Origin of the sequence: Pseudaminobacter salicylatoxidans, from assembly GCF_003148475.1 — a bacterium.
Classification (GTDB): domain Bacteria; phylum Pseudomonadota; class Alphaproteobacteria; order Rhizobiales; family Rhizobiaceae; genus Pseudaminobacter; species Pseudaminobacter salicylatoxidans.
Genome location: NZ_QGGG01000007.1, coordinates 1 through 57671 on the forward strand (window position 1 = coordinate 1; position 57671 = coordinate 57671).

The 57671-nt window shown below is 63.2% G+C and carries 46 protein-coding genes and 1 riboswitch; of the genes, 20 read left to right on the plus strand and 26 right to left on the minus strand.

Features of this window, described 5'->3' with window-relative positions; all coding sequences use genetic code 11:
• Positions 1 to 31 precede the first annotated feature (31 nt).
• Positions 32 to 220, minus strand: a complete 189-nt coding sequence (locus tag C7441_RS24370; protein WP_244916121.1) for a hypothetical protein — start codon at positions 218 to 220, stop codon at positions 32 to 34.
• A 178-nt stretch (positions 221 to 398) separates the two neighbouring features.
• A complete protein-coding gene (locus C7441_RS11025) occupies positions 399 to 872 on the minus strand; it encodes a 6,7-dimethyl-8-ribityllumazine synthase (RefSeq protein ID WP_019171410.1) in 474 nt (157 codons plus the stop codon).
• Between the two features lie 82 nt (positions 873 to 954).
• A riboswitch (FMN riboswitch) is annotated at positions 955 to 1102 on the minus strand.
• A gap of 304 nt (positions 1103 to 1406) precedes the next feature.
• Here C7441_RS11025 and ilvD point away from each other — a divergent pair.
• The 3 genes from ilvD (at position 1407) to C7441_RS11040 (ending at position 6557) form a co-directional block, all read left to right on the plus strand.
• The gene (gene ilvD / locus C7441_RS11030; RefSeq protein ID WP_109612919.1) at positions 1407 to 3245 is read left to right on the plus strand and encodes a dihydroxy-acid dehydratase; all 1839 of its coding nucleotides are present in this window, start codon (positions 1407 to 1409) and stop codon (positions 3243 to 3245) included.
• An 85-nt stretch (positions 3246 to 3330) separates the two neighbouring features.
• Positions 3331 to 4608 (plus strand): MFS transporter, encoded by a 1278-nt coding sequence (locus C7441_RS11035; protein WP_109612920.1) that lies wholly within the window; start codon positions 3331 to 3333, stop codon positions 4606 to 4608.
• A 176-nt stretch (positions 4609 to 4784) separates the two neighbouring features.
• Complete coding sequence (locus C7441_RS11040) at positions 4785 to 6557, plus strand: SLC13 family permease (RefSeq protein WP_109612921.1); 1773 nt, start codon at positions 4785 to 4787, stop codon at positions 6555 to 6557.
• Between the two features lie 212 nt (positions 6558 to 6769).
• Here the strand turns inward: C7441_RS11040 and secD are convergent, their stop codons facing one another.
• The 7 genes from secD to C7441_RS11075 form a co-directional block, all read right to left on the minus strand.
• Entirely contained in the window at positions 6770 to 9295 is a 2526-nt protein-coding gene (gene secD, locus C7441_RS11045; RefSeq protein ID WP_026060230.1) for a protein translocase subunit SecD, read from the minus strand.
• A 96-nt stretch (positions 9296 to 9391) separates the two neighbouring features.
• On the minus strand, positions 9392 to 9805 hold the full coding sequence (locus tag C7441_RS11050; RefSeq protein WP_146201450.1) for a hypothetical protein: 414 nt from the start codon (positions 9803 to 9805) through the stop codon (positions 9392 to 9394).
• Positions 9806 to 9954: 149 nt separating this feature from the next.
• On the minus strand, positions 9955 to 11142 hold the full coding sequence (locus C7441_RS11055; RefSeq protein WP_109612923.1) for a serine hydrolase domain-containing protein: 1188 nt from the start codon (positions 11140 to 11142) through the stop codon (positions 9955 to 9957).
• An 84-nt stretch (positions 11143 to 11226) separates the two neighbouring features.
• Positions 11227 to 12261: an ABC transporter substrate-binding protein gene (locus C7441_RS11060; protein ID WP_109612924.1), complete on the minus strand. Its 1035-nt coding sequence runs from the start codon at positions 12259 to 12261 to the stop codon at positions 11227 to 11229.
• 37 nt (positions 12262 to 12298) lie between these two features.
• Positions 12299 to 13099, minus strand: a complete 801-nt coding sequence (locus tag C7441_RS11065; RefSeq protein WP_109612925.1) for an ABC transporter permease — start codon at positions 13097 to 13099, stop codon at positions 12299 to 12301.
• Positions 13092 to 14018 (minus strand): ABC transporter permease, encoded by a 927-nt coding sequence (locus C7441_RS11070; RefSeq protein WP_109612926.1) that lies wholly within the window; start codon positions 14016 to 14018, stop codon positions 13092 to 13094. The genes C7441_RS11065 and C7441_RS11070 overlap by 8 nt, the downstream gene beginning before the upstream one ends.
• A gap of 4 nt (positions 14019 to 14022) precedes the next feature.
• Positions 14023 to 15132 carry an ABC transporter ATP-binding protein gene (locus tag C7441_RS11075; RefSeq protein ID WP_026060232.1) on the minus strand — a complete coding sequence of 370 codons (1110 nt, stop codon included), beginning with the start codon at positions 15130 to 15132 and terminating at the stop codon, positions 14023 to 14025.
• 271 nt (positions 15133 to 15403) lie between these two features.
• Between C7441_RS11075 and C7441_RS11080 the strand changes: the two genes are divergently transcribed.
• From C7441_RS11080 to C7441_RS11095, 4 genes are all read left to right on the plus strand, one after another.
• Positions 15404 to 16435 (plus strand): histone deacetylase family protein, encoded by a 1032-nt coding sequence (locus C7441_RS11080; protein WP_109612927.1) that lies wholly within the window; start codon positions 15404 to 15406, stop codon positions 16433 to 16435.
• Positions 16436 to 16491: 56 nt separating this feature from the next.
• On the plus strand, positions 16492 to 17919 hold the full coding sequence (locus C7441_RS11085) for an aldehyde dehydrogenase family protein (RefSeq protein ID WP_109612928.1): 1428 nt from the start codon (positions 16492 to 16494) through the stop codon (positions 17917 to 17919).
• Between the two features lie 477 nt (positions 17920 to 18396).
• The gene (locus C7441_RS11090; protein ID WP_109612929.1) at positions 18397 to 18924 is read left to right on the plus strand and encodes an MbcA/ParS/Xre antitoxin family protein; all 528 of its coding nucleotides are present in this window, start codon (positions 18397 to 18399) and stop codon (positions 18922 to 18924) included.
• A gap of 14 nt (positions 18925 to 18938) precedes the next feature.
• On the plus strand, positions 18939 to 19598 hold the full coding sequence (locus tag C7441_RS11095) for an RES family NAD+ phosphorylase (protein WP_109612930.1): 660 nt from the start codon (positions 18939 to 18941) through the stop codon (positions 19596 to 19598).
• A gap of 10 nt (positions 19599 to 19608) precedes the next feature.
• Here C7441_RS11095 and lpdA read toward each other — a convergent pair whose 3' ends face one another.
• The 4 genes from lpdA to C7441_RS11115 are packed head-to-tail and all read right to left on the minus strand — an operon-like array spanning position 19609 to position 24589.
• Positions 19609 to 21006 carry a dihydrolipoyl dehydrogenase gene (lpdA, locus tag C7441_RS11100; RefSeq protein ID WP_109612931.1) on the minus strand — a complete coding sequence of 466 codons (1398 nt, stop codon included), beginning with the start codon at positions 21004 to 21006 and terminating at the stop codon, positions 19609 to 19611.
• A gap of 4 nt (positions 21007 to 21010) precedes the next feature.
• Positions 21011 to 22336 (minus strand): dihydrolipoamide acetyltransferase family protein, encoded by a 1326-nt coding sequence (locus tag C7441_RS11105; protein ID WP_109612932.1) that lies wholly within the window; start codon positions 22334 to 22336, stop codon positions 21011 to 21013.
• A gap of 3 nt (positions 22337 to 22339) precedes the next feature.
• Positions 22340 to 23353 carry an alpha-ketoacid dehydrogenase subunit beta gene (locus tag C7441_RS11110; RefSeq protein ID WP_109612933.1) on the minus strand — a complete coding sequence of 338 codons (1014 nt, stop codon included), beginning with the start codon at positions 23351 to 23353 and terminating at the stop codon, positions 22340 to 22342.
• A 3-nt stretch (positions 23354 to 23356) separates the two neighbouring features.
• Positions 23357 to 24589, minus strand: a complete 1233-nt coding sequence (locus C7441_RS11115) for a 3-methyl-2-oxobutanoate dehydrogenase (2-methylpropanoyl-transferring) subunit alpha (RefSeq protein ID WP_019171426.1) — start codon at positions 24587 to 24589, stop codon at positions 23357 to 23359.
• Positions 24590 to 24925: 336 nt separating this feature from the next.
• Between C7441_RS11115 and C7441_RS11120 the strand changes: the two genes are divergently transcribed.
• Positions 24926 to 25246: a BRA0787 family protein gene (locus tag C7441_RS11120; RefSeq protein ID WP_019171427.1), complete on the plus strand. Its 321-nt coding sequence runs from the start codon at positions 24926 to 24928 to the stop codon at positions 25244 to 25246.
• A 93-nt stretch (positions 25247 to 25339) separates the two neighbouring features.
• Complete coding sequence (locus C7441_RS23735; RefSeq protein ID WP_146201451.1) at positions 25340 to 25540, plus strand: hypothetical protein; 201 nt, start codon at positions 25340 to 25342, stop codon at positions 25538 to 25540.
• Positions 25541 to 25556: 16 nt separating this feature from the next.
• Here C7441_RS23735 and C7441_RS11125 read toward each other — a convergent pair whose 3' ends face one another.
• The 5 genes from C7441_RS11125 to C7441_RS11145 form a co-directional block, all read right to left on the minus strand.
• On the minus strand, positions 25557 to 26006 hold the full coding sequence (locus C7441_RS11125; RefSeq protein WP_109612934.1) for an RrF2 family transcriptional regulator: 450 nt from the start codon (positions 26004 to 26006) through the stop codon (positions 25557 to 25559).
• Between the two features lie 187 nt (positions 26007 to 26193).
• On the minus strand, positions 26194 to 27213 hold the full coding sequence (locus C7441_RS11130) for a sulfate/molybdate ABC transporter ATP-binding protein (RefSeq protein ID WP_109612935.1): 1020 nt from the start codon (positions 27211 to 27213) through the stop codon (positions 26194 to 26196).
• On the minus strand, positions 27210 to 28124 hold the full coding sequence (gene cysW / locus C7441_RS11135; RefSeq protein WP_109612936.1) for a sulfate ABC transporter permease subunit CysW: 915 nt from the start codon (positions 28122 to 28124) through the stop codon (positions 27210 to 27212). The genes C7441_RS11130 and cysW (C7441_RS11135) overlap by 4 nt, the downstream gene beginning before the upstream one ends.
• 3 nt (positions 28125 to 28127) lie before the next feature.
• Positions 28128 to 28949, minus strand: a complete 822-nt coding sequence (gene cysT / locus C7441_RS11140) for a sulfate ABC transporter permease subunit CysT (protein WP_019171432.1) — start codon at positions 28947 to 28949, stop codon at positions 28128 to 28130.
• Positions 28950 to 29027: 78 nt separating this feature from the next.
• Positions 29028 to 30014, minus strand: coding sequence for a sulfate ABC transporter substrate-binding protein (locus tag C7441_RS11145; RefSeq protein WP_109612937.1), 987 nt, complete (start codon positions 30012 to 30014; stop codon positions 29028 to 29030).
• A 384-nt stretch (positions 30015 to 30398) separates the two neighbouring features.
• On the opposite strand from C7441_RS11145, the gene C7441_RS11150 reads away from it, so the two are divergent.
• A complete protein-coding gene (locus C7441_RS11150) occupies positions 30399 to 30959 on the plus strand; it encodes an RBBP9/YdeN family alpha/beta hydrolase (protein ID WP_109612938.1) in 561 nt (186 codons plus the stop codon).
• A 170-nt stretch (positions 30960 to 31129) separates the two neighbouring features.
• Here the strand turns inward: C7441_RS11150 and C7441_RS11155 are convergent, their stop codons facing one another.
• The 6 genes from C7441_RS11155 to C7441_RS11185 form a co-directional block, all read right to left on the minus strand.
• On the minus strand, positions 31130 to 32173 hold the full coding sequence (locus C7441_RS11155; protein WP_109612939.1) for a sulfate/molybdate ABC transporter ATP-binding protein: 1044 nt from the start codon (positions 32171 to 32173) through the stop codon (positions 31130 to 31132).
• A 38-nt stretch (positions 32174 to 32211) separates the two neighbouring features.
• Positions 32212 to 33102: a sulfate ABC transporter permease subunit CysW gene (gene cysW, locus C7441_RS11160; protein ID WP_109612940.1), complete on the minus strand. Its 891-nt coding sequence runs from the start codon at positions 33100 to 33102 to the stop codon at positions 32212 to 32214.
• The gene (cysT, locus tag C7441_RS11165) at positions 33095 to 33946 is read right to left on the minus strand and encodes a sulfate ABC transporter permease subunit CysT (RefSeq protein WP_109612941.1); all 852 of its coding nucleotides are present in this window, start codon (positions 33944 to 33946) and stop codon (positions 33095 to 33097) included. The genes cysW (C7441_RS11160) and cysT (C7441_RS11165) overlap by 8 nt, the downstream gene beginning before the upstream one ends.
• Before the next feature lie 124 nt (positions 33947 to 34070).
• Complete coding sequence (locus C7441_RS11170; RefSeq protein ID WP_019171437.1) at positions 34071 to 35099, minus strand: sulfate ABC transporter substrate-binding protein; 1029 nt, start codon at positions 35097 to 35099, stop codon at positions 34071 to 34073.
• Positions 35100 to 35303: 204 nt separating this feature from the next.
• Positions 35304 to 37349, minus strand: a complete 2046-nt coding sequence (pbpC, locus tag C7441_RS11175; protein WP_425326581.1) for a penicillin-binding protein 1C — start codon at positions 37347 to 37349, stop codon at positions 35304 to 35306.
• Between the two features lie 265 nt (positions 37350 to 37614).
• On the minus strand, positions 37615 to 43101 hold the full coding sequence (locus tag C7441_RS11185; RefSeq protein WP_109612944.1) for an alpha-2-macroglobulin family protein: 5487 nt from the start codon (positions 43099 to 43101) through the stop codon (positions 37615 to 37617).
• Positions 43102 to 43244: 143 nt separating this feature from the next.
• Here C7441_RS11185 and C7441_RS24045 point away from each other — a divergent pair, with 143 nt between their 5' ends.
• The 8 genes from C7441_RS24045 (at position 43245) to preA (ending at position 52987) form a co-directional block, all read left to right on the plus strand.
• Positions 43245 to 43493, plus strand: coding sequence for a hypothetical protein (locus C7441_RS24045; RefSeq protein WP_109612945.1), 249 nt, complete (start codon positions 43245 to 43247; stop codon positions 43491 to 43493).
• A gap of 119 nt (positions 43494 to 43612) precedes the next feature.
• Positions 43613 to 45268, plus strand: a complete 1656-nt coding sequence (locus C7441_RS11195) for an ABC transporter substrate-binding protein (RefSeq protein ID WP_109612946.1) — start codon at positions 43613 to 43615, stop codon at positions 45266 to 45268.
• A 91-nt stretch (positions 45269 to 45359) separates the two neighbouring features.
• Positions 45360 to 46394 (plus strand): ABC transporter permease, encoded by a 1035-nt coding sequence (locus C7441_RS11200; RefSeq protein ID WP_109612947.1) that lies wholly within the window; start codon positions 45360 to 45362, stop codon positions 46392 to 46394.
• Position 46395: 1 nt separating this feature from the next.
• Positions 46396 to 47556: an ABC transporter permease gene (locus C7441_RS11205; protein WP_109612948.1), complete on the plus strand. Its 1161-nt coding sequence runs from the start codon at positions 46396 to 46398 to the stop codon at positions 47554 to 47556.
• An 11-nt stretch (positions 47557 to 47567) separates the two neighbouring features.
• Positions 47568 to 49688 (plus strand): dipeptide ABC transporter ATP-binding protein, encoded by a 2121-nt coding sequence (locus C7441_RS11210; RefSeq protein ID WP_109613080.1) that lies wholly within the window; start codon positions 47568 to 47570, stop codon positions 49686 to 49688.
• A gap of 81 nt (positions 49689 to 49769) precedes the next feature.
• Complete coding sequence (locus tag C7441_RS11215; protein ID WP_146201452.1) at positions 49770 to 50090, plus strand: hypothetical protein; 321 nt, start codon at positions 49770 to 49772, stop codon at positions 50088 to 50090.
• 216 nt (positions 50091 to 50306) lie between these two features.
• Complete coding sequence (locus tag C7441_RS11220) at positions 50307 to 51671, plus strand: NAD(P)-dependent oxidoreductase (protein ID WP_109612950.1); 1365 nt, start codon at positions 50307 to 50309, stop codon at positions 51669 to 51671.
• A 2-nt stretch (positions 51672 to 51673) separates the two neighbouring features.
• The gene (gene preA, locus C7441_RS11225; RefSeq protein WP_109612951.1) at positions 51674 to 52987 is read left to right on the plus strand and encodes an NAD-dependent dihydropyrimidine dehydrogenase subunit PreA; all 1314 of its coding nucleotides are present in this window, start codon (positions 51674 to 51676) and stop codon (positions 52985 to 52987) included.
• 247 nt (positions 52988 to 53234) lie between these two features.
• Here the strand turns inward: preA and C7441_RS11230 are convergent, their stop codons facing one another.
• A complete protein-coding gene (locus C7441_RS11230) occupies positions 53235 to 55298 on the minus strand; it encodes a TRAP transporter permease (RefSeq protein WP_109612952.1) in 2064 nt (687 codons plus the stop codon).
• A gap of 119 nt (positions 55299 to 55417) precedes the next feature.
• Complete coding sequence (locus tag C7441_RS11235) at positions 55418 to 56404, minus strand: TAXI family TRAP transporter solute-binding subunit (protein WP_109612953.1); 987 nt, start codon at positions 56402 to 56404, stop codon at positions 55418 to 55420.
• 202 nt (positions 56405 to 56606) lie between these two features.
• Here C7441_RS11235 and C7441_RS11240 point away from each other — a divergent pair, with 202 nt between their 5' ends.
• Positions 56607 to 57122: an RrF2 family transcriptional regulator gene (locus C7441_RS11240; RefSeq protein WP_109613081.1), complete on the plus strand. Its 516-nt coding sequence runs from the start codon at positions 56607 to 56609 to the stop codon at positions 57120 to 57122.
• A 15-nt stretch (positions 57123 to 57137) separates the two neighbouring features.
• On the plus strand, positions 57138 to 57596 hold the full coding sequence (locus tag C7441_RS11245; RefSeq protein WP_109612954.1) for a carboxymuconolactone decarboxylase family protein: 459 nt from the start codon (positions 57138 to 57140) through the stop codon (positions 57594 to 57596).
• Positions 57597 to 57671: the final 75 nt, after the last annotated feature.

Sequence of the window (57671 nt, forward strand, 5' to 3'; positions counted from 1 at the left end):
TCAATGCAGAAGGGAAATAGGTGGCCGGATTTTACTCCGCCCGCGGCCGGACTATCCCGCCGCTACCGTGGCCGGTTTTTGCACCGCCGCTCTCATGACGCAGTGTAAGCCGCCGCGCGGTGCGATAGGCCTTGACCCGGACCCCGAGTACGCTCGAGCGGCGCGCCTCCAGTTTCGCGGTGGTGCCGTCGCTCCCCGGATGTTCCTCCATCAGTTTCATCCCAGCCTCCCTGCAATTCACTTTACAGCCTATTAAGTGAATTCGAGAAAGGTCAAGCGGCATTTTCCACTGGCGCTGGAACGTCCGCAAAATCCCAAAAACAAATGCGGAATGCAAAGCCGCGCGGCCATGTTTTCCACAGCCGCGCGGTTGTATCTATCTTCGCAGGTAAAAGATGTCAGGCGGCGACCGTCGCGCGCGCGTTGAGAATCTGGTGAGCGGCGTTGGCAGCCTCTTCGCCCTTCACCTTGAAATGCTCGAAGAAGAACTTGTGATGCTCTTGGCTGTCGTGGAAATGGTGCGGCGTAAGCACTGCCGACAACACCGGAACATTCGTCTGCAGTTGCACGGTCATCATGCCGTCGAGCACGGTGCCGGCCACGAAATCGTGGCGATAGATGCCGCCATTCACCACGAAGGCGACGCCGAGTATGGCGTCGTAGCGGCCGGTTTCGGCAACCAGTTTGGCGTGCAGCGGAATTTCGAGCGCGCCGGGCACGTCGAAGATGTCCACCACGACCTTGCCTTGCGACAGCGTCTGCGAGTGCTCGATGAACGAGTTCACGCACTGGTCGACGATGTCAGCGTGCCAGCGCGCGCGGATGACGGCGAGGCGACGGGTTTCGAATTCGCGAGGGGTGATCTGATTCATGGGTCCTTACTCCGTTCAATGACCAGAATCAGGACGCACGAGACGGAACGCCATCCACCCGTTGCGGGCGGCTTGCGGCTCCGTTCGTTCTCTTCCATCCGGACTTTAACCGTCGGCTCCGGAATTCAACCGGATCTGCTGACCTTTCCGGAAAATCCGGAAAGCGCTCGCGGGCTCAAGCTTGTGCTCTTACCGCCGGTGGGGAGTTTCACCCCGCCCTGAGAACTTCACGGCGGCTTTATGGACGAGCAGGCCCGGCCCGTCAATCCGCCCCGATTGTTTGCCGGATGAACCAAATGCGGCAAAATTGCAGGCCAGATGGTGACGCGGGCAAAGCTTTTCGCTATGAAGGAGTAACCGCGGGTACGGTTGGGGCGCGCAAGGCTTTCGTCTATGCCCGAAACGCTAGCTGCGGCAAGGAGGGCAGGTTGGGTGGAATGCCCGGAAATACCTGCCTCCCGACAATCAATTTTTCGCGTGATCCCTCGCGGAAAGCCTATATTCAGGGGTCAAGGACAGCTTAGGAAGAATCCGATGCCAGCTTATCGCTCCCGCACCACCACTCATGGCCGCAACATGGCCGGCGCGCGCGGCCTGTGGCGCGCCACAGGCATGAAGGACACCGATTTCGGCAAGCCCATTATCGCCGTGGTCAACTCCTTCACCCAGTTCGTGCCGGGGCACGTGCACCTCAAGGACCTCGGCCAACTCGTGGCGCGCGAGATCGAGAAGGCGGGCGGCGTGGCCAAGGAATTCAACACCATTGCGGTGGATGACGGCATCGCCATGGGCCATGACGGCATGCTCTATTCGCTGCCCTCGCGCGAACTGATCGCGGATTCGGTGGAATATATGGTCAACGCGCATTGCGCCGACGCCATGGTCTGCATTTCCAATTGCGACAAGATCACCCCCGGCATGCTGATGGCATCACTGCGCCTCAACATCCCCACGGTCTTCGTTTCGGGCGGGCCGATGGAGGCCGGCAAGGTCGTGCTGGCCGGCAAGGAGCAGGCTCTCGATCTGGTGGACGCGATGGTGGCGGCGGCCGACGACAAGGTGTCGGACGAGGATGTGAAGATCATTGAGCGCTCGGCCTGCCCGACCTGTGGCTCCTGCTCGGGCATGTTCACCGCCAATTCGATGAACTGCCTGACTGAAGCGCTCGGTCTTTCGCTGCCCGGCAACGGCTCGACGCTGGCCACGCATGGCGATCGCAAGCGCCTGTTCGTGGAAGCCGGCCATCTCATTGTCGATCTGGCGCAGCGCTATTACGAGCAGGACGACGAAAGCGTGCTGCCGCGCAATGTCGCCTCGAAGCAGGCGTTCGAGAACGCCATGACGCTGGACATCGCCATGGGTGGCTCCACCAACACGGTGCTGCACATCCTGGCCGCCGCGCATGAAGGCGCGATCGACTTCACCATGGACGACATCGACGCCTTGTCGCGCCGGGTTCCTGTGTTGTGCAAGGTCGCGCCCGCCAAGGCGGATGTGCACATGGAAGACGTGCATCGCGCCGGCGGCATCATGGCGATCCTCGGACAGCTCGACAAAGCTGGTCTCCTCAACCGGGACTGCCCGACCGTCCATACCGCGACGCTCGGCGATGCGCTGGAGCATTGGGACATTTCGCGTTCCACCAGCGAGAATGTGCGCCAGTTCTTCCTGGCTGCCCCCGGCGGCGTGCCGACGCAGACGGCTTTCAGCCAGGAGCGCCGCTGGAGCGCGCTCGACCTCGACCGCGCCAATGGCGTGATCCGCTCGGCCGAGCATCCCTTCTCGAAGGATGGCGGCCTTGCCGTGCTGAAGGGCAATCTTGCGCTCGATGGCTGCGTGGTGAAGACCGCGGGCGTGGACGAGTCGATCCTGAAGTTCTCCGGTCCCGCCAAGGTCTTCGAGAGCCAGGACTCGGCCGTGAAGGGCATTCTCGGCAACGAGGTGAAGGCCGGCGACGTGGTGGTGATCCGCTATGAAGGGCCGCGTGGCGGTCCGGGCATGCAGGAAATGCTCTACCCGACGAGCTATTTGAAGTCGAAGGGGCTGGGCAAGGCCTGTGCGCTGCTTACCGACGGCCGTTTCTCCGGCGGTACGTCGGGCCTGTCGATCGGCCACGTCTCGCCGGAAGCGGCCAATGGCGGCACGATCGGGCTGGTGCGCGATGGCGACATCATCGACATCGACATCCCCAACCGCACCATCAGCCTGCGCATCGACGATGCGACGCTGGCTGCCCGCCGCGCCGAGCAGGACGCCAAGGGCTGGAAGCCGGTCGAACAGCGCAAACGCAATGTCAGCACGGCGCTGAAGGCCTATGCGGCTTTCGCAACCTCGGCCGACCGGGGCGCCGTGCGCGATCTCGGCGACCGCTAAGCAAACCATCGTCAACGGCGACCTGTCCCATGGAAAGGTCGCCGTCTGACATAAGACGCGGCCGGGCGGCCGGGTTTACTGAACAATGACATGCAATCCGCTGGCGGCGCCGACCGCTGGCCCCTTGCTGCGTGCAAACAGGACAAACATCGTGGCCACTGCCTCAACCACCGCCGACAGAATCGGAGCGGATAACACTGTTTTTGCTGTCATCCTGGCGGTGAGCTTCTGTCATCTCCTCAACGACATGATGCAGTCGCTGCTTGCGGCGATCTATCCGATGCTGAAAACCGGCTACGGGCTGGATTTCTGGCAGATCGGCCTGCTTACCATGGCTTTTCAGGTGACGGCGTCGCTCTTCCAGCCGCTGATCGGCATGTACACCGACAGGCGGCCAATGCCCTATTCGCTTCCGGTGGGCATGGGCTCGACCATGATCGGCCTGCTGATCCTGTCGCATGCCGGCAATTATCCGCTGCTGCTGCTGGGCGCATGCCTGATCGGCATCGGCTCAGCGATATTCCATCCCGAATCCTCGCGCGTGGCGCGCCTCGCTTCGGGCGGCCGCTTCGGCCTTGCCCAGTCGCTGTTTCAGGTCGGCGGCAATTTCGGCACCGCATTCGGCCCGCTGCTGGCCGCCTTCATCGTTGTTCCCAAGGGTCAGGCGAGCGTGGCCTGGTTCTCTGCGGCGGCGCTGCTCGGCATGATCGTGCTGTGGCAGGTCAGCGGCTGGTACAGGCGACACGGCGCGAGTTCGGCGAAGCGGCTGGCCAAAGCCAATCCCATCGCCCTGCCGCGCCGAAAGGTGGCGGTCGCCCTTGCGGTGCTGACGACGCTGGTGTTCACCAAGAACATCTATATGGCGAGCTTGTCGAGCTACTATACGTTCTATGTCATTCACAAGTTCGGCGTGTCGGTGCAGGAAGCGCAGGTTTTGCTGTTCATCTTCCTCGGCGCCGCGGCTGTCGGCACGGTGGCGGGCGGCCCGATCGGCGACCGTTTCGGGCGCAAATTCGTCATCTGGTTCTCCATCCTCGGCGTGCTGCCCTTCACGCTGGCGCTGCCCTATGCGGACCTGTTCTGGACGCGCATCCTGACCGTGTTCATCGGGCTCATTCTTGCTTCGGCCTTTCCGGCCATCGTGGTGCTTGCGCAGGAACTGGTGCCGGGCCGTGTCGGCATGATTGCGGGCATCTTCTTCGGCTTTGCCTTCGGCATGGGCGGCATCGCCGCCGCCGTGCTCGGCATCGTGGCCGACGCCAGGGGCATCGACTTCGTCTATCAGGTCTGCTCCTACCTGCCGCTGTTGGGGCTGCTCACCGTGTTCCTGCCCTCTACACGCGAAATGCGTGGGCAGACCTGACGGGTTCATCGAAACGGAAAAGACATATGCCGGAGAAGCCAGCTTCTCCGGCATTCTGTTTTGCAGGCGCGAAAATATCTTTTCAACTTTTCGCCAGGCGGGCAGATTGCGCGAAACCATGCCGTGGCCCTTGCGTTTCCTGAGGCCGGAATGCGGCATCAGGGGACATTTTCTGCATGACTTTCGAGCAAGTTCTTTCCTTCGCCGTCATCGCCCTGATGATGGCGGCATTTGTCTGGGGTCGCTTTCGCTACGACCTCATCGCCGCCTGTTCGCTGCTGGTGGCACTGGCATTGGGGGTGGTGCCGCTCGACGCCGCCTTTAGCGGTTTCAGCGACGACATCGTCATCATCGTGGGCAGCGCCCTGCTGGTCAGCGCCGGGGTCGCGCGCTCCGGTATCATGGAATATGCCATCAAGCGCTATCTGCCGGAGGTGACATCGATCCGGGGGCAATTGATATTGCTGGTGACGACCGTCACGGTGCTTTCCGCCTTCGTGAAGAATATCGGCGCGCTGGCCATCATGATCCCGATCGCCTTCCAGTTCGCCCAGCGCTCGAAGACGTCGCCCTCGGTGTTTCTGATGCCGATGGCATTCGGCTCGCTGCTTGGCGGATTGATGACGCTGATCGGCACTTCGCCCAACATCGTGGTGTCGCGCGTGCGGCAGGAACTGACCGGCACGGCCTTCACCATGTTCGATTTCACGCCGGTGGGAGCGGCGCTGGCGCTGGCGGGAATTGTATTTCTGGCGCTGTTCTACTGGCTGTTGCCGAAGCGCGAGCGCGAAACGGCCGACATGCATGAGGCCATCGACATCAAGAATTATGTTGCGGAGGCGACTGTGGTGCCCGGCTCCAGCGTGCTTGGCAAGACCGTCTCGGACCTCATGAAGCTGGCTGCCGGTGGCGTGGTCGTCACCTCCATCATTCGCTCGCACGGCGTGCGCATCACGCCGCTGCCCGATGCAGTGCTGCGCGAAGGCGACATCGTGCTGATCGAGGGCGGCCCGCAGGCGCTCGACCGGCTCGTCGCGCAGGCAAAGCTCAGCGTCACCGGCGGCCGTGACAGCAACGGCAAGACCGCCGAGGCGGAGGCGGTCGAGGCGGTGATCGGTGAGAATTCGCTGCTGATCGGCTGGTCGGCGCAGCGGCTCGGTCTCTACAAGCGCTTCAACGTCAACCTCCTAGCGGTGAGCCGCAAGGGCGAACGGGTAACCGAACGGCTTGGAGCCGTCACGCTGAGGATGGGCGACGTCATCCTGCTGCAAGGCAATCGCAAGGGGTTGCCGGAGACATTGCGCGAACTGGGCTGCCTGCCGCTGGCCGAGCGTCCGATCCTGTTGGGCAGCGTCAGGCGCGGCGTCGTTCCGGTGGCGATCCTGGCTTTTGCGATGGGCACCACCGCCTTGGGTGTCCTGCCGGTTTCGGTCGCCTTCTTCGCGGCGGCGGTGATGATGGTTCTGTTCAAGGTCATCCCCGCGCGTGAGATCTACTCGGCCATGGACGGCCCCATCCTTGTCATGCTGGCCACGCTGATCCCGGTCAGCGACTCCCTCAGGCGCACCGGCGCGACCGATGTGATTGCCGGCTGGCTGGCCAATGTCGGCTCGAGCCTGCCGCCTTATGGCGCGCTGGCGCTCATCCTGGTGACGGCAATGGCGGTGACGCCCTTCCTCAACAATGCCGCCACGGTGCTGGTGGTGGCGCCCATCGCGGCCGGCTTCGCCTCGAGCCTCGGCTATCATCCGGAAGCGTTCCTGATGGCGGTGGCAATCGGCGCAGGCTGCGATTTCCTCACGCCCATCGGGCATCAGAGCAATACGCTGGTGATGGGGCCGGGCGGCTACCGCTTCAGCGATTATCCTCGGCTCGGGCTGCCATTGTCCTTCATCGTCATCATCGTCGCTGTGCCGATGTTGATGCTGGTCTGGCCCTTGAAGGGCTGAGTCTTCGGGGCGCGATTTCCGACCGGCATTCCCCAGAGTCTGATGAGGTTTTCCTCAGGCTCCATCTATTTTTTTTTGAGCATGATCTTTTCCGAAAAACGGTTTCCACTTTTCGCTGACGCGGTCCTTCGGTTCGGGATCATGCTCTATCTCCGAGTTTCAAACGAAAACGGCGCCCGCGGGCGCCGTTTCCAGTTCAGTATCCCTGCCGGTTACTTGGCAGCGACGGTCTTGCTTTCTTCCACCCGCTGCGGGTGATGCCTGCTCCACCAGTCGCCCAGCAGCAGCAGGATGGGCGCGGCGATGAAGATCGACGAGGTGGTGGCGACGAAGACGCCGAACACCATCGGCACGGCGAAATTCTCCACCGCGGCACCGCCCCAGATCGCCATCGGCAGCATCGACAGCAGGATCGCGACCGAGGTGTAGACGCAGCGCGCGAACACCTGGTTGATACTCATGTCGATGACCTGGCGCAGCGGCATCTTCTTGTAGAGCCGCAGGTTCTCGCGCATTCGGTCATACACCACGACCTTGTCGTTCACCGAATAGCCGATGATGGTCAGCAGCGCGGCGATGGCCGTCAGGTTGAAGTCCAGCCCCAATAGCGCGAAGAAGCCGACGGCCTTGGTGGTGTCGAGTATCAGTGTGGCGATCGCGCCTAGCGCGAAGTTCCACTCGAAACGCCACCAGATGTAGATCAGCATTGCCAGCGCCGACAGCACCACGGCCATGACGCCGGAATGTGCGAGCTCGCCACTGACCTTCGGCCCGACCACGTCGACGCGGTCGAACTTTACGCCCGGATCGAGTTGCGAGACGGCCTCCTTGACCTTGGTTACGGCCGCCGTCTGGGCTTCCTCGCCGCCGTCCTGCCGTTGCACGCGGATCAGCACGTCGTTGTCGCCGCCGATACGCTGCAATGCGACCTCACCCAGTTCGAGGTTGCCCAGCGTGCCGCGCAGCGCGGCCAGATCGGCTGGCTGCGAGGTGCTGATCTCCACCTGGATGCCGCCCTTGAAGTCGATGCCGTAATTCAGGCCCGGCTTGATGAACAGGCCGATCGAGATCAGCGACAGCACGATTGACGTGCCGATGCCGAGGAAGCGAGCGTTCATGAAGGAGATCGAGGTCTTGTCCGGGAAGAAGCGGATCAGCGGCTCGATGGTGATGGTCTTCATCTTGCGGCGACGGACCACCTCGGTCATGAGGACCTTGACGATCGCCACGGCGGTGAACATCGACAGACAGGTGCCGATGATCATGGTGATGGCGAAACCGCGGATCGGGCCCGAGCCGAACATGAACAGCAGCGCCGTCACGATCAGCGAGGTGACGTTGGCGTCCACGATGGTGGAGAAGGCTCGCTTGAAACCGTGGTCGAGCGCGGCGAAGGCACTCATGCCTTTCTTGGATTCCTCTCGTATTCGCTCGTTGATGAGGATGTTGGCATCCACGCCAAAGCCGATGCCCAGGATGATGCCGGCGATGCCGGGCAGCGTCAGCGTTGCCCCGATGATGGCCAGACAGCCGATGGTGAGGATCAGGTGCAGGAGCAGGCCGAAATTGGCGATCATGCCCCAGCTTCCGTAGAGCGCCGTCATGAACAGCACCACCAGCACGAAGCCCGCGATACCGGTATAGAGGCCCATGCGGATGACGTCGCCGCCAAGGTCCGGACCGACGGTGCGTTCCTCGATGACGGTGAGCGGGGCGGGCAGGGCACCCGCGCGCAGCAGTGCCGAGAGCACGGTAGTGTCCTCGACCGTGAAGCTGCCGCTGATCTGTCCCGAACCGCCGGTGATCGGCTCGCGTATGACCGGTGCGCTCAGTACCTTGCCGTCGAGCACGATGGCGAAGGGCCGGCCGACATTGGCCTGGGTGATCTCGGCGAACTGACGCGCGCCGACGCTGTCGAAGCGGAAGGAGACGATAGGCTCCTGCGTGCGCTGGTCGAAGCCGGCGCGGGCATCCGTCAGGCGCTCGCCGCTCAGCGCGACGCGGTCCTCGATCGGATATTTCTGGTCGGTCTTGGCATCCGGCAGCATGGTCACGCCGGGAGGCAGCGGCTCGCCCGGCTGCACATTGGCGACCATGTGGAATTCCATCTTGGCCGTGGAACCGAGCAACTGGCGCAGATGGGTCGGGTCCTGGAGGCCGGGAAGCTGGACCAGGATGCGGTCGGAGCCGACGCGCTGGATGGTGGGCTCGGCCACGCCGACCTGGTCGACGCGCTGGCGTACGATCTCGAGGCTCTGCTGGATGGCGGCATCGATGCGGTCGCGGATGCCGGCTTCCGTCAGGGTCATCTTGATCTGCTTGCCGGTCGAAGTGACGTCGATGTCGGCCGTGCCGGCGCCGAAGCCGATGCCGGCGACAGGCGCGGCAAGCTTCTTCAACTCGTCCAGCGCCTTGGCGCGCTGGGCGTCATCATCGATCGAGATGACGACGGCGTCCCCGGCCACGCGGGCCGATTGCACGGGGATACGGTCCTTGCGCAGCGCGCCGCGCGCGTCGTCCAGCAGCGAGCGCAGCCGATCGGTCTTCAACGCATTGGCATCGACTTCGAGCACGAGGTGGGAGCCGCCCTGCAGGTCGAGGCCCAGTGTGACCTGATGCCTGAACCAGCTCGGCATCTTGTCGAGCACCGAGGGCGGGAGGGCGCTTGGAAGGGCGGCAAATACGCCGATAAGGACGATGATGACATAGGTCATCACCACCCATTTGGAAGTTCGCATTGCTTTGGTCCTGTTTATGCGCAGTACCGGCCCTTCGGGCAGGCAATTGCAGTCATGTAAAGAGAATTATGGTGTCGCGGCCGCGCGGAAAGGCGGTCAGGCCGCAATTGGCGGCGCCCGTGCGCGCTGCGCGCGCGCCGGGGTTTCCTCCAGGCTTTCAAGAAGGGTCTCGCAAAGGCAGGGTTGCCTGGCTGCCGCCACGCTCCATGGCGAGGGCGGCAGAACAGCAGGAGCGCCATCGCCGCCGGGAAGAAGGGATTTGAGCGCAAGCCCACGCCAGTCGGCAATCAGGAAAAGCCGCTGCTGGCTGGTGACATTGGTTCTGTCGCCCGCCGGGTCGCCGGCGCGCTGCCCGGCCATGCCGGACTGGTCGGCCAGCAATCGCAGTGAGCGGTTGGGCGAAACCGCGCCAAGCGCACCATGCGCGGCCGCCAGCGCCACCACGAGCCAAAGCAGAACGACGGATACAAATCCGCGCTCTCTCGGTCTGTCTGGCCTGACGAACATCATCGTTACGGCTTGGTTCCACTTGCTCTGGCGCTATCGGCCCGACTGTAACATGCGGCCGGGGATGCTCCTATACCATTACGGCAGGATGCAGAACCCAAAAATTCCGTGATCTTGCCGCAGCCGGACTGCTTGTCGCCTGCTGGCCGGTCTCAAAGCCGCTTCGCAACCGTATGGAAGAAGGCCAGATTCTGCTTGTCCATGTCATCGTCCACCGGCAGCGGCTGCGACGACATCCTGACCAGGACGACTTCGTTGGCCGGATCGACATAGAGCCATTGGCCGTGGATGCCGATGCCGCAGAAGGGTTTTCCCTCGAAGCCGGTCTGATACCATTTGTTGCGATAACTGCCGTTCGGCATCAGGAAGGCGAAGTCGCCCTTTTCCCATGCCTTGCGGTCGCCCCCGGTGGCAGTGTCCCGGACCCAGCTTTCGGGCAGGATGCGCCGGCCTTCGAACACGCCGCCGCAGCGCATCATCTCGCCGACACGGGCAAGATCGCGTGCCGCGACCGATATGCCGCCGGCGGCGCGCGCGGTGCCTTCGCCATCGACGGTGATGCGGCCGCCGCGCCTGGCGCCAAGCGGCTTCCACAGCCGCTCGGCCATGGCTTCCGTATAGCGCTGGCCCGCGGCGCGTTCGACGATGGCGCCGAGCAGGTCGGAATTGGGCGAACGGTAGCGGAAGACCTCGCCATGTTCGCCGGCACCCTTTGCGATCGACACGATAAAGGCGAGCAGCTTTTCGCTGTCGGGGCCATTGGTGTTGGGGTTCCACAAGGTTGCGCGGCGATAGCGGGCGAAGGCGCTCTCGGGGTCGAGATAGAGCTCCTCGAAATCGATGGTGGTGGTCATGTCCAACACATGCTGGACCGTGGCGTCGGCAAAGGCCGAGCCGGCAGCTTCGGGGATGTATTGCGTGACAGGCGCGGTCGGATCGAGCAGACCGTCGGCCTGCAGCGAGCCCGCGAGGATCGCGGTCAACGACTTCGAGATCGAAAAGATGATGTGGCGTCCGCCCGGCGTCATGTGAGGGGCATTGTATTCGCCCACGACCTTGCCGCCCTTCATGGCGAGGAAGGTATCGGCGTCGGAGCGATGCAGGAAAGCCGCCACGGTTTCGCTGCCGTTGCCGACATCGACGGTCTCGGCAAGCAGGCTGCTCAGATCGCCCGCGGGTTCTTCGGGAATTTCGGCGGGAGCGGCGATTTCGGCGCTCGGCACCAGTTCGCCCACATTCTGGAACGCCCAGCGGTTGTATGGAGCGGTTCGCCAGTTCTCCAGCGTGACGTCGGAGCGGGCGAAACCATAGCGATGCGCGAAAGCATTGGGGGCGGTCATGACATGCAATTCCGGATTCTGAAGGGACGGGCGGCCGATTGCGTGGGGAAAACGGCCCGGCGCCAGGCGCCGGGCCGTCTGACGTTACTTCTGAAGCTCGGTCCAGATTCTGGTGTAGAGGTCATGCACTTCCGGCGAGCAGCTTTCGAGGAACTCGCCGGCGCTCTGATACTCTTCCGGCACGTTGAGTTCGGGCGCGCCCTTCATGTCATCGGCCAGGAATTCCTCCGAACCCTTGATGCCATTGGCATATTTCGCGAAGTTGGAAATGAGGGCCGCGTTTTCCGGAGCCATGATGAAGTTCATGAACAGGCGGGCATTCTCGGGGTTCTTGGCGTCCTTCAGCAGCGCGATGCTGTCCATGAAGTAGGGGAAGCCCTCCTTCGGATAGCCGAAGCGGACATCCGGGTTCTTTTCGCGCGAACGGATGGCGGCGCCGTTCCAGTAATAGGCAGCGCCATAGTCGCGGCTGGCGAATTTTTCGATGGTTCCGTAGTCCATGGCAATCCATTTCGGCTTTGCCTCGACCAGCTTGTCGCGCACCTTCTTCAGCAATTCACGATCGTCCGTGCACCATTTGCCGCCCAGATAGCGGATGGTGGCATAGAGAACGTCGTTCATCTCCGGGGCTACGTTGATCTTGCCGGCCAGCTCTTCCGGCGGATCGAGGAAGATCGCGGAGGTGTTGATGTCGCCCTTGTAGAGCGAGGTGTCGACGAAGATGCCGGTCAGGCCCCACTGCCACGGCACGGTGTAGTGCCGGCCCGGATCCCAGGGAACGTTCACCCACCTTTCGTCGACATTCTTGAAGTTCTCCATCTGATCGGGCCGGGCTTCCTCGATCAGCCCTTCCTTGGCCCAGATCTGAACATAGTTCGCCGACGGCACGACCAGATCGAAGCCGTGGCCGCCCGCGCGCACCTTGGCGAGCGCGGTATCGTTGGAATCATAATCGGTGACGGTCACCTTGACCTTGTAGGTATCCTCGAACTTCTTGATCAGCTCGGGGCTGGTGTAGTTGCCCCAGTTGTAGATGTTGAGTTCGCCATCGGCCCATGCCGCGCCGGCGGAGGTTGCGACGGCCAGTGCTGTGGTCAGCGCTGCCAGTTTCCATTTCATCGGTGATCTCCCATTTGTTTGTGTTGAGTTGTCGTTGTCATGCCTTCTTCCGGTTGAGGAAGAAAAATGCCGTCACGATGGCCACCGAAAGCGCAAGGAACACCGTGGCGATGGCGTTGATCTCGGGCGTGACGATGCGGCGGAGCTGGCCGAGCATGTAGGTGGGCAGCGTGTCCTGCCCGCCCGATTTGACGAATTCGGTGATGACCACATCGTCCAGCGAAATGACGAAGGCGAGCATGAACCCCGCGACGATGCCGGGGCGCAGGATCGGCAGCGTGATGCGCCGAAAGGTCATCCACGGCGTGGCGTAGAGGTCGGCGGCCGCGCGCTCCAGCGTCAGGTCCATGCCCTCCAGCCGTGCGCGGATGGGCAGATAGGCGAAGGGAATGCAGAAGGCCGTGTGCGCGGCGATGAGATAGCCAAGCCCGGAATAGCCGGTCCACACCTTGATGCGCGAGAACACGATGAGCAGGGCGACCGCCGTGACGATCTCGGGCACCATAAGCGGCTGGTTGATGAAGGCATACTTGAAGGTCAGGCCGCGATAGGGCCGCGTGCGCGTGGTGGCGAGGGCAGCCATGGTGGCGACCGTGGTGGAAATCGTGGCGGCGAAGACGGCGATGATGAGCGAGCGCAGCGCCGCCTGCTGCACGACGTCGTTGTTGGCCGCCGAGACGAACCAGCGCAGCGAAAACCCTTCCCAGACGGCAATCGAATTGCCGGCGTTGAACGCATAGGCAACCAGCGTGACGATGGGCAGGTAGAGCAGGAAAAAGGTGATCATCGCGATGGTCGCGAAGCCGGGCTGCGCGCGGATATCGAAGCGTCTAGCCATTGTTGTCCGTCCCCGCGCGTGCGGCACCGCGCACATAGATGAGCAACGCCGTCATGACCACGACCATGAGGGTGATGGAGATCGCGGCGCCAAGCGGCCAGTTTCTTCCCTGTCCGAACTGCAGTTCTATCAGGTTGCCGAGCATCATGTTCTTGCCGCCGCCCAGCACGCGCGGCGTCACATAGGCGCCGAGCGAGGGGATGAACACGAGGATGGAGCCGGCGATGATGCCTGGCTTGACCAGCGGGATGATGAGGCGCCGCAGAACCTGGAATCTTCCCGCATAGAGGTCGTAGCCGGCCTCCACGAGCCGGAAGTCCAGCTTTTCCATGGCCGCATAGAGCGGCAGCACCATCAGGGGCAGGTAGACATAGACCATGCCGAACATGATGGCGGTGTCCGTATAAAGGATCTGGATCGGGCTCTTGATCACCCCCAGCATCATCAGCGCGGTGTTGAGGATGCCTTCGTTGCGGATCACCTCCTGCATCGCAAAGGTGCGGATCAGCAGGTTCGTCCAGAACGGGATCGTCACCAGGAACAGCCAGACCTCACGCCTGTTCTGCGGCCGCGTGGCGATGAAATAGGCGGTGGGGAAGCCGAGCACCAGCGTGACGAACGTGGTCATCAGGGAAAGGCGCACGGAGCGCCAGAATATCGTCAGATGCGCATCGGCCAGCGAAACCGTGTCGTCGAATATGTCCCGCTGCAGGAAGACGGAGAACCACCCGTCCAGCGAGAACTGGCCGAACTTCACGTCGCCATAGTCGCCCTTGGCCATGAAGGAATAGGCCAGCATGATGAATAGCGGCCCGATGGCCGCCAGGAAGATGATGACCAGCGCCGGGGCCGAAAGCAGCCAGCGGTTCCTGATGTCCTCGCGTTCGGCGATGCGTGCGGATTCCTGTGCGCTCGCCATGGCATCAATCCTTCAGGATCTGCGCAACGTCCCGGCCGAACTCGATGCCGACGCGCTCGGCAGCCGCGAAGCTCGTCTGGCTGTTGCCGTTACGGCTGTTCTGCTGGCGCACGATGAAGGGCGTGCCGTCGTCCAGCCGCACATGGAAATGCGTATCCGTGCCCAGATAGACGACATTCTCGATATGGCCGACATGCGCCGACGTGCCGTTGGGGGCTGCCACGCGCGCATGTTCCGGTCTTATAACGATGGTGACTTTACCCTCCGGCATGACGCTTGCGGGGAACGTCGCCGGAATTTCGACGCCGGAGGAGAGCCGCACTGTGGCGCGGCCATCGCCGGTCGCGGACACCACGTCCGCGTCGAGGAAATTGGTCTCGCCGATGAAGTCGGCAACGAAACGTTCCGCTGGACGGTCGTAGATATCCCATGGCGAACCGACCTGAAGAATCCGGCCCGAGGACATCACCGCGATGCGGTCCGACATTGTCAGGGCCTCTTCCTGATCGTGGGTGACGAAGATGAAGGTAATGCCCGTCTGGTTCTGCAGGCGCTTCAGCTCGATCTGCATCTCCTTGCGCAGCTTGTAGTCGAGGGCCGAAAGCGGCTCGTCGAGCAGCAGCACCTTGGGTTGCGGGGCCAGCGCGCGGGCCAGCGCCACGCGCTGCTGCTGGCCGCCCGAAATCTGGCTGGTGCGGCGGTCTTTCAGCGCTTCCATGCGCACAAGCCGCAACATCTCGGCCACGCGCCCGTCAATCTCCGCTCTGGGCTTGCCAAGCATTTCCAGGCCGAAGGCGATGTTCTGCGCCACCGTCATGTGCGGGAACAGCGCATAGGACTGGAACACCGTGTTGACCGGCCGCTTGAACGGCGGCAGCGGCGCGATGTCCTGCCCATAAAGCAGGATCTCGCCGTCGGTGGGATAGTCGAAGCCGGCAATCAGCCTGAGCAGGGTGGTCTTGCCGCAGCCGGATGGGCCCAGAAGGGTGAAGAACTCGTTTTCGCGGATCGAGACGGAGACGTTGTCGAGCGCCGCGACCTGGGCTTCTCCCGTCCCGAAAATCTTGCTTGCGCCGCGAACCTCAATCGCATTCTTATCCGCCATTTCCGGCACACATCCCCCTCAAGGCGTCCCGCTCTGGCGGCGGCACATTGTTCTTGTGCAATTGTCAGCACATGCCGCCTGGATTGGCAACTGCCGACTTAACAGGGGTTGAAGTCTTCCCCCGCCGTCGTGCGGCTCCTTCGTGTCATCCGTCAGTTGGTGCGGCCAGGGCAATAATACCAGTGGTGCCACCACGCCTGGTATAGGCAGGCTCTTGTGGACCAATGGGGCCTGCGGCTAGGGTCACGTCCGAACCACTACGACCTCAGGGGGATCGTGAATGAAGACAGTTTTTTCTCCACTCCACGCCGGCCATGGCGGCCAGATGGAACTGGTCGCGGGGGAGATCGTACCGGGCTTCGAAAAGCCTTCCCGTGCCGAATTCATCAGGGCTAGGGTCGAGAGTGAGAAGCTTGGGCCTATACTGGCGCCGAAGGAGCATGCGCTGGATGCCGCCAAGCGGGTGCATCGCGCGGACTATATCGATTTCCTGCCCACCGTCTGGCCGCTCTGGCAGGAGGCCGGCTATCCCGGCTCGGCCATGCCCTTCACCTGGCCTACACGCGGCCTGCGCGCCGATGTACGACCAACCCGAATCGATGCGCTGATGGGATATTATTCCTTCGATGCCGGCGCGACCTTCGTAAAAGGCACATGGGACGCGATCAAATCGTCCTATGATGTCGGCCTCACCGCCGCCGAGATCGTGAAGGCTGGCGAACGCACCGCATTCGCGCTCTGCCGCCCGCCCGGCCACCATGCTGGCGCCGCCTTCATGGGAGGCTATTGTTTCATCAACAATGCCGCCGTCGTGGCGCAGTGGTATCGTGATCAGGGTGCTGCCCGTGTGGCGATCCTTGATGTGGACTATCACCATGGCAACGGCACGCAAGAAATCTTCTACGAGCGCGACGACGTGCTGGTCCTGAACCTGCATGGCGACCCCAACACCGAATACCCGTTCTTCCTCGGCCATGCCGACGAGCGCGGTGTCGGCAGGGGCGAAGGCTTCAACCACAATTATCCGATGCCGGCCGGCACGCCGTGGACGAAGTGGAGCGAAGCGCTCGAAGATGCCTGCAACAAGCTCACCGCATACGGCCCCGATGTCGTGGTCGTGTCGCTTGGGGTCGATACGTTCGAAAAGGATCCGATCAGCCAGTTCAAGCTGAAGAGCGAGGACTATCCCAGGATCGGCGAGCGCATCGCCAGGCTCGGCCTGCCGACGCTGTTCGTCATGGAAGGCGGCTATGCGGTCGAGGAAATCGGCGTTAATGCGGTTGGCGTGCTGACGGGCTTCGAAGGCGCCTGACGCCAAAACGGGGCACCTGCTGGCACCCCTTCACATACCCAGATCGGAACAACGATATGAGCAATCATCTCAATTTCTACATCGACGGCAAGTGGGTCGCGCCGGTGAAGCCGGCCACGCTCGACGTCATCGACCCTTCCACCGAGGAGGCCTACGCCACGATTTCCGTCGGCTCCGGGGCCGATGTGGACAAGGCGGTCGCTGCCGCGCGCGCGGCCTTTACCAGCTTCTCGCAGACGACGCGGGAAGAGCGGCTGGCGCTGCTCAACAAGGTGCTGGAAATCTACAACCGGCGCTACGAGGACGTTGCGCAGGCGATCTCGCAGGAGATGGGCGCGCCGATTACCTGGGCGCGCGAAGCGCAGGCCGCGGCGGGCCAGGGGCATCTGGCGTCGACCATCAAGGCGCTGGAAGAGTATGAATTCAGCCATCAGCGCGGCGGCACCATGGTGGTGAAGGAGCCGATCGGCGTCTGCGCGCTGATCACGCCGTGGAACTGGCCGCTCAACCAGATCGTCTGCAAGGTGGCGCCGGCCATCGCGGCGGGCTGCACCGTGGTGCTCAAGCCTTCCGAGATCGCGCCGATCAGCGGCATCGTCTTTGCCGAGATCATGGATGAGGCGGGCGTGCCGAAGGGTGTGTTCAATCTCGTCAACGGCAATGGCCCGGATGTGGGCCAGGTGATGGCCGAGCACCCGGATGTCGACATGGTGTCCTTCACCGGCTCGACCCGCGCAGGCATTCTGGTTGCCAAGGCGGCGGCCGATACCGTCAAGCGCGTGGCGCAGGAACTGGGTGGCAAGAGCGCCAACATCATCCTGCCGGATGCTGATTTCGAGCACGCCGTGCGCGAGGGCGTCAACGCCTGTTTCGGCAATACCGGCCAGTCCTGCGATGCGCCGACGCGCATGCTGGTGCCGGCCTCGCGCCATGACGAAGCTCTGGAAGTGGCCAAGGCTGCGGCCGAAGCCCACAAGACCGGCGATCCACGCTCGACCGAAACCCAACTCGGCCCGGTCGTCAGCCAGATGCAGTATGACAAGATCCAGAAGCTGATCGAAACCGGCATTTCGGAAGGCGCCAAACTGGTGACGGGTGGCACCGGCCGGCCGGAGGGACTGAACCGCGGCTACTATATCCGCCCCACCGTGTTCGGCCATGTCACCCCCGACATGACGATTGCGCGCGAGGAAATCTTCGGACCGGTGCTGTCGGTGATTTCGTATCAGGATGAGGACGATGCGGTGCGCATCGCCAACGACACGGTCTATGGCCTTGCCGCTTATATCCAGTCGCAAAACATCGAGAATGCACGGCGTGTGGCTTCGAAGATGCGTGCGGGTTCGGTCTATCTGAACTATCCCGACTGGGATACGCATGCACCGTTTGGCGGCTACAAGCAGTCCGGCAACGGCCGCGAATATGCCGACTGGGGCATCCACGATTTCCTCGAAATCAAGGGCATCGTGGGCTACGCCGGCTAGGATTTCCATCGGAGGGGCAGGCTTGTCCTGCCCTGACGAGGGCGTGGCCAAAGTCTGTCCGGAACTTCACGGCGTGAAGCGGACGCTATCCTTCAAAAGCGGAAATCTGGACCACGCCTGGCTTTGCCAGCCGCCGAGTGTGCCTTGCGGATCGCCCAAAAGAAAAAACACCCGCCGAGGGAGGAGGTCCGGCGGGTGTTTCTAAGGGTGGTCGACAATCGGGAGGAGGTGAAAGTCGACCGCATCCGGCTGGGCCCGGGAGGAGGTAGGCCGTTGCCGAAATCACATGATCTAAATGCACCTGTTCGACGGCCGATACAACTGTCAATGCTGCATGGCTGCCTTGCAAATTTGTGCGATGCAACATTCCGCCGCAGTCATGCTGCGATGCAGCATCAGATTTGACCGCTGAACTTGTATGTTGTCCATATTTGGACTATATCCAAAATTGGATAATTCGCTGACGGAGAGGCTGTCATGGCCCGCTCACTTCGCAGGCATGAGGAAAATATCGCGGCAGGGCCACAGCGCCTCGATGCTTCGCGTTTCGTTCCGGCCAACCGCAGGCGGCTCAGCGCGCCGGGTTTGCGCACCTTCCTGGCCATTGCCGATCTGTGGGGTCTCACCGAGGAGGAACGACGGCTGGTTCTGGGCTATCCCTCCCGCTCGACCTATCACAACTGGGCAAAGCATGCCCGCGAGCACCGCGACTTCACGCTGGACGTGGATACGCTGATGCGGATTTCGGCGGTGCTTGGCATCCATCAGGCGCTCGGCGTGTTGTTTGCCTCGGAGGGTGAGGGCATCGCATGGCTGCGCGGGCCTCATGCCGGCGCCGTATTCGGCGGCATGCCGCCGCTGGCGCTGATCACCGGCGGCTCGCAGGATGGGCTTTTGACGGTGAGGCGCTTTCTCGATGCCGCACGCGGCGGGCTCTACATGGAGCCGAATGCCATCGATACCGGCTTCGCGCCCTATGACGAGTCGGATATCGTGTTCGGGTGAGCGCCATCGCTTCTATGCCCGCGCCGCACCCCAGCCTGCGCCTCATCCCCTCGCAGTTTCCGCCAATAGGCCTGTTCGATACAGTGGCAACGGCCTCCGACCTCGAGGCCGTCATGGAACTTGCCGGCTGGACGAACGACCGGCTGGTGGCCGAACGGATCGATCGTCTGCCGCAATCCGAATGGGTCTATGGCCGGCCGAACTCCAGCATTGTCATGGCCGCCTTCCTGCATGTCGCGCCGACCGGCATGCGTTTCAACGGGCCGGACCTTGGCGCGTGGTATGCCGCTGCCGAACTGACGACCTGTGTTGCGGAGGTGGGGCATCATTTGCGCCGTGAGGCGGTGGCTCGCGGTATACCGGAGGTTCGGCGAACCTATCGTTGCTATTCGGCGCGCCTTGAGGGCGGCGGCTATCTCGACATCACCGGCTGGCGGGACACGCGGCCGGAGCTTTACGCCTCCGACAGTTACGCCGCTTCGCAAGCCTTCGGCGAGGAACTGCGCAGCTCAGGTGGCGACGGCATTCTTTACGGCAGCGTGCGCCTGCGTGGTGGTGTCAACATTGCCGCCTACCGACCGAGCAAGGTGCAAGACGTGGTGCAGGCCGACCATTACGAGATTTTCGTTCGGGCGCGCGAGCGCCGCATCGAGGTGCGCAGGCTGGCAGGGTGAAGGGGCACCCTTAAATATGCAGCGCGTGGCCGAGCGCCTTGAGGGCGGCCTCCTGAAAGGCTTCGCCCTGTGTCGGATGGGCATGGATGGTGCCGGCTATGTCTTCCAGCCGTGCGCCCATCTCGATGGCCAGCCCAAAGGCGGCGGCCAGTTCAGAGACATGCTGACCGACTGCCTGGATGCCGAGCACCAGATGGTTGTCGGCCCGCGCCACCACGCGCACGAAGCCCGCCTCGCCCTGCATGGTCATGGCGCGCGCATTGGCGGTGTAGGGGAACTGGCCGATCTTGAGCTCGTGGCCCAGAGCGCGCGCCTCGTCGGGCGAGAGGCCGGCGGTCACCACCTCCGGATCGGTGAAGCACACGGCCGGAATGCAGCGTTTGTCCCACGAACGGGGGTTGCCGGCGACGATCTCTGCCACCATCTCGCCCTGCGCCATGGCGCGGTGTGCCAGCATCGGCTCGCCGGTGACGTCGCCGATGGCGTAGACGCCGCGCATGGAGGTGCGGCACTGGCTGTCGATGCGGAGGAATTTTCCCGTGCGGTCGAGGTCGAGCTCTTCCAGCCCCCAGCCTTCCATCACCGGCTTGCGGCCAACCGTCACGAGGATTTTTTCGGCAGGCAGCGATTGCTCCATGCCATCGGCTGTTTCCACGATGAGCGCGTCGCCCTTGGCGGTAACGCCCTTCGCCTTCGCTTGGGTCAGCAGCGTGATGCCGAGTTCGCCAAGCCGCTTCGCAACCGGTCGGGTGAGTTCGGCGTCATATTGCGGCAGGATGTGCGGCAGGGCTTCCACCACCGTTACCCTGGAACCGAACTTGGCGAAGGCGGTGCCGAGTTCCAACCCGATATAGCCGCCACCCACGACGACCAGCCTTTCCGGCACCTTCGACAGCGACAGCGCTTCGGTGGACGAAATCACGCGGCCGCCGAAGGGCAAGGCAGGCAGTTCCATCGGCGCCGAGCCGGTGGCGATGACCACTGTTTCGGCGCGAATCACCTGTGTGCCGGTCTCGGTCTCGACTTCCACCGTCTTGCCGTCGCGGAATTCTGCGCGACCATGGACGATCTTCACGCCGGCCTTCTTCAGCAGGCCCACCACACCGTTGTTGAGGCGGCCGACGACGCCGTTCTTCCAGGAGACGGTCTTTGCGAGGTCGAGTTTGGGTGCTTCCAGCGTGATGCCGAGCGCGTTCTTGCCTTCCGCCGCCAGCAGAGCCTTTTCGAACTCGTCGGCGGCGTGGATCAGCGCCTTGGACGGGATGCAGCCGATGTTGAGGCAGGTGCCGCCGGCCTTGGTCATCTCCACGATGACCGTATCGACGCCGAGCTGGCCGGCGCGGATGGCGCAGACATAGCCGCCGGGACCCGCGCCGATGACCAGAAGCTTGCAGGAGATGTCTTTCATCGGCTCATCCCTCGACGAAAATCAGCGCCGGCGTTTCCAGTAGCGCCTTGATGCGCTGGATGAAGACGGCTGCGTCCCAGCCGTCGACGACGCGGTGGTCGAAGGAAGAGGACAGGTTCATCATCTTGCGCGGAATGAACTGCGTGCCATCCCACACCGGGCGCATCATGATCTTGTTGACACCGACGATCGCCACTTCCGGATGGTTGATAACCGGCGTGGTGACGACGCCGCCCATGGCACCGAGCGAGGTGATGGTGATGGTCGAGCCCGACAGCTCCTCGCGCGTGGCGGTGCCGGTGCGGGCCGCGTCCGACAGTCGCGCCAATTCGGCGGCGCTGTCCCAGACGTCACGCGCCTCGGCATGGCGCACCACCGGCACCATCAGTCCGCCGGGCGTCTGGGTGGCGATGCCGATATGCACTCCGCCATATTGATGCACCACGCCCGCCTCGTCGTTGAAGATGGCGTTGACGTTGGGCTGGTCGGCAATCGCCTTCACCATGGCCCGCATCAGGAAGGGCAGCAGTGTCAGCTTCGGCTGGTCGGCGCGCTTTTGCCTGTTGAGCGCGGCGCGCAGCTCTTCCAGCGCGGTGACGTCGATCTCCTCGACATAGGTGATGTGCGGGATGCGTGATTTGGCCACCGCCATCTTTTCGGCGATGCGGCGGCGCAGGCCAACGACCTTGATGTCTTCGACGGCCAGGTTCCTGATGAGCCCCGGCGCGCCCGTCGGCGCCTGCGGTCCGCGCGCCAGAAAGGCGTCGATGTCCTCATGAACGATCCTGCCGGCCGGCCCGGTGCCCGGAACCTGGCGCAGGTCGATGCCTGCTTCGGTGGCGCGCAGGCGCACCGCCGGCGAGGCCAGCGGCTTTTCGCCTTCGGCGCGCGGCACGGCGAACTGCGGGCGTGCCGGGAAATGGTTCCGGTTGTTTGCCGGGGCAGGTTTTGGCGCGCGCGCGGCAGGAGCGGTTGCTGTCGCGGCCGGCTTTGCCTCCGTAGCGTCGACTGCCTTGGCTGCGGCCTCAGGTTTCGGTTCTTCAATGGCTTTGGGGGCTTCGGCTGCGCTCGGCCCTTCGGCCGCTTCGCCCTCCACCTTCAGCCGGATCAACGGAGACCCCACGGCGACCACGTCGCCGATCTCGGCACCCAGCCAGGTGATCTCGCCATGAACGGGCGAGGGGATTTCGACGGTCGCCTTGTCGGTCATCACGGCTGCCAGCAGCATGTCCTCGCGCACGAGGTCGCCGACCTTGACGTGCCATTCCACGAGTTCGGCCTCGGCAACGCCTTCGCCCACGTCGGGCAGCTTTATCACGTGCTCGGCCATGGCTCAGGCCTCCATGGTTTCGCGCATGGCCTGCCCGAGACGGGCGGGGCCGGGAAAGTAGTCCCATTCCTGCGCGTGCGGATAGGGCGTGTCCCAACCGGCCACGCGGGCGATCGGCGCTTCGAGATTGTAGAAGCAATATTGCTGCACCAGCGCGGCGAGTTCGGCGCCGAAGCCGGAAGTCAGCGTCGCCTCATGCACGACCACGCAGCGGCCGGTCTTCTTCACCGAAGCCACGATGGTGTCGAGGTCGAGCGGCAGCAGCGTGCGCAAGTCGATGATCTCGGCATCGATGCCGGTTTCCTCGACGGCCGCTTCGGCCACATAGACCATGGTGCCATAGGCGAGGATGGTCAGCGCCGAGCCTTCACGCCGTATCGAGGCCTTGCCGAGCGGCACCGTAAAATGGCCGTCCGGCACTTCGCCCAGCGGGTGTTTCGACCAGGGCGTCACCGGCCGTTCGTGGTGGCCGTCGAAGGGGCCGTTGTAGAGGCGCTTGGGCTCCAGGAAGATCACCGGGTCAGGGTCCTCGATGGAGGCGATCAGAAGTCCCTTGGCGTCATGCGGGTTGGAAGGCACCACGACCTTGAGACCGGAGACGTGGGTGAACAGGGCTTCCGGGCTCTGGCTATGGGTCTGGCCGCCGAAAATGCCGCCACCGGTGGGCATGCGTACCACAACGGGGCAGGTGAACTCGCCGCTTGAGCGATAGCGCAGGCGTGCGGCCTCCGAAACGATCTGGTCGTAGGCGGGGTAGACATAGTCGGCGAACTGAACTTCCACGCAGGGACGCAGCCCGTAGGCGGCCATGCCGATGGCCGCGCCGACAATGCCGGATTCGCTGATCGGCGCGTCGAAGCAGCGGGTCACGCCGTATTTCTGTTGCAGTCCCTGCGTGCAACGGAACACGCCGCCGAAATAGCCGACATCCTCGCCGAAGACGACGACGGTGTCGTCGCGTCCCATCGAAACGTCCATAGCGCTGCGGATCGCCTCGATCATGGTCATTCTGGCCATGCGCTACACTCCCGCTTCCTGGCGCTGGCGGCGCAGATGCTGCGGCATCTCGGCATAAACACCCTCAAACATGTCGCGCACGGAAGGCTTGCCGCCCGAATGCAGGGTGCCGTGGCCCTCGGCCTCCTTCTGGGCTGTGATGACCGTGTCCAGAATTTCGGCTTCCGCCTGGCTGTGACGCTCCTCGGACCAGGCCCCGCGCATGATGAGATGGTTCTTCAGGCGCAGCACCGGGTCGCCAAGTGGCCAGGCCGACGACTCCTCCTTGGGCCGATAGGCGGACGGATCGTCCGAAGTCGAATGCGCCCCGACGCGGTAGGTGACATATTCCACCAGCGTCGGCCCGAGATTGCGGCGCGCGCGCTCCGCCGCCCACTTGGCCACCGCATGGACGGCCAGATAGTCGTTGCCATCCACCCGCAACGCGGGGATGCCGAAGCCAAGGCCACGCGCGGCAAAAGTGCCTGAGCCGCCACGGGCGATGCCCTGAAAGGTCGAGATCGCCCACTGGTTGTTGACGATGTTGAGGATGACGGGCGCCTTGTAGGTCGAGGCGAACACAAGAGCTGCGTGAAAATCGCTCTCGGCGGTGGCGCCGTCGCCCACCCAGCCGGCCGCGATCTTCGTATCGTTCCTGATGGCCGACGCCATCGCCCAGCCGACTGCCTGGATATATTGCGTGGTCAGGTTGCCCGAGATCGAGAAGAAGCCGTGCTCCTTCGACGAATACATGATGGGGAGCTGGCGGCCCTTCAGCGGGTCGCGTTCGTTGGAAAATATCTGGTTCATCATCTCGACCATCGGGTAGCCGCCTGCAATCAGCAGGCCGGCCTGACGATAGGTCGGGAAATTCATGTCACCGGGCTCGAGCGCCTTGCGGAAGGCGCAACTGACGGCCTCCTCGCCCATATGCTGCATGTAGAAGGAGGTCTTGCCCTGGCGCTGTGCCATCTGCATGCGCGCATCGAAGGTGCGCAAGGTCACCATATCGCGCAGTCCCTGCAGCAGTTCGTCGTCGGTCAGCGTGCCGGCCCAGGGGCCGACGGCCTCGCCGTCGCGGTTCAGCACGCGGATGATCGAATAGGCGAGGTCGCGAATCTCCCGTGGATCGACATCAACCTGCGGACGCGGCACCGAGCCGGCCTTGGGGATGGGAACGTTGGAGAAATCGGGTGTGCCGCCGGGGCGAACCTCCGGCTCGGGGACGTGCAGGCTAAGCGGTCCGTATGCGGTCATGCGGCCAATTTCCTCCCGGTTCCGGTTGGCCAACGACGTTCATATCCCCATTCATTCCACCGGCTCGTGCGGCAATCAAGCCCTCCGGCCGGCCGCCGGACCCTGTAGCGAAGGCGGCTGGAAGGCACGCTCGGCGGACATGGAAATTTTATGGCGCGATTGCCGCGCGACGGGACCGTTCCTGTCTTCCGGACAATTTAGGGCAGTTTTTCCTGTCGTTTCGGGTTAATGTCGGCTTTATTGGACAGGTCGAAAATTTTTTTGCGATCATCGAAAGGAAGCACGAGCATCCAGAGCGACGGAACGCAGAGACCGACAAAGTGAGAGGAGACAGACATGCCAACCTTGTTGCCCCCGCTTCATGAAGGCCATGCGCCCATCTTGTTGCACCAGGCTTTCCACGACGCATTGGAGGCCTATGAAGAATGGACGCTCGAAGCGCCGGAGCCCTTCGTCGAGTTCGAAGGTAATGTGGTCTCCGTCAGCGCCGTGTTCGGGCGCATGAGAAGCTGCACCGATCTGCTTCCGGTGAGGACGCTCGACATCGTGCGCGAGATCGTCGGCCATGCCGCTCCCGAACTGCCGGAAGATGACGTTACCTTCGCTCATGCGGCGCTTCTGTTGCGCGCCCTGTGCGTGGAGCGACTGAAAGGCTGATTGCTCTCGATTTCAGAAATCAGCATTTTATCGAATAATTTTCTAATTTTATAGGATAAATAAGAATATTATTCTGTAAATTCCGAAAATTTCGTGATCGACAATGTCTATAAAATTCATAGACTATTGGGTGAACGGAGATTTTGGATGTCGCGCAGCCACCAGACAACGGCAAAATGGCACTCGGTTCGCGGGCCGCTGGCACCGCGGCGGGTGCGTTTCGGCCTGGAGGTGATGATTTTCCTGCTCGCCTTCGGCTTTACGGTGGCGGTCGTGTTCGGCTTTATAGGGTAGGCCGCCGGGCCAATTCTCAGACGCGATATCTGATGTTGCGCAGCATTACGTCATTGTCGGCGTCCTGCATGGAGGCAAGGCTGCGATTGTCCAGAACCTCGGCAATGGCCTGACGCACCTCCAGCATCATATGGCGCACCTCGCAGGTCGCCTCGTCGCAATCCTCGCAGCGCTGATACTGGGTCTGGCTGGCGCAGGAGATCGGCGCGAGGGGGCCGTCCAGCACGCGCACGACATGGCCGATCCTGATCTCGGAGGCGGGACGGGCGAGGCGATAGCCGCCGTCCTTGCCCTTGCGGCTCTGGACGAAACCCGCATTGCGCAGTTCGCCCAGAATGGCGTCCAGGAATTTTTTCGGGATGTTGTTGGCAACGGCGATATCGTTGACGAAGGCGAGCTGGCCAGACGGCAGACCTGACAGATGAATCAGGGCCTTGAGGCCGTATTTCCCTTTTTTAGTAAGCATACCCGTGAAAACTCACAGAAAATCCGCCTATGCCTGTGGCGAGCGTTTGTGTGCAAATGATGACCACACGCTCCCCGAAGGCGCGCATGCCTGCCTTAAGAGCCAGCGTCGGGATAGACAAGCGCAAACTCGTTGACGTTCCGTGACTTTTCGGTCGGATGGCGCAGATTCGCGCCTGAAAACCCCATCAGGCGGCGAAAACGCGTCCGCGGCGCACCGCCACATAGCCCTCGTCGCCGGCGCGGGCGCGAATTTCAGGCGCCACGTCAAGTTCCAGTGCGCCACCGTCTTTGGGCGCGACCAGCAGCCTTCTGCCACCGGGATGGTCGATGACGCGCAGGATCTTCGCCGCCACGCCGCTGCCTTCGACGGCCCAGTCGAGATCGCCGGGGCGCAGGAACACCTCCGCCCTCCCATCCGCCACGCCGGGGGCGGGCAGGGTGGCATCGCCGATGCGGGCCTCACCGTTCGCCACGGTCGCGGGCAGGCGGTTGGTGTCGCCAAGGAAGCTCATGACGAAGGGGGAGTTGGGCTCGCGGCACACCTCTTCCGGCGTGCCTTGCTGCACGATCTTGCCATCCTTCAGGATCACAACGCGGTCTGCGAGGTCCAGCGCCTCTTCCTGATCGTGGGTCACGAAAAGGGTGGTGATGCCGAGTTCGTCGTGGATTTCGCGCAGCCAGCGGCGCAGATCGCGGCGCACATTGGCGTCGAGCGCGCCGAAGGGTTCGTCGAGCAGCAGCACTTTCGGGTCCACGGCCAGCGCACGGGCGAGCGCCACGCGCTGGCGCTGGCCACCGGAAATCTGGGAGGGGAAGCGCTCGCCGAGGCCGTCGAGCTTTACCAGCCGCAGGAGGTCGGCCACGCGCGCGGCGATCTCCTGCTTGCCGCGCTTCACCTTCGACACCTTCATGCCGAAAGCGATGTTTTCGGCAACGGTCATGTGCGGGAACAGCGCGTAGTGCTGGAAGACGAAACCGACGCCGCGGTCGCGCACGGGAATGTCGGTGGCGTCTTCCGCGCCGAAATAGATCTTGCCGCTGTCGGCATATTCGAGACCTGCGACCATGCGCAGGATCGTCGTCTTGCCCGAGCCGGAGGGGCCGAGCAGCGCCACCAGTTCGCCGCTTTCGATCTCCAGCGACACGCCGTGCACCGCGCGGAACGTGTCGAAGGTCTTCACGACGGTGTCGAGACTGATTTTCACGTCGATTTCTCCGTAGCGAGTTTGGGAGCGGTCATGGCAGGCTGCGGCGTCGCCAGGGCAGGGTGGCGGCCGCCACGGCCCGCGCCCTGCCGCTCCAGCAGCACTTTGGCCACCAGCGTCACCACCGCCAACACGGCGAGGATCGAGGCGACCGCGAAGGCGCCGGCCGTCTGGTAGTCGTGATAGAGCAGTTCGATATGCAGCGGCATGGTGTTGGTCTGGCCGCGAATATTGCCCGACACCACTGAAACCGCGCCGAACTCGCCCATGACGCGGGCATTGCACAGCACCACGCCGTAGAGCAGCGCCCAGCGGATATTGGGCAGCGTGACCGAGAAGAAGGTGCGCCAGCCCGAGGCTCCGAGCGAGGTGGCGGCCTCCTCCAGATCGCGCCCTTGCGCCTGCATGAGCGGGATCAGTTCGCGGGCGACGAAGGGCGCGGTGACGAACATGGAGGCCAGCACGATACCGGGCAGGGCGAACAGGATCTTGATGTCGTGCGCCTGCAAGAGCGGGCCGAACAGCCCCTGCAGGCCGTAGACGAAGAGATAAGCCACGCCCGCGACGATGGGCGAAATCGAGAAAGGAATCTCGATCACGACCAGCAGCAGCCGGCGGCCCCAAAAGTCGAATTTTGTGATCGCCCAAGCGGCCGCGACGCCGAACGCAGTGTTGACCGGCACCGCGATCAGCGCCGTCACCACGGTGAGCATGATCGCGTGGCGGGTGTCGGCATCGCTGATTGCGGCGGCATAGACCGCCCAGCCTTGCGAGAAGGCTTCCATGCCGATGACGATCAGCGGCGCGACGATGAAGAATGCCGTCACCACCAGCACGGTTGCGATCAGTGCGCGGCGGAAGGCGGGCTGTTCGCCGATGCGCGGCGGTTTCCTGTCAGTGCTTGCGCTCATGTTTCAGGCCCTTTGCGTGTAGCGCAGCGCGCGTGCCTGCAAGAGATTGGTGACGGCAAGCATGACGAAGGCGGTGATCAGCAGCACCGAAGCGACGGCGGCGGCGGCCTGATAGTCATATTCCTCCAGCCGGATGAAGGTCAGGAGTGCCGTGATCTCGGTCTGGAACGGCTGGTTGCCGGCGATGAAGATGATCGCGCCGAATTCACCAAGGCTGCGCGCGAAGGCCAGCGACACTCCGGCCAGCAGGGCCGGCGTCAGGAGCGGCAGGACAACCTTGCGGAATATGATGCTGTCCGATCCACCGAGCGACTGGGCTGCCTCCTCCAGCGCCGGGTCGAGGTCTTCCAGCACCGGCTGCACGGTTCGCACGATGAAAGGCAGGCTGGTGAAGGCCATGGCGACCATGATGCCCAGCGGTGTGTAAGCCACCTGCACGCCGATGCCGGCGAGATAGGCGCCGAACCAGCCATTGGGCGCGAACAGCGCGGTCAGCGCGATACCGGCAACGGCGGTCGGCAGGGCGAAGGGCAGGTCCACCAGCGCATCGACGAAGCGGCGGCCGGGAAAACGGTAGCGCACCAGAACCCAGGCGAGCGCAACGCCGAAGATCAGGTTGAAGGCTGTGGCGCCAAGCGCGCACAGCACCGTGACCCGGTAGCTTGCCACCGAGCGGCCCGACGAAACGATGCGCCAGTAGTCGACGAAGCCGAGGCTCGCGGCCTTGTAGACCAGCGCGCCGAGCGGCAGCACGACAATGATCGACACATAGAGCAGCGTGAGCCCAAGCGTCAGATGCAGGCCCGGCAGGACACGTCGTTTCACAAGAAAGCTTTCCGGAACTATAGAATTGCAGGGATGGAAAGCCGATCGTACCGGCTTTCCATCGCGGATTTCATGTCGTCAGCGTTCGCCGTAGATCTGGTCGAGTAGCGCGCCGGAGGCGAAGTGCTCGGCCTGCACCTTGTCCCAGCCGCCGAATACGTCCTCGACCGTGACGAGACGCACATCCGGGAACTTGTCCTTGAACTCGGCCGCGACCTTCTCATCGCGCACGCGGTTGTTGTGCTCGGCCAGTATCTTCTGGCCTTCGGGCGTGTAGAGGAAGTCGAGATAGGTCTTCGCCAGATCGCGCGAGCCGCGCTTGTCGACCACCTTGTCGACAATGGCGACCGGGAATTCGGCGAGCAGGCTGACCGAAGGCGTGACCTGCTCGAACTTGTCCGCACCGAACTCCTTGCGGATGCCGGCGGTCTCGGATTCGAAGGTGATCAGCACGTCACCGATGCCGCGCTCCACAAAGGTGGTGGTGGCGGCGCGCCCACCGGTGTCGAACACCGGCACGTTGTTGAACAGCCTGGTGACGAATTCCTTCACCTTCTCCTCGTCGCCCTTGAAGGCTTCCAAAGCATAGGCGGTGGCGGCGAGGTAGGTGTAGCGGGCGTTGCCCGAGGTCTTCGGGTTCGGGAAGATCACCTTCACGTCGTCGCGGACCAGGTCGTTCCAGTCCTTGATGTTCTTCGGATTGCCGGCGCGCACCAGGAAGGAGGGCAGCGAATAGAAGGGCGAAGCCTGGTTGGCGAAGTCGTTCTTCCAGTCGTCGGAAACAAAGCCGTTCTTGACCAGGAAATCAATGTCGGTGATCTGATTGAAAGTCACCACATCGGCTTCCAGTCCCTCGACGATGGCGCGAGCCTGCTTGGAAGTGCCGGCATGCGACTGGTCGATGGTGACTTCCGGATGCTGGGCGACGAAGGCCTTGTTGACATCGACGAACAATTCGCGCGCCACGTCATAGGAGGCGTTGAGCAGCTTGTCGGCGGCAAGGGCGGAGGCGGGGGCGGCGAGCAGGCCGGCAATGGCCGCGCCGACGAGCAGGAAACGTCTCATTGGTCTCACTCCAGATTTGGAAAAATGCCCGGCTGGCGGGTATGTGCCGCCAAACTAGCGAATGGCCCTTCCGGCAGCGAGGAAGTGGCTACCCCCGCGATGCCGAAGCAAGGAAATGCTGATGCGTCGGGATCATCCCAATTGGAAAGTTATTCCAAATGGGCTGGAATCGATCGGGTGTGATCCGGAACAGGCGAGGTCCAGGCAAAATCATTTTGCGCAAAAACCGATTCCGCGCGGTTCCGAGGCGGAGCGGAAAGCTGTTCCGCACAGCGGGGAAAATGCGCAATCACGCGCCCTGCACCGGCGGAGGCGTTTTTCTAGAATGGGGTGTTTTCGGATCGGCAAATCCGATCTGCGATGCGGCAACCACAGGAGTGCAGCATGACCACCACCCTCATACTTCCCGGCTTCAATGGTTCCGGCGAGGACCATTGGCAGCGCCACTGGCTGGCGGACCATGACGATGCGGTCCTTGTCGGCCAGGAGCATTGGGGCGAGCCAGTGCTGGAGGATTGGCTTTACAATCTGGAAAGCGAACTGATTGCGCATCCGGGCGCCATTCTGGTGGCGCACAGCCTGGGCTGCATCCTTGCGGCCAACCTGGCGGGGCGTCCCGCGGCCGAGCATGTCGGCGGAGCGGTGCTGGTCGCACCCTGCGACATCGACGTGACCAATGTAAAGCATCCGGGCCTGATCGATTTCGGCGCCATGCCGCGCCGGCGGTTGCCTTTCCCGTCGATCCTCGTCGCCAGCCGCAACGACAGCTACATGGAATTCGACACAGCGCGCCAATATGCCGGCATCTGGGGCAGTGGGCTGGTCGATCTCGGCAATGCCGGCCATATCAACGTGGCGAGCGGCTTCGGCCGTTGGGAAGACGGCTACGCGTTGGCTTCGAATTTTCGGTTTGAGCGCGAGAGCGTCGTTTCCCGGGCGGCCTGACGCGTGACTGGCGACCTGTCCCGAGAGGTCGCCAGTGGCCTGAATTCAATCACGCTGACGCCGGCAGAGACTTTTCGTCCCGCCGTGCTGGTGGCCATGCTTCGGCGTAACCGCTGTCAAAGCTGGCGCAGATAGATCGGGCTGGCCCGGAACATCCGAAAGCACCTCTTTCACGCCTCCGCGGGAAACACCTTCCAGCGGCGCGGGCGGAAGGCGACGCGGCTTTTCTGCGCGGCCGGGTGTTCTATCGGCAGCTCGATTTCCACCATTTCGCGCGCACCGCCAATCTCCAGTTCCACGCGCCGCGTGCCGGCCACGCGGCGGCTGGCTGCGACCGTCCCCGCGATGCAGCCGCTGCATCCGTCGAGCAGTTCGATATCGTGCGGGCGGAAATAGAGCGTCGCCTTGCCGTCCGGCGCATCGGGCGCGGCAAGCCCGATAGGCCGGTCGGTGATCCAGAGCTGGCCGTCCTCGATCCTCACCGGCAATGAACTGGAGTCGCCGACGAAGCCATAGACAAAGGGCGAGTTGGGCGTATCGTAGACCTCATCGGCGGTGCCGACCTGTTCGATGCTGCCCTGGCTCATGACGACCACGCGGTCGGCCAGTTCCAGCGCCTCCTCCTGGTCGTGGGTCACGAAGACCGTGGTGTGGCCGGTGGCGTCGTGGATTTCGCGCAGCCAGCGGCGCAGTTCGCGCCGCACCTGTGCGTCGAGCGCGCCGAACGGCTCGTCGAGCAGCAGCACCTTGGGCTCGATTGCCATGGCGCGCGCCAGTGCCACGCGCTGGCGCTGGCCACCTGAAAGCTGCGCCGGGTAGCGTTTTTCCAGTCCCGAAAGCTGAACCAGATCAAGCAATTCCGAGGCGCGCCGGTGGATTTCAGCGTTGGTGGGGCGTGTTGCACCGGGGCGCACTTTCAGACCGAATCCGATATTTTCGGCCACCGTCATATGCCGGAACAACGCATAGTGCTGGAACACGAAGCCGACATTGCGCTCCTGAATGCTGCGATGCGAAGCGTCCTCGTCGCCGAAATAGATTTTTCCGCGCGTCGGCTTTTCCAGCCCGGCGATCAGGCGCAGCAGCGTCGTCTTGCCCGAGCCGGACGGCCCCAGCAGCGCGATCAACTCGCCCGACTTGATGTCGAGCGAGATGTCGTGAAGTGCCGCGAAGCGATCGAACTCCTTGCGCACATTGGCAACGCGAACTTCCATGAAATTACCCTCGTCTCTCGAATGCGCTCGCAGATTCTCTAATGTCCGCGGCTGGCGGCGATGGCGTGGCCGTAGCGGATTTCCAGTATGGTCTTGAGCACCAGCGTCAGCAGCGCCAGCCCCGCCAGCAGCGAGGCGACCGCAAAGGCGCCGACGGCGTTGTATTCGTTGTAAAGAATCTCGACATGCAGCGGCATCGTGTTGGTGAGGCCGCGTATGTGACCCGATACGACCGAAACCGCGCCGAACTCGCCCATGGCGCGCGCGTTGCACAGAAGCACGCCGTAGAGCAGGCCCCATTTGATGTTGGGCAGCGTTACATACCAGAAGGTCTGCCAGCCATTGGCGCCGAGCGAGAGCGCCGCTTCCTCGTCGCCGGTTCCCTGATCCTGCATCAGCGGGATCAACTCACGCGCCACGAAGGGGAAGGTGACGAAGATCGTGGCCAGCACGATGCCCGGCACCGCAAACAGGATTTCGATGCCATGGCTCTTCAGCCAGGGGCCGAGCAGGCTGTTGGCGCCGAAAAGCAGGACATAGACGAGACCCGAAATGACCGGCGAGACCGAGAAGGGCAGGTCGATCAGCGTCGTCAGGAAGGCCTTGCCCTTGAATTCGAACTTGGCGATCGCCCAGGCTGCGGCCACACCGAAGACGAGGTTGAGCGGCACGGCAATGGCCGCGACCAGAAGCGTCAGGCGGATCGCGGCGATGCTGTCCGGCTCCACGATCGCTTCCATGTAGGGAGCCCAGCCTCTCTTGAACGCCTCGGCGAAGACGAGGATCAGCGGCAGCAGCAGAAAGACGGCGATGAAGGCGAACACCACCGCCAGTACCGTCCAGCGGGTTGCCCGATTTTCGGTGACGGCCGATGCCGTGGTGCCCGTGTCGCGGGTGTCGGCCGCTGCGGTGAAGGACAGGTCAACCATAGCGCTTGCGGCTCCATGTCTGGATCAGGTTGATGACCAGCAGCATCAGGAAGGAGAGCGCCAGCATGATCGTGGCGATGCCGGTGGCGGCGGCGTAGCTGTATTCCTCCAGCCGGATGACGATCAGAAGCGGCGCGATTTCAGACACATAGGGCAGGTTGCCTGCGATGAAGATGACCGAGCCGTATTCGCCCACGCCGCGCGCGAAGGCGAGCGCGAAACCGGTGAGGATCGCAGGCGCAAGGCCGGGCAGCAGCACGCGCGAAATGGTCTGGAAGCGGCTGGCGCCGAGGGTGGCGGCGGCTTCCTCGACCTCCTTGTCGATCTCCTCGATGATGGGCTGCACGGTGCGCACCACGAAGGGCAGGCCGATGAAGATCAATGCGATGACGATGCCGAGCGGCGTATAGGCCACCTTGATGCCGAGCGGGGCAAGCAGGTTGCCGATCCAGCCCCGTGGCGCGTAGAGCGAGGTGAGTGCGATGCCCGCCACCGCCGTCGGCAGGGCAAAGGGCAGATCCACCATGGCGTCGATGACGCGTCGACCCGGAAAGCGGTAGCGCACCAGCGCCCACGCCACCAGCGTGCCGAACACGACATTGACGGCCGCCGCCGCGAGCGCGGTGCCGAAACTCACCTCCAGCGCTTTTACCGTGCGCCGGTCGGTGGCGATTGCCCAGAAATCGGACCATCCCAGCGCCGCCGTGTGCCAGACGAGGCCGGAAAGCGGGATGAGGATGATGAGCGTGAGATAGGTGAGCGTGAAGCCGAGCGTCAGTCCGAAACCCGGAATGACGCTCGTCTGCCTGAACCTCCACCCTGTTTCGGCTTGCGTCGTGGTCATGTGTTCCCGATCTTCGTCATACCGGCCACTTTTCGCGGCACTATCATAGCATGCCTGCCGGGGCGGATGACGCAGCTTGAAGAAGACGACGTCATTCGCCCCGGCAAGGTCGCTTGGGAGGCCGTTATTGGCCGGGCTTGTAGAGCTGGTCGAAGATGCCGCCGTCGCCGAAATGCTCAGGCTGGACCTTCTTCCAGCCACCGAAGATCGGATCGTCGATGGTGACGAGCTTGAGTTCGGGCAGCTTCTGCAGGTCTTCGGACGGCACCAGTTCCGGCTTGGACGGCCGGTAGTGGTGTTTCGCGGCGATGCGCTGGCCTTCCTCCGAATAAAGATATTCGAGATAGGCTTCGGCCACCTTGCGCGTGCCCTTGGCATCGACATTGCCGTCCACGACCGCGACCGGTGGCTCGGCGAGGATGGAGGAGGGCGGGATCACGATGTCGAACTGGTCCGCACCGAATTCATCGAGCGCCAGATAAGCCTCGTTTTCCCAGGCCAGTAGAACGTCGCCCAGTCCGCGCTCGGCAAAAGTCACGGTCGAGCCACGCGCGCCGGTGTCGAGCACCGGCACATGCTTGTAGAGGGTGCCGATATAGTCCTTGATCCTGGCCTCGTCGCCGCCATACTCCTTGTAAGCCCAGGCCCAGGCTGCGAGGTAGTTCCAGCGCGCCCCGCCCGAGGTCTTGGGGTTCGGCGTGATGATCTGGACATCGTCCTTCACCAGATCGCCCCAATCCTTGATGCCCTTTGGGTTGCCCTTGCGGACCAGGAAAATGATGGTCGAGGTGTAGGGCGAGGAGTTGTTGGGCAGCTTGCCGCGCCAGTCGGGCGCAATCTTCCTGGTCTTTTCGGCTATGGCGTCGATGTCGCTTTCCAACGCCAGCGTCACGACGTCCGCATCGAGACCGTCGATCACGGCGCGTGCCTGCTTGCCGGAGCCGCCATGCGAGGCGCGGATGGTGACGGTTTCGCCTGTCTCTGCCTTCCAGTGTTTTGCGAAGGCCTCGTTGTAGTCCTTGTAGAGTTCGCGGGTTGGGTCGTAGGAGACGTTGAGGATCGTCGTGTCGGCAAATGCGAAGCCGAGAATCCCGAACTGCACTGCACCGGCAAGGAGGCCGGCAAGAAGGAAACGCGGTCGAAATTGAGTCATGTCTGCCTCCATTGAACATCCATACTCTATCGACTTGGTAGAATTTGAACGCGCCGGTTCGTCCCAAATTTAGGGCGTCGGGCAATTTTTCGTCACTGCGGCCACGGCCAGGGCGAAATTATTTTCCCGGCGGGATGAACTCACCGCGCGTCATTGTGGTTCCGGCGTTGTCTGGCGGATGGTGTGGATCCGGGGAAATTCCCCTCACTCCACGAACACCTTCACACTCGCCGCGCGGCCAGCCGCGTCGATGACGGTCAGCGTCGAGTAGCCGGTGCCGTCCGGTTGCCAGGTTGCGGTGCGGCGGCGGGAAGGCTCTTCCAGCGGCTTGCCGTTGGCCAGCCAGCGGAAGGGAGCGCGGCCGCCTTGCAATTTCAGCACCAGCGGCGAGGCGGCACTGGATGCCGCAGCGAGGTCCACATGCGCGCCATCGGGGGGAAAGACGATCTGCGGCGCGGGTTCTGTCGCAGAGATCGCTAAGAGGCCATCGGCTGTCGTCGAGAAGCGCTGCAACGTTACCGGCAGGTCGGAACGGGCGGTGCGGAAAGCGCCCGCCGGCGCGCGCGGCAGCGGCACGGCGGCAAGGCCCGATCTGGCAAAAGCCTCGAACAGGATGGGCGCTGCGGAAACATAGCCCGAAAGGCCGGGCACAGAGCCGGCATCCGCGCGTCCGACCCAGACGCCCAGCACGTACCGGCCATCGTAGCCGACCGACCAGGCATCGCGATAGCCGTAAGAGGTGCCGGTCTTGTAGGCGATACCGCGCCGCGCGGCACCTTCCGGCGGCTTCACGCCCGACAAAATATCGGCGATCTGCCAGGTGGCGCGCTCTTCCAGCACCATGCCGCCACTATCGCGAATCGGCCCCGCCTCGGTGCCGTCGCGCAGGGTACGCGCCTTTCCGCCGTTGGCGAGGCCGGTATAGAGCTGCACGAGATTGCGCAGCGACAGGCCCACACCACCGAGACCGATGGCCAGTCCCGGCGCTTCCGCCTTGGGCAAGGCCGGTGTTACGCCTGCCTGCCGAAAACGCGCCAGCAGGCGGCTTGGCCCGACTGCGTCGAGCAGGCGCACCGCCGGCACGTTGAGCGACAGTTGCAGCGCCTGCCGCACGCTGACATCGCCCTGATAGCTCATGTCGAAATTGCGCGGGCGATAGCCGCCGAAATCGGCCGGCCGATCCTCGATCAGCGTTTCCTGCGCAATCAGGCCCTGTTCCATCGCCAGTCCGTAGATGAACGGTTTCAGCGTTGAGCCGGGCGAGCGCACCGCGCGGGTCATGTCGATCCAACCGGAGCGACTGCCGTCGAAATAGTCGGCCGAGCCGACCTCGCCGAGGATTTCGCCATTCAGGGAATCCGCAAGCACCATGGCGACGGAAATGCGCGGGCCGAGCCGGGCGGCAGCACTTGCGGCAACGGCTTCCAGCCCTTGCTGCACGCGCCTGCTCAAGGTCAGCTTGTGGCGGATTTCGGAAGGCGCTTTGCGCAGTGCAATGTCGGCGACATGCGGGGCCAGGGCGGGCAGGGCCAGGCGCGTGCCGGAAACGGGTTCGGCGGCGGCTCGATTGGCTTCGCGCTCGGTCAGCACGCTTGCGGTCACCATGCGCTTGAGCACGCGGTCGCGCGCGGCCTGCGCGCCTTCGCGGTTGCGGTCGGGCCGGCGGCGCTCGGGCAGTTGCGGCAGGGCAACCAGCAATGCCGCCTGCGAGACGGTGAGCCGGCGCGGCTCCTTGCCGAAATAGGCGAGGCTGGCGGCGCGCACGCCTTCAAGATTGCCGCCATAGGGCGCGAGCGTCAGATAGCGTTGAAGGATTTCGGTCTTGGACAGCCGCCGCTCGATTTGCAGGGCGCGCAACGTCTGCAACAGCTTGGAGCCGAAGCTGCGGCTTTCGCGCGGCTCGATCAGCCGCGCAAGCTGCATGGAAAGCGTGGAGCCGCCGGAAACGATGCGGCCATTGCCAGCAAACTGTTTTGCCGCGCGCAACAAAGCCAGCGGGTCGATGCCGCGATGGTCGAAGAAGCGCTTGTCCTCATAGGCGATCAGCATCTTCACGAATCGCGAATCGACCTCGTCGAGATGGGTGTCGAGCCGCCAATAGCCGTCTGGCGTCGCATAGGCGCGCAAAAGCGCGCCGTCGCGGTCCAGCACTTCCGTCGAGACGGCGAGCCGCGCCGGCAGCGGCGGGGGATAGGCGCGGTCGAGGGCGTAGAGAGCGCCGACCGCGATGGCGGCCAAGAAGATAACAATGGCGGCGGAGAGTGCGAGTTTGCGGAGGCGTGTCACGGCGCGCCTCCGCAATGCGGACGATAAAACCTGAGGGCTTCATCCGCGCCCTCTTCCCCCTCTGGCCTACCGTTCCCCACAAGGGGGGAGAGCAGCTGTCGCGACGGGTTTCGCCGATCACCGGCGTTGCAGGAAAGGTGGCAACGGCGAAGCTCCCCATCTTTTCCCTTGTGGGGGAAATGTCCGGCAGGCCAGAGGGGTGTAACTCCACGCATCGGCTTTGCACGCCTTACGGCGTTGCCACCTCCATCATGCCGGTCGAGGTGCGGGCCGAATATTGCGGCCGGTACATGTCTTCGACGCTCGCGGCCGGGTGTGCATAGAGACCCGGTGTCACGGCGCGCACGACATAGGCCAGCGTGATCGAGCTCGAATCCCCTGCCTGACGGTCGAAGGCGGCGACGAAACGGTCGTCGCGGAATTCGAGATGCGCGGGCTCCGTGCGCTCCAGCCAGTCGAAATTCGACAGATCGGCGCTGGACACCAGCCCCGGATTGTCGATCTCGAAGCCGGCGGGCAACAGGTCGGTCACCAGCACGCGCGCGGGCCAGTCGTTGAGTTCGTCGATCTTCAGCACGACCACGAAGCGCTCATTCTGCTGGACGCTGGTGATGTTGGCCTCCGAGCCATCGAGCGCATAGTAGGTGCGCTGGATGTTGAAGCCGTCGCCCCCGGCGGGCAGTGACTGCGCCGGCGCGGCAACCGCGGTGACGACCGCCTGAAGCGGGTCGTTGCCGGTGTTGGCCACGACGATCGGGTTGCTTTCCAGTTCGTTGCCGCTCACCTCCTGCGAATAGACGCCGCTATGTGCGGTGCCGTTGATGGTGAGCTGGATGGCATCGTTGTTGCTCCGCAGGGCGCGAGCGGCCAGCAACATCCAGGCCTGATCCTGAGTGCTGAGATAGGTGGTTGCCTTGCGCTCGGCGCTCACGAGATTGACGAGTTCCGGCACGACCTTCGGCGCGGGGCGGCTTTCGGCCGCGAGCGCCAGCATGGCCGCTCCGTCGCGCAGGCGCGAGCCATAGTCGGAGCGGGTGTAGTCGTGCTGCGTGTTGGCCCTGGCCAGCGAAAGTGCTGCCTGGAAGGTGGTTTCGGCCCGCTGCTGGTCGCCATAGAGCGCCAGGCTCGCGGCGAGTTGCGCAACGGCCATCGGGCTGGTGAAGGCTTCGAGCTGTGTGTCGGAATAATAGCGCAGGTCGCCGATGGAGGCTTTCTTGTTGCGGGCAAGCACATAGAGCGCATAGGCGATCTCGCTGCCTCTGCCTTGCAGGTCGGTATTGTAGGAAATGACGTTCTGCAGGTTGTCGAGCGCCTGTGAAAGCGCCTCGCGGGGCACCTCATAGTTCTTCTCGCGTGCCCGTGTCAGGAAGTCCGTGACGTAGGCATCGAGCCACAGATCGCCCGAACCCGGCCCCCACAGCCCGAAAGAGCCGCTGGAGGACTGGTTGCCCAGCACGCGATAGATCGCGTCCTGGATGCGCTTGCGCACGTCCGGATCGTCGCTCATGCCAGCACTTTGCGCCATCTCGCTGAGATAGAGCAGCGGCAGCGCCCGGCTGGTGGTCTGTTCCGCGCAGCCATAGGGGTAGTGGTCGAGCGACATCAGCAGCGATGGCACATCGAAGGCCGAAGCGCGCGACACGCCGACGCTGACGGAAGCGCCGTCGAGCAGGCTGGTGGCGGCGAGCAGCTGGCCGTCGACACGCAGGCTGCCGCCATTGGGCTTGAGGTCGACCACGGAGCGCGTCGTCACCGGCAGGTCGGCCGGGCGGATCGGCAGCGACAGGTTCTGCTCGACATCCACGCCGTTCGCGTCATTGGCGATGCGCACGGCAATCCGCGCATTGCCTGTCGTCTGCGCAGTGAGCGGGATCGCCAGCGACTGGCGCTTGCCGCCGGTCAGCGTCACATGGTCGGGCAGGGCGCCTGCATCGGTGACGAGATTTTCGCCGGTGACGATCGAAAGCCGGTAGTCGCCATCGGGCGCATCGGTGTTGGCGATGTCGAGGCGCAGGATCGCCTGATCGCCGGGGGCGAGGAAGCGCGGCAGGCCGGCGGTCAGCACGATCGGGTCGCGCACGATCACATCCGTCACCGCGTGGCCGACCGCCTCTTTCGTCCAGGCCACGGCCATCACGCGCACGGTGCCATTGAACTGCGGCAGGTCGAAATCGATGGTTGCCTTGCCTTCGCCGTCGAGCTGGACGGGGCCGGAGAACAGCGCCACCAGTTTTTCGGTGGGCGGACTGCCCTCGGTCGCCATGTTGCCGCCGTCGCCGCCGGTGCGCAGCCGGCCGGTGGTGCCGAGCGAGCCGTCGATCAGGCGGCCGTAGAGGTCGCGCAGTTCTATCCCGAGCTGGCGCTGGCCGAAGAACCAGTTTTCCGGGTCCGGCGCCTGATAGCGGGTGAGGTTGAGGATGCCGACGTCCACCGCCGCGACCATTACATAGGCCTCGCTTGCGGCTGATGCGCCGGTGACAGCGACGGGAATGGAAAGCGTGCGGCGCGGCTCGGTCTTTTCGGGCGGCGAGAGCGTGACGGCGAGCTTCTTCTCGCCCGGATCGATCTTCAGCCATTTCACGCCGATGGCGCGGGCGGGCATGCGCGTATCCTGCGCATCGCCCGGCCGGAAGAGCGTGGCGGTGACATAGGCGCCCGCGCCCCAGTCGTTGCCGACCGGAATATCCACGGCCGCGCCGCCTTCCGGTACGCTGGCGGTAAAGGTCTTCAGCAGCTTGTCCGCGCCCACCGTCACCAGCAGCTCGCCGGCGAAGCGCGGCGAAACCTGCAGCCTGGCCGTCTCGCCGGCGGCGTAACTGTCCTTGTCGAGGGCGATTTCCAGCCCGTCCGGCGTCTCGGTGGAGGTTGCCTCCACGAACCAGCCGGCATTGAATTCATAGCTGGTGGCCGGACCGGTCGGATTGTCGGTCTCGATTTCGAGACGATAGCGGCCCCAATCGACGGGAAGTGAAAGCGCGGCCTCCTTGTCGGCGGCGAGATCGATCCTGCCGTTGGCGACGGCGCGGGTCAGTGTGACCGGTTCGTAATTCCAGCTATTGCCGCTGCGATACCATTGATAATTGCGCTCGATCTTGACCAGCGACCACTGCGCGCCTTGCAGGGCTGCGCGTTCGCCGCTTGGGTTCGCGGCAATGATGCTGAATTTCGCGGTCGAGCCTTGCGGCACCTCGTCGCCGGAGAAATCCGGGCGGATGCCGATCATGCCGGCTTGCGGGCGGATGCCGATATCGAGCGCGCGCTCCACGGCGCGCCCGCCACTCTCGCGCATGCGCACGGTGACGGCGGCATTGAGCAGCCGCGTTGTGGAGGGCAACTGATCGAGGGCGACAGGGAAGGTGGCCTTGCCGTCGTCGCCCACCGGGGGCAAGGCGGCCAGGGGAATACGCGTGGCTTCGCCTTCCTGCTCGTCGGCCAATCCGAAGAAATAGCCCTTGAACTTGTCCCAGTCGCGTTTGGTTGAAACCGTCACTTCGCCTTCCAGTGCGAGGCCGGCAGCGGGAGCGCCGTAGAGGAAGCGGCCATCGACGGTGACATTGGCCGTTTCGCCGGCTGCGATCTCGCCGCGGTCGCTGGTCAGGTCGAATTCTATGCGGTCGGGAACGAAGTCCTCGACCAGGAACATCTGCGTGGCCACCGCCGGCTGCTTGGGGTCGGTGTGGATCGCGACGTTCCAGGTGCCGCGCATGGCGTTGACGGGCAGCGTCAGGTCCACCGCATGGCCGCCCGCCTTGGCGCCGTCCGAGATGATGCGCCGGTCCTCGACACCGTCGGGCCGGGTGAAGACGAAGGTGAGCGGCAGGTTTTCGACAGCCTTGGCGGTATCGTCGCGGGCAAGTGCTGCGACATGCACCTCCTCGCCGGCACGGTAGATGCCGCGCTCGGTCCAGGCATAGACGTCGAGCGCGCCGGGCGCGGCGCGGCCCGCCACGCCCCGGTCGGAGAGGTCGAAGCCGGCGCGGGTCATGTCGAGGAAGACGAAATCGTCGTCGCCCCGGCTCGCCATCAGCACGGCAGGCACCATTCCGCCGGTGCCGCGCGTGAGGCCCGGCGTGAAGGCGACACGGCCATCCGCGTCGGTCATGGCCTTGCCCAGAACTTCATTGTTGCGGGCCAGCAGCGTCAGCTCAACGCCGGCGAGCGGCCGGGCGGTGCCGAGCGAACGGGCAAACACGTTGAGCCCGTCCTGACCGGTATAGGTGGAAAGGCCGATATCTGAGACGACGAACCACTGGGTGGCCCTGGCCTGATAGGTCTCGCTGCGGTCGTTGACCGGCTGCGCGGTCAGCACATAGACGCCGGGCTTGCGTTCGGGCAGCGCCTCATCGACCGGGAAGCTGGTGGTGACTTCCTTGTTGAGTTCGTTGCCGGCGATTTCGATCTGGCCCTTCCAGACCGGCTCGCCCATCTGGTCGGAGATGTTGGAGAGGTCGTAGCCGTCGAGCTGGCGCAGGAACTGGTAGCCGGAGAGAAGCTGCGCCAGCGAGCGGTCGTTGATGCGGAACAGCTTGACGTCAGCGGCGTCCATATTGACGCTGACCAGCGGAATGCCCCGCCGCGCGGTGGCCGGCAGGACAAAACTGTCGCCGGTGAAGCGCACGGAAGGCGTGCGGTCCTGTACATAGACGGAAAGCGTCACCGGCGCGGCCAGCGCCTCGCCGATCGCCGCCGGCAGGCCGGCGCGGAAGGTGAGGCGATAGTGCCGGCCATGCTCCAGCCCCTCGACGCAGATCTGCTTGTCTTTCGCCTCGATGGCTTTGGGCGTGGCATCGTCCAGTTTCACGAAGGGTGTGTAATCGAGGCCGGTCTTGACCAGATCTTCGGAAAACTGGGCGCAGATGCGCGGCGAGGCGCTGTCATTGTCCACCGTATGTTCGACAATGCGGAAACCCTTGCGGGCCTTCAGATCCTCATAGTCCGCGCGCACGGAGGCCGAATTCTCGATCGCCAGGCTGGCTTCATAGGCTTGCAGGGCAGGGCGATAGAGTTCGCGCCTGTCGAGCGCGGCCGCCAGCAGGGCAAGCGCGTCTGCGCGGGCGGCTGCGGTGCGTGACGCCTGATAGCCGTTCCATGCGGCAGAGGTGCCATCGCGCTGGAGCTTCGCGTTTTCCTGGTCGTTGGCCGGCGCTGTGCCGAGGATGGAGCGGGCGAGGCTGATCCAGAGCGCGCTGTCATCCGGCGAAGTCGCCACCGCCATGGTGAACTTCTCCATCGCCGTGCGCGGATCGCCGTTTCGCATGGCGTCGTTGCCTGCGTCGGTCAGCGCGGCCAGCCCTTCCTCGCCGGTGGTGACATTGCCGAGATCGGCACGGAAGCGGCGGGCTTCATCGACCAGATTGGCGGCAAAGAAGGAAAGCTCGGGCGCTGCCCCGATGTCGGGCGCGCCGTCCTGCGTCACCACCTTGCCGGCAACCGCACCGGAGAAGGGCTTCAACTGGCTGAAGTCGGACTTCAGGAAGCACCACCTGGCCTTGGTGTTGTAGGTGAAGGCGTGGCAGGCGGAGTCACCGAGGCAGGTGCTCTTGCACTGATCGAGCGACAGGTTCTGCTCGGAGCGCAGGTCGAAGCCGAAGTAGTCGCTGTCGGGCGTGGTGACGATGGATCGGGCCTCGACGGCCAGCGCCGGTGCCGAGAGCGGCAGCAAAGCCAGGAAGAGGAATGCAAAAGCCGAATAAACACGAGCCGCGCGATTTGACATGGGGTTCCCCTTCGGTCGCTGCTGCATTTTCCGAATGTCCATGTGACCAAGCCGGGGGCATGCTTGTCAACGGACCGGCGTAGCCTTGTAGTCGCCGAGGATGACATTTCGACGTCATTTTCGTCGGAAAAATACGCACGGCGATGTGGTGGCAGTTCGGCTCTCCTGACAATCGCGGTCAGGAGCTTTCCACAACTTTTGATGGCAATAGCTGCGCCTGGCTGTCGAGCAAGCGGCGCGAGGCCACGCCCGATCTTGCGTCGAAGCATGCCGGCGCTGGCCGATTTGCGACAGGACTGCTGACCTTGCCAAGCACGCGGGATTTCGGCGGAAAGGGCTGTGAAATACCAATGAAATACCAATATCACGCCAATTTTGTCGTAATTCCGTAACCGACATGCCATCCAAAATTGCACATTCGCCCTGCTTTTGCGACCCGAGCTTTTGACATCGAAGCCGGGATGCGAAATGCTAATCGGCGGAAAGCTAGAAAAATAATGGGAGAACAATAATGAAATTCTACAAGAGCAATGGGGATCGTGTGCCCGATCACATCCGCGACCTTGCGCGGGACGTGAAGTCGGGCAACGTGGATCGCCGCGAATTCCTTGCTTTGGCTAGCATTTTTGGCGCCACGACGGCTATGGCATACGGCATGATCGGGCTTGCCGCGCCTACGCCCGCACTGGCCCAGGAAGAGCCGAAAAAGGGTGGCGTGCTGAAGGTGTCGATGTTCGTCAAGGCGAACAAGGATCCGCGTACGGCCGACTGGTCGGAAATCGCCAACGCCATGCGCCAGTCGCTGGAACCGCTCATCAAGTTCACGCGCGATTTCGCCTTCGAGGGCCGGCTGGTCGAGAGCTGGGATATCAATGACGACGCGACGGAATATGTGCTGCATGTGCGCCAGGGCGTGACCTGGAACAACGGCGACAAATTCGACGCGGACGACGTGATCTACAACCTCACGCGCTGGTGCGACCAGACCGTCGAGGGCAATTCGATGACGCAACGTCTGGGCACGCTCATCGACCCCGATACGAAAAAGCTGCGCGAGGGGGCAGTCGAGAAGGTCGATGATCACACGGTGAAGCTGAAACTCTCCGAGCCGGACGTGACGATCATTCCCGGCTTCTCCGACTATCCGGCTCTGCTGGTGCATCCGAGCTTCGACGAGACCGGCGCGGATTGGGTGAAGAACCCGATTGGAACCGGGCCTTTCGATCTGGTTTCCTACGATGTCGGCAACCGCGTCGTCTACAAGCGCCGCGAGAACGGCCAGTGGTGGGGCGGCGAGCCCTATCTCGACGGTATCGAGTTCATCGACTATGGCACCGATCCGTCGGCCGAGGTCAGTGCGTTCGAAGCTGGTGAAATCCACACCAACTACGAAACCACGGCCGATTATGTCAGCATTCTCGACGGTCTCGACCTGGTCAAGTCGGACGTGAAGACCTCCACGACGCTCACCATTCGCATGAACGTCTCCAACAAACCCTATGACGACCAGAAGGTGCGCAAGGCCGTGCAGCTTGGCGTCGACAACAATGTCGTGCTGCAACTCGGCATGAACAATGCCGGCACCAAGGCGGACAACTACCATGTGGCGCCGATCCAGCCCGACTGGGCCGAGATCGGGACGCATGAGCGCGACATCGAAAAGGCCAAGGCCATGATCAAGGAGGCCGGGCAGGAGAATTTCGAGCACGAGATCATTTCGGTCGACGAGAACTGGCACAAGAACAGCTGCGACGCGGTTGCCGCGCAGCTTCGCGAAGCCGGATTCAAGGTGAAGCGGACCGTGCTGCCGGGCTCCACCTTCTGGAACGACTGGACGAAATATCCCTTCTCCGCAACCAACTGGAACATGCGCCCGCTGGGCATCCAGGTCGTCGCGCTTGCCTACAAGACCGGCGGAAGCTGGAACGAGACGGCCTACGCCAATCCCGATCTCGACAAGCTGATCGACCAGGCCGTGTCGATCGGCGACAACGAGAAGCGCAAGGCGGTGATGAAGGATATCGAGCAGATCATCCAGGATTCAGGCATCATCATCCAGCCCTACTGGCGCAACCTCTACCGACACTCGGTTGCCGAGGTGAAGGATTTCGGCATGCACCCGATGTTCGAGATCGACCTGCACAAGGTCTGGCTCGACCAGGCGTAAGCGCGATCCGGATATGGATAAGGGGCCGGGCGGCCCCTTATCCTTCATGGGTTGATCTTATCGGACCCCAATCCGATCGGCAGGGGGATTCATGCTTGCATTCGTAGTGCGTCGCCTCGGAACCATGATCCTGACCATGGTGTGCCTGACACTCGTGGTCTTCTTTATGGTCAATCTGGAGCCGAACCTGACCAAGCTGGCATTGAGCCAGATGGATATGCGCGCCACCCGCGCCGACCAGGAACACTGGCTTGAGCGCAACGGCTATCGGGAACCCTTTTTCGTCCGCTATGGCCAGTGGATCGGCGTGGTCAAGAAGCAGCCGATCGTCGATCCCGAGACCGGCAAGGCAACGGCGCGCTTCTCGTTTTGCAGCGATCCCGTGACGCCGGTCTATTCGGGGGTGCTGCAGGGCGATTTCGGCTGCTCGACGAAATTCAGGACAACCGTGTCCTCGAAACTCTTCCCGGCACTCGGCGCCACGGGCATCCTCATGTTCTGGGTACTGGTCGTCATGGTTCCGGTTTCGCTGCTGATCGGCATATTGGCGGGTATGCGCGAGGGCACGCGCATGGACCGAACATTGTCGGTGGCCTCGATCGCATCGACGGCGACGCCCGAATATGTGTCGGGCGTGATCTTCACCGTCGTGTTCGCCTCGTGGCTCGGCTGGCTGAACGGCTCGGCGGCTTCGGCCTCGCGCGGCATCACCTTCTACAATTTCACGCTGCCGGTGATGACGCTCGCTATCTACGGCATCGGCTATATCGCGCGCATGACGCGCGCCTCCATGGTGGAGGTGATGACGCAGCAATATATCCGCACCGCGCGGCTGAAGGGTCTCGGTTTCGGCGCGGTGGTAGTGAAGCATGCCCTGCGCAACGCGCTGATCGCGCCCTTCACAGTGATCATGCTTCAGTTTCCCTGGCTGCTCACCGGCGTCGTCATCGTCGAAGTGATGTTCCGCTACCAGGGCTTCGGCTACACGCTGGTGGAAGCCGCCAGCAACAACGACATCGACCTGTTGCTCGGCTGTTCGCTGGTTTCGGTGTTCGTCGTGCTGTTCACCCAGCTCATTTCCGATCTGGGGTACGCCTATCTCAATCCGCGCATCAGGGTGCAGTAAGATGGGGACGGTGGAATATCTGACGGTTACGCAGATCGTGCTCGGCGTGCTGGTGCGGTTCTGGATCGTGTGGGTGGCGCTTGGCCTTGTGCTGGCGGCGAGCTTCACGTTCAAGAAGCGCCTCGGCCTTTACGGCCAGCTCTTCGACAGCGGCGTGGGCATTGCCGGTGTGGTGCTGTGCCTGTTCTGGCTGTTCACGGCGATGTTCGCCAGCCACATCTCGCCTTTCAACCCGCTCACGCAGATTCCCGTCATGAAGGACGTGCTGCCGGGAGCGATCGATCCGGCGTCGGGCAAGCCCTTCCTGTTCGGCGGCGACAAACTGGCGCGCGACGTGTTCAGCCGCATGGTCTATGGCAGCCGGATCGTGCTGGCCATCGCACCCGCCGCCACCGCTTTCGCGCTGATGGTCGGCATCACATTGGGGCTGGCGGCTGGCTATTTCGGTGGCAGGATCGATACTTTCCTGTCCTTCCTGGCCAATCTGGTGCTGGCTTTCCCGGTGATCCTGCTGTTCTACCTGCTGGTGACGCCGGGCATCATGGACACGCCCATCCCCTATGCCATGGCGGGGCTGTTCTTCGTGTTCCCGATCATCTTCTTCTGCGTGCTGTTCTACACGCGTTTCAGGCATCGTCCGGAACGGCTCTATCCGCTGCTTGCCGTGACGCTGGTGCTGGGTGGCTGGGTCTATGCGGGGCTGGTGTTCAACGCCGATCCGCTGAACCTCATCAGTCTTGCGCCCAACGAACTGAATATCTTCGTGGCCGTGGTGTTCGCGTCCAGCCCCGGCGTGTTCCGCATCGTGCGTGGGCTGACCATGGATATCAAGACCCGCGACTATGTGGCGGCCGCGCAGACGCGTGGCGAGCGGCCATGGTATATCATGCTGTGGGAAATCCTGCCCAACGCACGCGGGCCGCTGATCGTGGATACCTGCCTGCGCGTGGGCTACACGACCATCCTGCTCGGCACGCTCGGCTATTTCGGGCTCGGGCTGGCGCCGGAAAGCCCCGATTGGGGCACGGCGATCAAGGACGCCAGCCGGCTGCTGCGCTCGGCCATCCACCCGGCGCTGCCGCCGACCATCGCGCTGATGTCGTTCGTGCTCGGGCTGAACCTGCTGGCCGATGCGCTGCGCGAACAATCGCTGAAGGATTGATGGAGATCGCCATGAACGAGGCAGTTCGAGATCCCGCCCAGCCGATCCTGGAGATCGAAAACCTTTCCATCTCCTTCTTCACGCGGGCCGGCGAAATCCCGGCCGTGATGGATTTTTCCTGCTCGGTCCTGCCGGGCGAGGCGATGGGGCTGGTCGGTGAAAGCGGTTGCGGCAAGTCCACCGTGGCGCTCGGCGTCATGCGCGACCTGTCCAATGTCGGCGAGATCGTCGGCGGCAGGATAAAATTCCAGGGCCGCGACATGGGCGAAATGTCGGAGGAGGAACTGCGCAGGATACGCGGCAACAAGATCGCCATGATCTACCAGGAGCCGATGGCGAGCCTCAATCCGGCGATGAAGATCGGCCGCCAGCTCATGGAAGTGCCGCTGATCCACGAAAAAGTGTCGAAGGACGAGGCCTACAGGCGCTCGATCGAGATGCTGGAGGCCGTGCGCCTGCCCGACCCCGAGCGGGTGATGAAATCCTATCCGCATCAGCTTTCGGGTGGCCAGCAGCAGCGCATCGTGATCGCCATGGCGCTGCTGTCGAAACCGTCGCTGCTGCTGCTCGACGAACCGACTACGGCGCTCGACGTGACCGTGGAGGCGGGCATCGTCGATCTGGTGAAAGGGCTCGGCAAGGAGTTCGGCACGTCGATGATCTTCGTGTCGCACAATCTAGGCCTGATCCTGGAGACCTGCGACCGCATCACGGTGATGTATTCGGGTGAGGCGGTGGAAACCGGCACGGTCAGGGATGTGTTCGAGCGTATGCGCCATCCCTATACGCAGGGGTTGTTCCGTTCGATCCCGCTGCCGGGCGCGGACAAGAACACGCGGCCGCTGATCGCCATTCCCGGCCAGTTGCCGTTGCCGCAGGATCGGCCGAGGGGCTGCAATTTCGGTCCGCGCTGCCACCACTTCGTTGATGGCGTGTGCAACGTCGCCGAAATCCCGATGATCCCGGTGAACGGGCACGACAATCATTTCAGCCGCTGCGTGCGCTTCGACGAGATCGACTGGAAAGCCGTTCCGGAAGGAACCCACACTGACAAGGAGCCGATCACACCGGGCGCTCCGATGCTGAAAGTGGACGAGTTGAAGAAATACTACCGGGTCTCCGCCAACGAGGTGTTCGGCGGCGGCGAGGGGCGCGTCGTCAAGGCCAATGAGGCGATCAGCTTCGAGGCGCGCGAGGCCGAGACGGTTGCAATCGTGGGCGAAAGCGGCTGCGGCAAGTCAACGCTTGCCAAGGTACTGCTGGGGCTGGAGACGGCAAGTTCCGGCAAGATCACGCTGGCCAATCAGGAAATCCAGTCAACCCCTGTCGAGGAGCGCGCCGTCGATACGGTTTCCTCGATCCAGATGGTGTTTCAGAACCCGTTCGATACGCTGAACCCCAGCCATTCGGTGGGGTCGCAGATCATCCGCACGCTGGAAAAGTTCAGGATCGGCAACAGCGTGGCCGAGCGGCGGCAGAGGATGTTCGAACTGCTCGATCTGGTGAAGCTGCCGCGCGCCTTTGCCGAGCGCATGCCGCGCCAGCTTTCCGGCGGGCAGAAGCAGCGCATCGGGGTGGCGCGCGCCTTTGCCGGCCGGGCCCGCGTGGTGGTGGCCGACGAACCGGTTTCGGCGCTGGATGTGTCCGTGCAGGCGGCCGTGACCGAGCTGTTGATGGACATTCAGCGCGAGCAGAAGACGACCATGCTGTTCATCAGCCATGACCTGTCGGTGGTGCGTTATATCGCCGACCGCGTGGTGGTGATGTATCTCGGCTATATCGTGGAGCAGGGGACGACCGACCAGATATTCTCACCGCCCTATCATCCCTATACCGAGGCGCTGCTTTCGGCGATTCCGATTGCGGATACCAGCGTGGTCAAGAAGCGCATCGTGCTGGAAGGTGAAATCCCTTCGGCCATGAACCCGCCGACCGGCTGCCCGTTCCAGACGCGCTGCCGCTACAAGCATCTGGTGCCCGACAATCTGTGCGAAACGCAGGTGCCGCCGCTCAAGGAACTTGGCGGCGGTCACAAGAGTCTTTGCTGGCTGTCCGACGAGGTTCTCGCCGGGATGGAACCGGTGATCAGCTTGGGCAAGGCTGCGGACGACAAAAGTGACACCGATGTTTGATTGACCCGGCCATGGTATCGGCGTGAAGAAACACTACCTTAGGATGGTCGGCCGGTGCCGACCCGAAAGGTACGCTGAAAAATGTCAACTGTCCGGAACATCAAGAGACTGGCGTCGTGCGTCGTGCTGGCGCTTGCGGTATCCGGCGGCACGCAGGCCTTTGCCGGCGGGGTTGTTGCGACGGGCGGACAGGTTCCTGTCCAGCCCGTGCCGAATTTTGCCGTGATCCAGCAGAACCAGCAGATCATCCAGCAAGACCAGCAGATGCGCCAGAATTACCAGTTGCGGCAGCAGATATATCGGGATCAGGACCGGCCGCGCGTGACGCCGCAGCAGATGGACGTGCCCAGAATGAAGCCGCAGAATTGCCAGGGTTCCATTCCGGCGGGCTCCTGCCAGTAATGTCCGGGCAGGTCCGGCTCATGAGTTTGACGCCGGTTTTCGGTGTCCCTCATCCGATTGCCGAGCGTGTTTTCGGAATATAGAAATGATAAAAACATGACATTAATTGTCATGTTTTTATCACGTAATTTCAATTGGTTAGCTAGAAAATTGACCAATTGATAAAAAAATGAACTGTGCTAACCTTCCCCAAAACCACAATAACGGGGAACTGAAATGGCCGAAGGTCAGTTCAAGGAAGGCATAGCCGCCGGAAGGCTTGCCGCCGCACAATATGCGGAGAATTTTTCCGACCTGCATCCACCGCTCGACCATCACGAAGCGCTGGTCGAGGCGGATCGCTGCTACTTCTGCTACGACGCGCCCTGCATGCAGGCCTGTCCGACATCCATCGACATACCGATGTTCATCCGGCAGATCGCCACCGGCAATCCGCTCGGTTCGGCCAAGACCATATTCGACCAGAACATCCTTGGCGGCATGTGCGCCCGCGTCTGCCCCACCGAGACGCTGTGCGAAGAGGTCTGCGTACGCGAGACGGCAGAAGGCAAGCCGGTGCAGATCGGCCGTCTGCAGCGTTACGCCACCGACATCGCGATGGAGGAGGACAAGCAGTTCTACACCCGGGCCGCGCCCACGGGCCGCAGGGTCGCCGTGGTCGGGGCAGGGCCGGCGGGGCTCGCGGCTGCGCATCGGCTGGCGCGCTACGGTCATGACGTGACGGTTCTGGAGGCTCGGCCGAAATCCGGCGGCCTCAATGAATACGGCATTGCCGCCTACAAGAGCACCGACGATTTCGCGCAGGCCGAGGTGGAATATGTGACCGCCATCGGCGGCATCACCATCGAAAACGGCAAGGCGATGGGCCGCGATTTCCATCTTGCAGATCTCACGGCGAAGTATGACGCCGTCTTCCTCGGGCTCGGCCTTGGCGGCATCAATGCGCTGCGTGCCGAAGGCGAGGATGCCGGTGGCGTCGAAAATGCGGTTGAATATATAGCCACGCTGCGTCAGGCAAGCGATCTCGGCGTATTGCCCATCGGCAGGCGCATCGTCGTCATCGGCGGCGGCATGACGGCCGTCGACGTGGCGGTGCAGTCCAAGCTGCTGGGCGCGGAAGAAGTCACCATCTGCTACCGGCGCGGGCAGGAGCACATGAACGCTTCCGTGTTCGAGCAGGATCTGGCCTCTGCCAATGGCGTTACCATCCGCCACTGGATGCAGCCCCGGCGGGTACTTTCCGAAGGCGGCAAGGTGGTGGGCATCGAGCTCGAATACACCGCGCTGAAGGGAGACAAACTGGCCGGCACCGGAGAAACCCTGACATTGCAGGCCGATCAGGTGTTCAAGGCCATCGGCCAGACCTTCGAGCCAGCGTCGCTGAACGGCTCCGGTCCATCCATGGCCATGGAAGGCGGGCGCATCGTCGTGGACGATCAGGGCCGCACCTCGCTTGCCAAGGTCTGGGCCGGCGGCGACTGCATCCTCGGCGGCGACGACCTCACCGTTTCGGCCGTCGCGCAGGGGCGCGATGCCGCCGAAAGCATTCACAAGTCACTCACCGCGAACGGGAGGGCGTGAGCATGGCTGACATTCGCAACAATTTCATCGGCATCAAATCACCTAACCCGTTCTGGCTGGCCTCGGCGCCGCCCACGGACAAGGCCTATAATGTCGAGCGCGCCTTCAAGGCAGGCTGGGGGGGCGTGGTCTGGAAGACGCTGGGCGAGGAAGGGCCGCCGGTCGTCAACGTCAACGGCCCGCGCTATGGCGCGATCTGGGGGGCGGACCGCCGCCTGCTCGGCCTCAACAATATCGAACTGATCACCGACCGCGACCTGCAGACCAACCTGCGCGAGATGAAGCAGGTGAAGATGAACTGGCCGGATCGGGCGCTGGTCGCCTCGATCATGGTGCCTTGCGTGGAGGAAAGCTGGAAGGCGATCCTGCCGCTGGTGGAAGAAACCGGCGCCGACGGCATCGAGCTGAACTTCGGCTGTCCGCACGGCATGTCCGAGCGCGGAATGGGCTCGGCGGTCGGGCAGGTGCCGGAATATATCGAGATGGTTGTGCGCTGGTGCAAGCAATACACGCGCATGCCTGTCATCACCAAGCTGACGCCCAACATCACCGACATTCGCAAGCCGGCCCGCGCCGCCCATGCCGGCGGCACGGATGCGGTGTCGCTGATCAATACCATCAACTCGATCACGGGCGTCGATCTCGACAGCTTCTCGCCCGAACCGTCTATCGGCGGCAAGGGCAGCCATGGCGGCTATTGCGGCCCGGCGGTGAAGCCGATCGCGCTCAACATGGTGGCCGAGATCGCCCGCGATCCGGAAACGCGCGGCCTGCCCATCTCGGGCATCGGCGGTGTTACCACTTGGCGCGATGCGGCGGAGTTCCTGGCGCTCGGTGCGGGTAATGTGCAGGTCTGCACGGCGGCGATGACCTACGGCTTCAAGGTCGTGCAGGAAATGATCGCCGGTCTCGAGAGCTGGATGGACGAGAGAGGCCATCGCAGCCTTGACGACGTTATCGGCCGCGCCACGCCCAACGTCACCGACTGGCAGTATCTCAACCTCAATTACATCGCCAAGGCGCGTATCGACCAGGACGCCTGCATCAAATGCGGCCGCTGCCATATCGCCTGCGAGGACACCTCGCATCAGGCGATCACCAGCATGGTCGATGGCGTTCGCCATTTCGAGGTGATCGAGGAGGAGTGCGTGGGCTGCAACCTGTGCGTCAATGTCTGCCCGGTCGAAGGCTGCATCACCATGGAGCCGCTGGCCGTGGGCACGCTCGACAAGCGCACCGGCAAGGTGGTTTCGCCCGAATATGCCAATTGGACGACGCATCCGAACAATCCGATGGCAAGGCAGGCCGCAGAATAGAGCCCGCATCCTCCCGCGGACGCATTCTGTTCCTCGTTCGGCGGGGTGAACCGGCGGGGAACGGCGCGAAGGGCGAAGGGGCAGATCGGCGGCACCGGGGCGCTTGGCGTCAAGGTGTCGCCGATTTCGTTTTCAGAGCGCGATGACGTTTCCGTCACCACGTTCTATCCATTTTGCGCGGGCATGACCTTTCCGAAATTCGATTCCACTTTTCTGGATGCCGATCTTCGGTTCAGGGCCATGCTCTCTATGCGGGCAGGGCTTTCTGGATCTGCAGTCCCCGCATTTGCCGCAACAGCACCGGAATGACCAGTACGACGCCAAGCACCGTGGAATAGAGTTCCGGCGCGATCATCAGGAAGGCAGCGAGCACGAGCAGAAGATTTTCCCAGGCCTTGGTCGGCACGAGCATGAAGCGCGAGAGGGCAGCGCCCAGGCAGACGATGCCGAAGGCGCAGCCGAAGAAGGCCAGCAGGAAATCGGGCAGGTTGAAATCCTTCGTCACCAGCAGCAGCGATGGCGAGAAGACGAAGACGAAGGGCACCAGCGCCTTGCCCAACCCGAGCCGGAACGCCGTATTTCCGGTCTTGAAGGGGTCGGAACCCGCCATGCCCGCCGCTGCATAGGCGGCCAGCGCCACCGGTGGAGTTATATCGGCCAGCAGCCCGTAATAGAAGACGAAGAAGTGGGCCACGATGGGCTCGACGCCCAGCAGAACCAATGCTGGTGCCGCAATGGTGACCATGATGATGTAGTTGGCGGTGGTGGGGATGCCGCAGCCCATCAGAATGCAGACGACGCCGGTCATCAGCAATGTGAACAGCAGGGTCAATGTGGTTTGCGAGAACATCACCGCCGGTATGATGGAGCCCGAGAAGGATGCCATCTGGGCGGCGGTCGATGTGACGATGTAGGAGAGCTTGAAGCCGACGCCCGTGAGCGTGACGACGCCGATGACGATGCCGACGGTTGCCGCTGCTGCGCCCACCGCAAGCGCGTATTTGGCGCCATCGCGCAGGCAGACCATGACCTCGCTTATCGACATGCGCCGGCGCGGGTTGAGCAGGCCCACGACAACGCAGAGCGTGATGCCCCAGAATGCCGCGAGATAGGGCGTATAGCCGGAGACAAGCACGCCGATCAGTGCAACCAGTGGGATGATGGTCGGCCAGTCGCGCTTCAGCGCCTCCTTCACATCGGGCATCTCGTCAGGACGCAGGCCGCGCAGCCCGCTGCGCTTGGCTTCGAAATGCACCTGCATGAGCACGCCGAAGAAGTGCATGAAGGCCGGCACGACCGCTGCCAGGATGATCGTCGTGTAGGGCAGGTTGAGGAACTCGATCATCAGGAACGCGGCCGCGCCCATGATCGGCGGCGTCACCTGGCCGCCGGTGGAGGAGGCGGCCTCGACTGCGGCGGCGAAATTGCGCTTGTAGCCCAGGCGGATCATGGCCGGGATGGTGAGCGAGCCGACCGTCACCGTGTTGGCGACCGAGGAGCCCGAAATCATGCCGAACAGGGCCGAGCCGAAAATCGATACCTTGGCGGGGCCGCCGGCGAAGCGGCCTGCCACCCAGGCGGCGCAGTCGAGGAACAGTTGCCCCAGGCCGATGCGGCTTGCGAAGACGCCGAACAGCACGAAATGGAAGACGTAGGTTGCGACGACGCCGAGGGCGAGGCCGTAGATGCCTTGCGTCGTCAGGTAGAGGTGATTGACGAGCTGCGAAACCGAATTGCCGGGATGCACCAGAATGCTCGGCATGTAAGGCCCGAAGATCGCATAGGCCATGAAGATGATGCAGATGATCGGCAAGGGCCAGCCGACCGAGCGACGCGTGGCGTCGAGCAGCAGGACGATCAGCAGCAGCCCGAGGAAGACGTCGGTGGGGGTGGGATTGCCGACGCGGAAGGCGAGGTCGTCCAGCGGAATGAGTGGCACGTGCGCTACGGCGACGACGGCGCCGATGGCCAGGAGCCAGTCATAGATCGGGATTCCGAACGGCGTAAACAGGGTCGATCTGGGCGTCTTGTCGTAGCCGCGCTTGGTCAGCGGAAAGACGAGGAAGACAAGTGCGAGCACGAAGGAAAGATGGATGCCGCGATGCACCATCTCCTGCAGAAGGCCGAAACCTGCCGTGTAGTAGTGAAATATGGACAGGACGATCAGCAGGAAGCCGACCAGATAGGAACCGTAGGTGGTGAGCTTGCGGAAACGGATTTCCGAATCGAATTTTTCCTCAAGCTCGCGCGCCTTCTCTTCGTCCAGCTCCATTGCCTGAAGGCTGATTTTCTGGTCCTGATTTTCGCTCATGCCAGATTTCCCACCTGTCCCCTGTCGATGCCCTTGCCGGGCCTCGTTATTCGATTATGGCAAACAAGGCGGGAGGTATGCCCCCCGCCTTGCTGGTTTCAAAGCCGTTGCGGCGCTTCCTATTTGAGGAGGCCGGTTTCCTTGTAATAGCGTTCCGCGCCTGGATGAAACGGAATGCCGGCGCTTTTCACCGCATTGTCGGCCGTTATCAGCTTGCCCTTGGCGTGGCCCGCCTGCAGGCTCTTTTGCGTGTCTTCGCTGTAGAGCGACTTGGTGATGTTGTAGATCAGGTCATCGGCCTGCTTGGCGCTGGTCACCAGCTGTGCGGCAACCGAGATGGTCTTGGTCTCCGGCACGTTCTTGTAGGTGCCTTCCGGCACCGTGTCGGCCTGGAAGAACTTCTGCTCGGAAAGCAGCTTGTCGGCTTCCGGCCCGGTAATCGGCACCAGCGTGATGTTGTTGGTCGCCGCCAGTTCGACGATGGCGCCGGTCGGATAGCCGCCGACGAAGAAATAAGCGTCGAGCGAATTGTCCTGGACCTTCTCGCCGGCCGGGCCGGGCTTCAGATATTCGGCCTTCACGTCCTGCTCGGACAGGCCGTAGGCGGCAAGCACGAGACGCGCGTCGACGATCGTGCCGGAGCCCGGCTCGTCGAGCGAGACGCGCTTGCCCTTGAGATCGGCGACCGACTTGATGCCGGCATCGGCGCGGGCGACAAGATGGATCGTTTCCGGATAGAGCGTGGCGATCAGGCGCAGGTCCTCGACCTTCGGCTTGCCTTCGTAAAGGCCGGTGCCGCTATGGGCCCAGTAGGCGACGTCCGACTGGGTGAAGCCCGCTTCACCGGCACCGGACTGAATGGCGCTGATATTGGCAACCGAGCCGTTGGAGGCGACGGCGGTCGCGACCAGATCCTTGACGCCCGACGAACCGGTGGCCGAGATCGCATTCGCGATGAGGCCGCCGACCGGATAGTAGGTGCCTGCCGTTCCGCCCGTGCCGATGCGGAAAAACGCCTGCTGCGCGAATGCCGCGCCTGAGCCTGCCAGCAATGCTGCGGCGCCGACGCCGGCTGAGAACGCGCGGCGGGTGATAGAGAATGCCATTGTCCAACTCCCCTTCTCTCAAAGAGGCTAACATGGTCGAGCCGGTAAAAGCTTGTCAACTTCCAACTCCAGCTTCCCACGCTGGTCTCGGTGCTCTCCCGTAAGCCTTTAGTTGCATGCCCCAAGGGTAACGCCGATATTTTTATATTGACGATAAATAATATCGAAGATAGAAAATATCCATGAATTGGAGGTGCTGGATGTGAGGCTGAGCGAAGGTGTCGAGGCTGCGATCCATTGTGCGGCAACGCTGGCCGGCGTGGATGGGGGGGCGACCATGCCGGGCTCGGCGCTGGCCGAGCAGTTCGGTGTTTCGCCAAGCTATCTGCTCAAGCATCTCAACGCGTTGACGGCGGCCCGCATATTGGAATCACTGCCCGGACCTGCCGGAGGCTATAGACTGGCGCGCCCGGCCGAGCGGATTTCGTTGCTGGATATCGTGCTGGCCGTCGAAGGTCCTCAACCTGCCTTCCGCTGCGGCGAAATTCGCCAGGGCGGCCCGGTAAAACTGCCGGCATCAGCTTATGCCAAGCCGTGCGGCATCAATGCCGCCATGCTGCGGGCGGAGCGGGCCTACCGGGCCGCGCTCGCCGCCGAGAAACTGTCCGACATCGTCTCGGAATATCTGACGGATGCCGACCCGCGCTCGGTGGCGGCAAGCTGCGCCTTCATTGCGCAGCGCCAGCGTCCGCAGAAACCACCTTCCACCAAGCGATAGAAAGAGGAAAGCACCGTGAAGCCAAGACTGAACTTTTTCAACGCTGCTCCGGATTTGATGAAAGAGGTGCGTGAACTGAACCAGGCCGTGGAGGAAAGCGGGCTCGAAAGAAGCCTGCTGCATCTGATCAAACTGCGCGCTTCGCAGATCAATGGGTGTTCCTTCTGCGTCGATATGCACAGTCGCGAGGCGCGTCAGGACGGTGAGACGGAACAGCGGCTTTATCTCGTCGCGGCCTGGAAGGAATCGCCCCTGTCTTCCGGGCGGGAACGGGCCGCTTTCGCCTGGACCGAGGCGGTGACACTGATTTCCAGCGGCGGCGTTTCCGACGAACTGTACGAAAAGACGCTCGAGCATTTCTCCGCGGAGGAATTGGTCAAACTCACCGTGGCGGTGAGCATGATCAACACCTGGAATCGGCTGTGCGTGTCATTCCACGCCATTCACCCGGTCGAGAAGGCCAGGGCGGCATAATCCGGCCGCCCGGTATCGCTGGGCGCGAGCGCTTGCCATTTCGGGCGGGCGCTTCGCGCCCGCCGGCCCGTCCTA

Coding starts and splice junctions, on each gene's coding strand:
- C7441_RS11055 (WP_109612923.1), bottom strand. CDS start 11,142: ATGACCGCCCCCAATGCTTTCGCGCATCGCTATGGTTTCGCCCGCTCC.
- C7441_RS11070 (WP_109612926.1), bottom strand. CDS start 14,018: ATGGCGAGCGCACAGGAATCCGCACGCATCGCCGAACGCGAGGACATC.
- lpdA (WP_109612931.1), bottom strand. CDS start 21,006: ATGAAAGACATCTCCTGCAAGCTTCTGGTCATCGGCGCGGGTCCCGGC.
- C7441_RS11145 (WP_109612937.1), bottom strand. CDS start 30,014: ATGAGACGTTTCCTGCTCGTCGGCGCGGCCATTGCCGGCCTGCTCGCC.
- C7441_RS24370 (WP_244916121.1), bottom strand. CDS start 220: ATGAAACTGATGGAGGAACATCCGGGGAGCGACGGCACCACCGCGAAA.
- C7441_RS11065 (WP_109612925.1), bottom strand. CDS start 13,099: ATGGCTAGACGCTTCGATATCCGCGCGCAGCCCGGCTTCGCGACCATC.
- C7441_RS11060 (WP_109612924.1), bottom strand. CDS start 12,261: ATGAAATGGAAACTGGCAGCGCTGACCACAGCACTGGCCGTCGCAACC.
- C7441_RS11155 (WP_109612939.1), bottom strand. CDS start 32,173: ATGGAAGTTCGCGTTGCCAATGTGCGCAAGGAGTTCGATCGCTTCGCG.
- C7441_RS11170 (WP_019171437.1), bottom strand. CDS start 35,099: ATGACTCAATTTCGACCGCGTTTCCTTCTTGCCGGCCTCCTTGCCGGT.
- C7441_RS11195 (WP_109612946.1), top strand. CDS start 43,613: ATGAAATTCTACAAGAGCAATGGGGATCGTGTGCCCGATCACATCCGC.
- C7441_RS11235 (WP_109612953.1), bottom strand. CDS start 56,404: ATGGCATTCTCTATCACCCGCCGCGCGTTCTCAGCCGGCGTCGGCGCC.
- C7441_RS24045 (WP_109612945.1), top strand. CDS start 43,245: ATGTGGTGGCAGTTCGGCTCTCCTGACAATCGCGGTCAGGAGCTTTCC.
- preA (WP_109612951.1), top strand. CDS start 51,674: ATGGCTGACATTCGCAACAATTTCATCGGCATCAAATCACCTAACCCG.
- C7441_RS11090 (WP_109612929.1), top strand. CDS start 18,397: ATGGCCCGCTCACTTCGCAGGCATGAGGAAAATATCGCGGCAGGGCCA.
- C7441_RS11210 (WP_109613080.1), top strand. CDS start 47,568: ATGAACGAGGCAGTTCGAGATCCCGCCCAGCCGATCCTGGAGATCGAA.
- C7441_RS11185 (WP_109612944.1), bottom strand. CDS start 43,101: ATGTCAAATCGCGCGGCTCGTGTTTATTCGGCTTTTGCATTCCTCTTC.
- cysW (WP_109612936.1), bottom strand. CDS start 28,124: ATGAGCGCAAGCACTGACAGGAAACCGCCGCGCATCGGCGAACAGCCC.
- cysT (WP_109612941.1), bottom strand. CDS start 33,946: ATGACCACGACGCAAGCCGAAACAGGGTGGAGGTTCAGGCAGACGAGC.
- C7441_RS11230 (WP_109612952.1), bottom strand. CDS start 55,298: ATGAGCGAAAATCAGGACCAGAAAATCAGCCTTCAGGCAATGGAGCTG.
- C7441_RS11040 (WP_109612921.1), top strand. CDS start 4,785: ATGACTTTCGAGCAAGTTCTTTCCTTCGCCGTCATCGCCCTGATGATG.
- C7441_RS11025 (WP_019171410.1), bottom strand. CDS start 872: ATGAATCAGATCACCCCTCGCGAATTCGAAACCCGTCGCCTCGCCGTC.
- cysW (WP_109612940.1), bottom strand. CDS start 33,102: ATGGTTGACCTGTCCTTCACCGCAGCGGCCGACACCCGCGACACGGGC.
- C7441_RS11120 (WP_019171427.1), top strand. CDS start 24,926: ATGCCAACCTTGTTGCCCCCGCTTCATGAAGGCCATGCGCCCATCTTG.
- C7441_RS11110 (WP_109612933.1), bottom strand. CDS start 23,353: ATGGCCAGAATGACCATGATCGAGGCGATCCGCAGCGCTATGGACGTT.
- ilvD (WP_109612919.1), top strand. CDS start 1,407: ATGCCAGCTTATCGCTCCCGCACCACCACTCATGGCCGCAACATGGCC.
- C7441_RS11215 (WP_146201452.1), top strand. CDS start 49,770: ATGTCAACTGTCCGGAACATCAAGAGACTGGCGTCGTGCGTCGTGCTG.
- secD (WP_026060230.1), bottom strand. CDS start 9,295: ATGCGAACTTCCAAATGGGTGGTGATGACCTATGTCATCATCGTCCTT.
- C7441_RS11050 (WP_146201450.1), bottom strand. CDS start 9,805: ATGATGTTCGTCAGGCCAGACAGACCGAGAGAGCGCGGATTTGTATCC.
- C7441_RS11080 (WP_109612927.1), top strand. CDS start 15,404: ATGAAGACAGTTTTTTCTCCACTCCACGCCGGCCATGGCGGCCAGATG.
- C7441_RS11125 (WP_109612934.1), bottom strand. CDS start 26,006: ATGCTTACTAAAAAAGGGAAATACGGCCTCAAGGCCCTGATTCATCTG.
- C7441_RS11150 (WP_109612938.1), top strand. CDS start 30,399: ATGACCACCACCCTCATACTTCCCGGCTTCAATGGTTCCGGCGAGGAC.
- C7441_RS11220 (WP_109612950.1), top strand. CDS start 50,307: ATGGCCGAAGGTCAGTTCAAGGAAGGCATAGCCGCCGGAAGGCTTGCC.
- C7441_RS11115 (WP_019171426.1), bottom strand. CDS start 24,589: ATGACCGCATACGGACCGCTTAGCCTGCACGTCCCCGAGCCGGAGGTT.
- C7441_RS11085 (WP_109612928.1), top strand. CDS start 16,492: ATGAGCAATCATCTCAATTTCTACATCGACGGCAAGTGGGTCGCGCCG.
- C7441_RS11035 (WP_109612920.1), top strand. CDS start 3,331: ATGACATGCAATCCGCTGGCGGCGCCGACCGCTGGCCCCTTGCTGCGT.
- C7441_RS11095 (WP_109612930.1), top strand. CDS start 18,939: ATGCCCGCGCCGCACCCCAGCCTGCGCCTCATCCCCTCGCAGTTTCCG.
- C7441_RS11205 (WP_109612948.1), top strand. CDS start 46,396: ATGGGGACGGTGGAATATCTGACGGTTACGCAGATCGTGCTCGGCGTG.
- C7441_RS11105 (WP_109612932.1), bottom strand. CDS start 22,336: ATGGCCGAGCACGTGATAAAGCTGCCCGACGTGGGCGAAGGCGTTGCC.
- C7441_RS11200 (WP_109612947.1), top strand. CDS start 45,360: ATGCTTGCATTCGTAGTGCGTCGCCTCGGAACCATGATCCTGACCATG.